The organism is Devosia sp. Root105 (genome assembly GCF_001424865.1).
GTDB lineage: Bacteria > Pseudomonadota > Alphaproteobacteria > Rhizobiales > Devosiaceae > Devosia_A.
Genome location: NZ_LMCR01000016.1, coordinates 1 through 55,711, shown reverse-complemented (window position 1 = coordinate 55,711; position 55,711 = coordinate 1). Strand labels below are relative to the sequence as shown.

At 65.0% G+C, this 55,711-nt stretch carries 56 protein-coding genes and 1 tRNA gene (1 of these 57 cut by a window edge); 33 read left to right on the top strand and 24 right to left on the bottom strand.

The features are described from left to right. Positions 1–305 carry the beginning of a glutathione S-transferase family protein gene (locus tag ASC68_RS16280; RefSeq protein WP_055881452.1) on the bottom strand. It extends 415 nt beyond the left edge of the window, so the window shows 305 of its 720 coding nt (coding positions 1–305); its start codon is at positions 303–305; the stop codon falls past the left edge of the window. A gap of 68 nt (positions 306–373) precedes the next feature. On the opposite strand from ASC68_RS16280, the gene ASC68_RS16275 reads away from it, so the two are divergent. From ASC68_RS16275 to ASC68_RS16260, 4 genes are all read left to right on the top strand, one after another. Beyond that, on the top strand, positions 374–985 hold the full coding sequence (locus ASC68_RS16275) for a TetR/AcrR family transcriptional regulator (RefSeq protein ID WP_055881449.1): 612 nt from the start codon (positions 374–376) through the stop codon (positions 983–985). Between the two features lie 21 nt (positions 986–1,006). Continuing rightward, positions 1,007–1,198, top strand: a complete 192-nt coding sequence (locus tag ASC68_RS16270) for a DUF4169 family protein (RefSeq protein WP_055881447.1) — start codon at positions 1,007–1,009, stop codon at positions 1,196–1,198. Between the two features lie 34 nt (positions 1,199–1,232). Further along, positions 1,233–1,898: a LuxR C-terminal-related transcriptional regulator gene (locus tag ASC68_RS16265; RefSeq protein WP_055881445.1), complete on the top strand. Its 666-nt coding sequence runs from the start codon at positions 1,233–1,235 to the stop codon at positions 1,896–1,898. An 89-nt stretch (positions 1,899–1,987) separates the two neighbouring features. After that, positions 1,988–2,467: a glutathione peroxidase gene (locus ASC68_RS16260; RefSeq protein ID WP_055881441.1), complete on the top strand. Its 480-nt coding sequence runs from the start codon at positions 1,988–1,990 to the stop codon at positions 2,465–2,467. A 164-nt stretch (positions 2,468–2,631) separates the two neighbouring features. On the opposite strand, the gene ASC68_RS28705 is transcribed toward ASC68_RS16260, so the two are convergent. The 3 genes from ASC68_RS28705 to ASC68_RS16250 all read right to left on the bottom strand — a co-directional run bounded on the left by ASC68_RS28705 (position 2,632) and on the right by ASC68_RS16250 (position 4,694). After that, a complete protein-coding gene (locus tag ASC68_RS28705; RefSeq protein WP_156387355.1) occupies positions 2,632–2,772 on the bottom strand; it encodes a hypothetical protein in 141 nt (46 codons plus the stop codon). Between the two features lie 134 nt (positions 2,773–2,906). After that, entirely contained in the window at positions 2,907–3,446 is a 540-nt protein-coding gene (locus ASC68_RS16255; RefSeq protein WP_248310553.1) for an isopentenyl transferase family protein, read from the bottom strand. Positions 3,447–3,515: 69 nt separating this feature from the next. Continuing rightward, a complete protein-coding gene (locus ASC68_RS16250) occupies positions 3,516–4,694 on the bottom strand; it encodes a hypothetical protein (RefSeq protein ID WP_055881439.1) in 1,179 nt (392 codons plus the stop codon). 211 nt (positions 4,695–4,905) lie between these two features. Between ASC68_RS16250 and ASC68_RS16245 the strand changes: the two genes are divergently transcribed. From ASC68_RS16245 to ASC68_RS16195, 11 genes are all read left to right on the top strand, one after another. After that, positions 4,906–6,387, top strand: a complete 1,482-nt coding sequence (locus ASC68_RS16245) for a DegQ family serine endoprotease (protein ID WP_248310552.1) — start codon at positions 4,906–4,908, stop codon at positions 6,385–6,387. Next, a complete protein-coding gene (locus ASC68_RS16240) occupies positions 6,387–7,703 on the top strand; it encodes a replication-associated recombination protein A (RefSeq protein ID WP_055881436.1) in 1,317 nt (438 codons plus the stop codon). Before ASC68_RS16245 ends, ASC68_RS16240 begins: the two co-directional genes overlap by 1 nt. 375 nt (positions 7,704–8,078) lie before the next feature. Beyond that, positions 8,079–8,738, top strand: a complete 660-nt coding sequence (locus tag ASC68_RS16235) for a YqiJ family protein (protein ID WP_349236244.1) — start codon at positions 8,079–8,081, stop codon at positions 8,736–8,738. 7 nt (positions 8,739–8,745) lie between these two features. Next, complete coding sequence (locus ASC68_RS29195) at positions 8,746–9,516, top strand: SPFH domain-containing protein (protein ID WP_055881430.1); 771 nt, start codon at positions 8,746–8,748, stop codon at positions 9,514–9,516. Beyond that, complete coding sequence (locus tag ASC68_RS29190) at positions 9,513–9,950, top strand: flotillin domain-containing protein (RefSeq protein WP_055881429.1); 438 nt, start codon at positions 9,513–9,515, stop codon at positions 9,948–9,950. Before ASC68_RS29195 ends, ASC68_RS29190 begins: the two co-directional genes overlap by 4 nt. A 60-nt stretch (positions 9,951–10,010) precedes the next feature. Continuing rightward, the gene (crcB, locus tag ASC68_RS16220; RefSeq protein ID WP_055881426.1) at positions 10,011–10,388 is read left to right on the top strand and encodes a fluoride efflux transporter CrcB; all 378 of its coding nucleotides are present in this window, start codon (positions 10,011–10,013) and stop codon (positions 10,386–10,388) included. Beyond that, on the top strand, positions 10,385–11,371 hold the full coding sequence (locus ASC68_RS16215) for an RluA family pseudouridine synthase (RefSeq protein WP_055881423.1): 987 nt from the start codon (positions 10,385–10,387) through the stop codon (positions 11,369–11,371). Before crcB ends, ASC68_RS16215 begins: the two co-directional genes overlap by 4 nt. 85 nt (positions 11,372–11,456) lie before the next feature. Then, on the top strand, positions 11,457–12,086 hold the full coding sequence (locus tag ASC68_RS16210; RefSeq protein WP_055881420.1) for a hypothetical protein: 630 nt from the start codon (positions 11,457–11,459) through the stop codon (positions 12,084–12,086). Between the two features lie 78 nt (positions 12,087–12,164). Then, a complete protein-coding gene (locus tag ASC68_RS16205; RefSeq protein WP_055881417.1) occupies positions 12,165–12,827 on the top strand; it encodes an HAD-IA family hydrolase in 663 nt (220 codons plus the stop codon). Positions 12,828–13,031: 204 nt separating this feature from the next. Next, on the top strand, positions 13,032–13,691 hold the full coding sequence (locus ASC68_RS16200) for an HAD-IA family hydrolase (RefSeq protein WP_055881416.1): 660 nt from the start codon (positions 13,032–13,034) through the stop codon (positions 13,689–13,691). Next, positions 13,691–14,470 (top strand): ATP12 family protein, encoded by a 780-nt coding sequence (locus ASC68_RS16195; RefSeq protein ID WP_055881413.1) that lies wholly within the window; start codon positions 13,691–13,693, stop codon positions 14,468–14,470. The genes ASC68_RS16200 and ASC68_RS16195 overlap by 1 nt, the downstream gene beginning before the upstream one ends. Positions 14,471–14,793: 323 nt before the next feature. Here the strand turns inward: ASC68_RS16195 and folK are convergent, their stop codons facing one another. The 4 genes from folK to rimO are packed head-to-tail and all read right to left on the bottom strand — an operon-like array spanning position 14,794 to position 17,834. Further along, a complete protein-coding gene (folK, locus tag ASC68_RS16190) occupies positions 14,794–15,228 on the bottom strand; it encodes a 2-amino-4-hydroxy-6-hydroxymethyldihydropteridine diphosphokinase (RefSeq protein ID WP_055881410.1) in 435 nt (144 codons plus the stop codon). After that, positions 15,228–15,614, bottom strand: a complete 387-nt coding sequence (folB, locus tag ASC68_RS16185; protein ID WP_248310551.1) for a dihydroneopterin aldolase — start codon at positions 15,612–15,614, stop codon at positions 15,228–15,230. The genes folK and folB overlap by 1 nt, the downstream gene beginning before the upstream one ends. A 10-nt stretch (positions 15,615–15,624) precedes the next feature. Then, positions 15,625–16,470 carry a dihydropteroate synthase gene (gene folP / locus ASC68_RS16180; RefSeq protein ID WP_055881405.1) on the bottom strand — a complete coding sequence of 282 codons (846 nt, stop codon included), beginning with the start codon at positions 16,468–16,470 and terminating at the stop codon, positions 15,625–15,627. Next, positions 16,470–17,834 (bottom strand): 30S ribosomal protein S12 methylthiotransferase RimO, encoded by a 1,365-nt coding sequence (gene rimO / locus ASC68_RS16175; RefSeq protein WP_055881403.1) that lies wholly within the window; start codon positions 17,832–17,834, stop codon positions 16,470–16,472. The genes folP and rimO overlap by 1 nt, the downstream gene beginning before the upstream one ends. Before the next feature lie 191 nt (positions 17,835–18,025). On the opposite strand from rimO, the gene ASC68_RS16170 reads away from it, so the two are divergent. Continuing rightward, on the top strand, positions 18,026–18,454 hold the full coding sequence (locus tag ASC68_RS16170) for a DoxX family protein (protein ID WP_055881400.1): 429 nt from the start codon (positions 18,026–18,028) through the stop codon (positions 18,452–18,454). A gap of 75 nt (positions 18,455–18,529) precedes the next feature. Here the strand turns inward: ASC68_RS16170 and ASC68_RS16165 are convergent, their stop codons facing one another. Both ASC68_RS16165 and lipB read right to left on the bottom strand, forming a co-directional pair. Further along, positions 18,530–18,997, bottom strand: coding sequence for a DUF4282 domain-containing protein (locus ASC68_RS16165; RefSeq protein ID WP_055881397.1), 468 nt, complete (start codon positions 18,995–18,997; stop codon positions 18,530–18,532). A 42-nt stretch (positions 18,998–19,039) separates the two neighbouring features. Continuing rightward, positions 19,040–19,786, bottom strand: a complete 747-nt coding sequence (lipB, locus tag ASC68_RS16160) for a lipoyl(octanoyl) transferase LipB (protein ID WP_055881395.1) — start codon at positions 19,784–19,786, stop codon at positions 19,040–19,042. 67 nt (positions 19,787–19,853) lie between these two features. Here lipB and ASC68_RS16155 point away from each other — a divergent pair, with 67 nt between their 5' ends. Further along, the gene (locus ASC68_RS16155; protein WP_055881391.1) at positions 19,854–20,087 is read left to right on the top strand and encodes a FliM/FliN family flagellar motor switch protein; all 234 of its coding nucleotides are present in this window, start codon (positions 19,854–19,856) and stop codon (positions 20,085–20,087) included. 115 nt (positions 20,088–20,202) lie between these two features. Then, positions 20,203–20,287 (top strand) — tRNA-Leu (locus ASC68_RS16150). 82 nt (positions 20,288–20,369) lie between these two features. Here ASC68_RS16150 and ASC68_RS16145 read toward each other — a convergent pair. After that, positions 20,370–22,616: a heavy metal translocating P-type ATPase gene (locus ASC68_RS16145; protein ID WP_055881388.1), complete on the bottom strand. Its 2,247-nt coding sequence runs from the start codon at positions 22,614–22,616 to the stop codon at positions 20,370–20,372. Positions 22,617–22,694: 78 nt separating this feature from the next. Here ASC68_RS16145 and ASC68_RS16140 point away from each other — a divergent pair, with 78 nt between their 5' ends. Then, the gene (locus ASC68_RS16140; RefSeq protein ID WP_055882505.1) at positions 22,695–23,117 is read left to right on the top strand and encodes a helix-turn-helix domain-containing protein; all 423 of its coding nucleotides are present in this window, start codon (positions 22,695–22,697) and stop codon (positions 23,115–23,117) included. A 114-nt stretch (positions 23,118–23,231) separates the two neighbouring features. Here ASC68_RS16140 and ASC68_RS16135 read toward each other — a convergent pair whose 3' ends face one another. From ASC68_RS16135 to metH, 4 genes are all read right to left on the bottom strand, one after another. Further along, a complete protein-coding gene (locus ASC68_RS16135) occupies positions 23,232–23,498 on the bottom strand; it encodes a hypothetical protein (protein WP_055881386.1) in 267 nt (88 codons plus the stop codon). A 100-nt stretch (positions 23,499–23,598) separates the two neighbouring features. Beyond that, entirely contained in the window at positions 23,599–23,916 is a 318-nt protein-coding gene (locus ASC68_RS16130; RefSeq protein WP_055881383.1) for a hypothetical protein, read from the bottom strand. Beyond that, positions 23,916–24,290 (bottom strand): hypothetical protein, encoded by a 375-nt coding sequence (locus ASC68_RS16125; protein WP_055881381.1) that lies wholly within the window; start codon positions 24,288–24,290, stop codon positions 23,916–23,918. Before ASC68_RS16125 ends, ASC68_RS16130 begins: the two co-directional genes overlap by 1 nt. Continuing rightward, positions 24,287–28,051: a methionine synthase gene (metH, locus tag ASC68_RS16120; protein ID WP_055881379.1), complete on the bottom strand. Its 3,765-nt coding sequence runs from the start codon at positions 28,049–28,051 to the stop codon at positions 24,287–24,289. Before metH ends, ASC68_RS16125 begins: the two co-directional genes overlap by 4 nt. Before the next feature lie 209 nt (positions 28,052–28,260). On the opposite strand from metH, the gene ASC68_RS16115 reads away from it, so the two are divergent. The 9 genes from ASC68_RS16115 (at position 28,261) to ASC68_RS16075 (ending at position 36,707) form a co-directional block, all read left to right on the top strand. Further along, complete coding sequence (locus ASC68_RS16115; RefSeq protein ID WP_055881376.1) at positions 28,261–28,956, top strand: alpha/beta fold hydrolase; 696 nt, start codon at positions 28,261–28,263, stop codon at positions 28,954–28,956. A 212-nt stretch (positions 28,957–29,168) separates the two neighbouring features. Further along, a complete protein-coding gene (locus ASC68_RS16110) occupies positions 29,169–30,104 on the top strand; it encodes a septal ring lytic transglycosylase RlpA family protein (RefSeq protein ID WP_055881374.1) in 936 nt (311 codons plus the stop codon). Positions 30,105–30,144: 40 nt separating this feature from the next. Then, positions 30,145–31,296, top strand: a complete 1,152-nt coding sequence (locus tag ASC68_RS16105) for a D-alanyl-D-alanine carboxypeptidase family protein (RefSeq protein WP_248310550.1) — start codon at positions 30,145–30,147, stop codon at positions 31,294–31,296. Positions 31,297–31,415: 119 nt separating this feature from the next. Continuing rightward, the gene (gene tmk / locus ASC68_RS16100; RefSeq protein ID WP_055881369.1) at positions 31,416–32,099 is read left to right on the top strand and encodes a dTMP kinase; all 684 of its coding nucleotides are present in this window, start codon (positions 31,416–31,418) and stop codon (positions 32,097–32,099) included. 1 nt (position 32,100) lies between these two features. Then, positions 32,101–33,126, top strand: a complete 1,026-nt coding sequence (locus ASC68_RS16095) for an AAA family ATPase (protein WP_055881366.1) — start codon at positions 32,101–32,103, stop codon at positions 33,124–33,126. Next, complete coding sequence (gene metG, locus ASC68_RS16090; RefSeq protein ID WP_055881363.1) at positions 33,123–34,670, top strand: methionine--tRNA ligase; 1,548 nt, start codon at positions 33,123–33,125, stop codon at positions 34,668–34,670. The genes ASC68_RS16095 and metG overlap by 4 nt, the downstream gene beginning before the upstream one ends. A gap of 4 nt (positions 34,671–34,674) precedes the next feature. Continuing rightward, entirely contained in the window at positions 34,675–35,451 is a 777-nt protein-coding gene (locus ASC68_RS16085; protein WP_055881360.1) for a TatD family hydrolase, read from the top strand. Further along, positions 35,451–36,290 carry an MBL fold metallo-hydrolase gene (locus ASC68_RS16080; RefSeq protein ID WP_055881357.1) on the top strand — a complete coding sequence of 280 codons (840 nt, stop codon included), beginning with the start codon at positions 35,451–35,453 and terminating at the stop codon, positions 36,288–36,290. Before ASC68_RS16085 ends, ASC68_RS16080 begins: the two co-directional genes overlap by 1 nt. Before the next feature lie 36 nt (positions 36,291–36,326). Next, positions 36,327–36,707 carry a RidA family protein gene (locus ASC68_RS16075; protein WP_055881355.1) on the top strand — a complete coding sequence of 127 codons (381 nt, stop codon included), beginning with the start codon at positions 36,327–36,329 and terminating at the stop codon, positions 36,705–36,707. Positions 36,708–36,767: 60 nt separating this feature from the next. On the opposite strand, the gene ASC68_RS16070 is transcribed toward ASC68_RS16075, so the two are convergent. Together ASC68_RS16070 and ASC68_RS16065 are read right to left on the bottom strand one after the other, a co-directional pair. After that, complete coding sequence (locus tag ASC68_RS16070; RefSeq protein WP_055881353.1) at positions 36,768–39,812, bottom strand: autotransporter outer membrane beta-barrel domain-containing protein; 3,045 nt, start codon at positions 39,810–39,812, stop codon at positions 36,768–36,770. Positions 39,813–40,061: 249 nt separating this feature from the next. Continuing rightward, positions 40,062–41,627: a hypothetical protein gene (locus tag ASC68_RS16065; RefSeq protein WP_156384541.1), complete on the bottom strand. Its 1,566-nt coding sequence runs from the start codon at positions 41,625–41,627 to the stop codon at positions 40,062–40,064. A 287-nt stretch (positions 41,628–41,914) separates the two neighbouring features. On the opposite strand from ASC68_RS16065, the gene ASC68_RS16060 reads away from it, so the two are divergent. Genes ASC68_RS16060 through ASC68_RS16050 form a run of 3 tightly spaced genes read left to right on the top strand, consistent with a single transcriptional unit; the run spans position 41,915 to position 44,313 of the window. Further along, positions 41,915–42,652, top strand: a complete 738-nt coding sequence (locus ASC68_RS16060; RefSeq protein WP_055881348.1) for a hypothetical protein — start codon at positions 41,915–41,917, stop codon at positions 42,650–42,652. Positions 42,653–42,660: 8 nt separating this feature from the next. Beyond that, complete coding sequence (mazG, locus tag ASC68_RS16055) at positions 42,661–43,467, top strand: nucleoside triphosphate pyrophosphohydrolase (protein ID WP_055881346.1); 807 nt, start codon at positions 42,661–42,663, stop codon at positions 43,465–43,467. Positions 43,468–43,485: 18 nt separating this feature from the next. Beyond that, a complete protein-coding gene (locus tag ASC68_RS16050) occupies positions 43,486–44,313 on the top strand; it encodes a hypothetical protein (RefSeq protein ID WP_055881344.1) in 828 nt (275 codons plus the stop codon). Here the strand turns inward: ASC68_RS16050 and hflX are convergent. From hflX to dusB, 7 genes are all read right to left on the bottom strand, one after another. Continuing rightward, on the bottom strand, positions 44,299–45,681 hold the full coding sequence (gene hflX, locus ASC68_RS16045) for a GTPase HflX (protein ID WP_055881341.1): 1,383 nt from the start codon (positions 45,679–45,681) through the stop codon (positions 44,299–44,301). The two genes, ASC68_RS16050 and hflX, sit on opposite strands and share 15 nt — an antisense overlap. Positions 45,682–45,689: 8 nt before the next feature. Further along, complete coding sequence (hfq, locus tag ASC68_RS16040) at positions 45,690–45,938, bottom strand: RNA chaperone Hfq (RefSeq protein ID WP_055881338.1); 249 nt, start codon at positions 45,936–45,938, stop codon at positions 45,690–45,692. A 183-nt stretch (positions 45,939–46,121) separates the two neighbouring features. Next, the gene (locus ASC68_RS16035) at positions 46,122–47,501 is read right to left on the bottom strand and encodes a sigma-54 dependent transcriptional regulator (protein ID WP_055881337.1); all 1,380 of its coding nucleotides are present in this window, start codon (positions 47,499–47,501) and stop codon (positions 46,122–46,124) included. After that, positions 47,501–49,894 (bottom strand): PAS domain-containing sensor histidine kinase, encoded by a 2,394-nt coding sequence (locus ASC68_RS16030; protein ID WP_055881334.1) that lies wholly within the window; start codon positions 49,892–49,894, stop codon positions 47,501–47,503. Before ASC68_RS16030 ends, ASC68_RS16035 begins: the two co-directional genes overlap by 1 nt. A gap of 188 nt (positions 49,895–50,082) precedes the next feature. Beyond that, on the bottom strand, positions 50,083–51,531 hold the full coding sequence (gene ntrC, locus ASC68_RS16025; protein ID WP_055881331.1) for a nitrogen regulation protein NR(I): 1,449 nt from the start codon (positions 51,529–51,531) through the stop codon (positions 50,083–50,085). Continuing rightward, a complete protein-coding gene (locus tag ASC68_RS16020) occupies positions 51,528–52,664 on the bottom strand; it encodes an ATP-binding protein (RefSeq protein WP_055881328.1) in 1,137 nt (378 codons plus the stop codon). The genes ntrC and ASC68_RS16020 overlap by 4 nt, the downstream gene beginning before the upstream one ends. Then, a complete protein-coding gene (gene dusB, locus ASC68_RS16015) occupies positions 52,661–53,620 on the bottom strand; it encodes a tRNA dihydrouridine synthase DusB (protein ID WP_282569962.1) in 960 nt (319 codons plus the stop codon). Before dusB ends, ASC68_RS16020 begins: the two co-directional genes overlap by 4 nt. A gap of 214 nt (positions 53,621–53,834) precedes the next feature. Between dusB and ASC68_RS16010 the strand changes: the two genes are divergently transcribed. Both ASC68_RS16010 and ASC68_RS16005 read left to right on the top strand, forming a co-directional pair. Next, complete coding sequence (locus tag ASC68_RS16010; protein ID WP_055881322.1) at positions 53,835–55,028, top strand: bifunctional 2-C-methyl-D-erythritol 4-phosphate cytidylyltransferase/2-C-methyl-D-erythritol 2,4-cyclodiphosphate synthase; 1,194 nt, start codon at positions 53,835–53,837, stop codon at positions 55,026–55,028. 1 nt (position 55,029) lies between these two features. Continuing rightward, positions 55,030–55,521 carry a nicotinamide-nucleotide amidohydrolase family protein gene (locus ASC68_RS16005; RefSeq protein WP_055881320.1) on the top strand — a complete coding sequence of 164 codons (492 nt, stop codon included), beginning with the start codon at positions 55,030–55,032 and terminating at the stop codon, positions 55,519–55,521. The last annotated feature ends 190 nt before the right edge of the window (positions 55,522–55,711 follow it).

Below are 55,711 nucleotides of genomic sequence, written 5' to 3'. Positions count from 1 at the left end.
TGCTCCTCGAGCATGCGCCGCAGCGTGTGCGACAGCGCCCGCTGCTCGTCGGCGAGGTCGCGGTCGATATCGAAGCCGCTGCGCCGTGCCAACAGTTCGATGATCACCTCGCTGTCGCCGATCCGCTCGCCGTCCAGTTCGATCCATGGGCTCTTGCCCTTCGGCCCTTTGGACGGAACGTCCTCGAACTCCTGGTCATAGGGGATGCCTGCGAGATCCAGCCACTTGAGCAGCTTGAGCGCAAACGGGCCCGAGGTCGGCAGTCCCCAATCGGGCGAGAAGGTAGACACGGTGAGTTTCGACATCGCGACACCACTTGCTTACCATTGGTAAGTTACCATACTTACCGTTGGTAAGTTGTCAATGGATCGAGATGGCAGGGCGCAGTCGGGTCACCCGAGAGTCGATCGTCGAGCATGCCCGGCGGATCGTCGCCGAGCATGGCACCGCGGCATTGACCTTCCAGGCGCTGGCCGGAGCGCTGGGGGTATCCAAGCAGGCCATCATCTACTGGTATCCCAACAAGTGGGAACTGATCCGCGACTTCTCGCTTCCCGAGCTCAAGGCCGAAGCCGATGTGCTGATCGCGGCGGTCAAACCGACAGCATCAGGCGCTGCAGCGGTCGAACGCTTCATTCGCGCGCTGGTGGCGCATCACCTCGCCGACCTCGGCCGTTTCCGTATGCTCTATCTCGCGCCGCAATTCGACGAGCGGGCGGCCGTACCTGGGACAGGCGAACTGCTCGCACCGATTCACGCGGCGACCTCGTCGATGTACAGCGCCCTGGCGGACAAGCTCAGCCCTGAATTCACGGGAGCCGAGGACGCACGCCGTCTGGCCGTCGCTGCCCACATGGCCGGGATCGGCTTCATCACCATGGTGGCGCTGGCGGACGCGATGGACGATCCGATGGCACATCGGATCGATGCGATGCTGGATGCGCTGGTGGCGCTGTTGACCCGGGCGCCGGCCGCTGCACAATAGCGGCGAACTGGAGTGTCAGTCGTGGCCGAAATCCTCTCGCTCTCGAAAGCCCGCAAGGCCAAGGCGCGCGTTGCCAAGGAGCAGGTGGCGGCGGAGAACCGGATCAAGTTTGGCCGCACCAAGGCGGAGCGGCAGCTTGAGAAGGCGCAGGAATCATTCGAGACCCGGCGGATCGACGCGCATCTGCGCGACCCCGATGGCAGCGAGGGGTAGGGAAATTCGCCCCGCGTTGCGCTAGCCTCCTCTGATGAGCGTAACGAGGTCGCGTGGCCGCCCGCCCTATGCCGATAGCCTCACCCCCGCCGAATGGCGGGTGGCTGATGCCATCCGGCATGGCGGTACCGACCGCACCATCTCGAAGCGCCTCGGCATCAGCAGCGACGCGGTGAAGTTCCACGTCGGCAATATCCTGGGCAAGCTCGGCTTTGCCGATCGCCGCGCCCTCCGGCAGTGGGCCGGGGTGCCGCAGGCGAGCGCGCTTGGACGGCACAGGCAAAGGGGAGACGACATGGCGTCGGCTACTGAAGTTCTGGAGCGCAACGACACCCAGTGGGGGACTATCGGGCAGCTGTCTCGCTCGGTTCACGACATTGCGGCGGCCGAGGCCTGGTATCGCGATGTGCTGCGGCTGCCGCACCTTTACACCTTCGGCAACCTCGCCTTCTTCGATTGCGGCGGCACCCGGCTGATGCTGAGCACCGGCGAGAAAGCCGAGGCCGACGGCTACGTCATCTATTTCCGCGTGCCCGACATCCATGCCGCGCACCGTGAGTTGCAGGCGCGTGGGGCGGTGTTCCAGGCAGCGCCGCATATGATTCACCGGCATGCCGACGGCACCGAGGAATGGATGGCGTTCTTCGGCGACAACGAGGGTCGGCCGCTCGGCATCATGTGCCAGGTCCCGCCGGCTTGACGGTTACAGGCCTGTTCCTTGAAAAGCCTCGCGGCATGATGCAGGTATCGGGTTAGGGCAGGGATGTTGCCCTGACCGGAGCTATTGCCTTGACCACACTTTATGACTTTTCCGCCCCGTTGCTCGGTGGGGCCGAGCAGCAGCTGTCAGCCTATCGCGACAAGGTCGTGCTGGTGGTCAACGTCGCCAGCAAATGCGGTTTCACTCCGCAATATACCGGGCTCGAGAAGCTCTACGAAACCTACAAGGACCGTGGCCTCGTCGTCCTCGGCTTCCCCTGCAACCAGTTCGGCGAGCAGGAGCCGGGCACCGAGGCGGAGATCGCGGCGTTCTGCGACCTCAACTACAACGTCACCTTTCCGATCTTCGGCAAGGTGATGGTCAATGGCCGCGGCGCGCTGCCGCTCTACCAGTGGCTGCGGCGCAAGGCGCCGGGCCTGCTCGGTGTGCAGCTGATCCCGTGGAACTTCACCAAGTTCCTCGTCGATCGCAGCGGCAAGAACGTGCAACGCTTCGCCTCGGCGACGGAGCCGGCTGACATCGCGCCCGCTATCGAGAAGCTGCTCTAGTCGGAGCCGTCCACTCCAGGCTCAGTTTGCGCTGCGTTTGTCTCGGTGTGCGAGGATGCTTGTGAGCCCGCCTCTGGGGCGGCGCCACGCCGGAACAGCATGACGCCCCAAGCGGCAAGCGCCAAGGCGGCGCAGATTGCGATGATAAGACCGAGGGACATCGCTCACCCCTTGTGATGGATGCGCCGTCGCTCGGCGCGTGTTTCGTGCCGTTCCTCGTGCAGCGCCTTGCGGTCGACGACCCGTCCCCGCCAGAACAGCACCGCGCCCCAGGCCACAAAACCTAAGAGCACTACCAGAGCCAAGACCACCCCACCCGGCATCTCGCCACCTCGTTTGGGTTGCTGAGGAGGACGATATGCCTGTTACGGCGGGGTGAACAGGGGTTCGCGCGGGCCCTATCGCTCGGTCGCGATGGTACCGATGGGGCGGTGCCGAGCTATTTTCGTTTCAGATCCCACGATGCATAGAGCCGGTTCAGCTCCTCCGGGGTCCCGGTGAAGACATGCGGCAGGCCGGATGCCAGCGCCAGCTGTCGATACTTGCCGGCCGCGTTCCGCGACTTCCATAGCCAGCGGAGCATCAGCCAGTTCAGCGAGTCCTGTTCCCCCTCCAGGGCGCCGGCTCGCGACTTCTGCAACAGGGTGCGGTAGAAATAGCGTCGATAGCGCGTGGCGAGGCCCGCATCGATAACCAGAATGGCCGTGGCCCGTCGAACCCGCTGTGGCGCCAGTCGTGAATAACCGCCGTCGATGACCCAACTTGGTTCAAGGATGACCTGGTCGTGCAGGGCGGCGAACTCCTCCTCGGGCCGCACCTGCCAGTTGGTATTGGGCAGGTGCTGCAGGCGGTCGAGGTGGATGGCAGGAATATCGAGCTTCTGTGCCACGGCGACGGCCAAGGTCGATTTGCCCGAGTTGGTGGGGCCCAGGATCATGATCCGGCGGCCGAGACTGGCAAGTGGAGGCAGGTCCTGCACGTCGTTCCTCCAGAGACAGAAATGCCGCCCCAGCATTGGGCTGGAGCGGCATTGCAGTTTGAATGAGACTCACTCGGCCGGCTGCATGTCCTTGCCGGTGTAGACTTCGTCCACCCAGTACTGGTCGCGGCGCCAGAAGCCGTTGAACGGGGTCAGCGAGGCCTGGGTGTAGGCGCCCATCAGGCCGAACTCGATCCAGTCGTCTTCATCGACGTCGGACGGCAGGGTGAAGATCTGCGGCAGCACGTCGTAGCTGTCGCAGGTCGGGCCCCAGACGGTGAAATCGGAGAACTCGCCGTCATTGTCGTGCAGGCGCGGACCACGCCACACCCGGGTCGGCGGGGTGAAGTGCATGAACTTCACTTCCATCAGCGAGCCGTAAGCGCCGTCGTTGAGATATACCGACTGTCCGCCGCGCTGGTGTTTTACACGCAGCAACAGTGAAGTGGAGGACGTCACCAGCGCACGGCCCGGCTCGATGATCAGCTCGGGCTTGGAGCTGGCGAAGTTGTCCTTCACCGCCTGCGAGATGGTCTCGAAATAATAGTCCATCGGCGGCGCTTCGGAGGTCGGGTAGGGGGCAGGATAGCCGCCGCCAATGTTCAGGCGCTTGAGCTCGATGCCCGACTCTTCAGCAATTTTGGCGGCTGCCGCGATGTGACGCTCGTAGGCATAAACGTCCTCGCACTGCGAGCCGACGTGGAAGCAGAGCGACGGCGTGTAGCCCATCTGGTCGACGAGCCGGACGATCTCGGCGGCGCCATCCTGCATCACGCCGAACTTGATGCCGAAATCGTAGGATTTCAGCGCCTTGCCGGCCTTGAAGCGGGTGGTCACCTCGATGTCGCGCGACGGCGACACCACCGCCGCCAGCTGGTCGAGCTGCTGCGGGTGATCGATGGTGAACGAGCGAACCCCGAACTCCTCATAGGCGCGCTCGATCTCGCGCTTGTTCTTGATCGGGTTGTTGTAGTGCATCGCCGCGCCTGGGGCGTGGTCACGCACCAGCTCCATCTCCATGTTGGAGGCGACGTCGAAGGCCTTCAGGCCCTCTTCGTGCAACTGGCGGATAATGTGCGGCGACGGATTGCACTTGACCGCGTAGGTCAGGAGGCCGTCGAACCCCTTCTTGAACACCTTGGTCGCCCGGTGCAGTTCTTTCTTGGAGAACAGGAAGCTCGGAAAGTCCGGCTCCTCGCTGGCGATAAGCTGCGACGTGTTGGTGTAGACCGTGGTCGGCTCAGTCATTGGGCGGCTAACCTTTCAGGGGTCTTGTACGAGAAGGTCCTCGGGGCAGAAAAGTGAGCGCTGCATATAGGGTCGATTGACCCACTGGGCAACGTCATATTTCGGGGATTACCAATCGGTAAGCCCAGCACCTAAAAGGCGCCAGATTCGCGGCGTTTGTCGGGCCATCGCGCCCACGGTTCGCGGCGCACTATCGCCCGAGGATATGACGATGTCGAAACAGGGTTTGGTCTTGGTGCTCGGAGGCGTCGCGGCGGGCGCCGCGCTGGTGTTCGGTTACGCCGAGCTTTCGAGTCGCACCGCCGAGCCGCCGGCCATGGTCAGCGCCGTGCAAGCCACCGAACCGGCCGCGGCCGAAACGCGCGCCGTTCCTGCCACCCGCACCGAGCTGCAGCTCAGCTTTGCACCGGTGGTGAAGTCGGTGACCCCCTCGGTTGTGAACGTCTACGCCACGACGATCAGCCAGCGCGCCACCTCGCCGTTCCTCGATGACCCGTTCTTCCAGCGCTTCTTCGGCGGCGATGGGCCGTTCATGGACAGCCGGCCGCAGAAGTCACAGTCGCTCGGCTCCGGTGTCATCGTCGATGGCGCCGGGGTGATCCTCACCAATCACCACGTCATCGAAGGCGCGACCGACATCCGCGTTTCGACCAATGACGGACACGAGTACCCGGTCGACTTGGTGCTCGACGATCCCAAGACCGATCTTGCCGTGCTGAAGGTCAAGGACGCGAAGGGCGCGACCTTCCCGGCACTGGCCTTTGCCGATTCCGACCAGTTGGAGGTCGGCGACCTGGTGCTGGCGATCGGCAATCCGTTCGGCGTCGGCCAGACCGTCACCTCCGGCATCGTCTCGGCGCTGGCCCGCACCGGCGTCGAGAGCTCGAACTACGAGTTCTTCATCCAGACTGACGCCGCCATCAACCCGGGCAATTCGGGCGGTGCGCTGGTCGATCTGCAGGGCCGGCTCGTCGGGGTCAATACCGCGATCGTCTCGCGCTCCGGCGGCTCGGTCGGCATCGGTTTTGCCATCCCGGCCAACATGGCCAAGCTCGTCGCCGAGACCGGCATTGCCGGTGGGGCGCTGGTGCGTCCGTGGTTCGGTGCCCGCATGCAGCCGGTGACCGCCGATCTCGCCGACAGCCTCGGGCTTGGCCAGGCACGCGGCGCGCTGATCAGCGAGATCGCCCCGGGTGGTCCGGCCGAGAAGGCCGGCTTTGCCGATGGCGACGTGATCCTGGCGGTCGATGGCTTCAACATCGAACAGCCCAGCGCGTTCGATTTCCGCCTTGCCACCAAGCCGGTCGGCGCCACGGCGGACCTGCAATATTTCCGCGCCGGCAAGACCGAGGACAAGATCATCACCCTCGAAGCGCCTCCGGGCACCGCCAAGCCTGTCACCGTTTCGGGCAACACGCGCTTCGCCGGCACCACCGTCGAAACCGTGACGCCCGCCGTGGCGCAGGAGCTGGGGCTGCCCTACGACACCCATGCAGTGGTGGTGCGCGGCATCGAGTCCGGTTCGCCCGCTGACGATATGGGCCTCAGGGCCGGTGACCTGATCATCAGTCTCAACGGCAATGCGACCGATGATGCCGAGCGTTTCGGCAAGCTCGCCAATGACCGTCCGCAGAGCTGGCGGGTTGTGCTACAGCGGGGCGGCCGGATCGTCCGGGCCGAGGTGAGTGGTTGATGCTTTCGTTGTTCGATGATGCCGCGCCGCGTCCGCTCGCCGAGGCCCTGAGGCCGCAGCGGCTCGCCGACGTCATCGGGCAGGATCACCTGCTCGGGCCCAATGGCCCGATCGGTCGCATGGTCGCCGCCGGCAGGGTCTCGTCGTTCATCCTGTGGGGCCCGCCGGGCGTCGGCAAGACCACCATTGCCCGGCTGGTGGCAAAGGAAGTCGGGCTCGATTTCGTGCAGCTGAGCGCGGTGCTGAGCGGCGTAGCCGACCTCCGCAAGGTGATCGCCGACGCCAAGGCGCTGCGTTTGGGGGCAGGGCGGCAGACGGTGATGTTCGTCGATGAACTGCACCGCTTCAACCGCACCACGCAGGATGCGCTGCTCCCCCACGTCGAGGACGGCACCGTCATCCTGATCGGCGCCACGACGGAGAATCCGAGCTTCTCGATGGTCGCGGCGCTGTTGTCGCGCGCCAAGGTCTATACGCTGAGGCGTTTCGAAAAGCCCGATCTCGCCATCCTTGCCGAGCGGGCTGAGGCGCATGTGGGCAGGAAGCTGCCGATCAGCGCCGAAGCGCGCGATGCGCTGCTCGAGATGGCCGATGGCGATGGCCGCTATCTCATCGGCCTCGCCGAGGAACTGTTCGCGCTGCCGGAGGATGCGATGCTCGATGTCGCCGCCCTCGCCGAGACGGTGCAGAAGCGGGCGCCGGTCTACGACAAGGGGCAGGAGGAGCATTACAACCTGCTCAGCTGCTTCCACAAAAGCCTGCGCGGCTCCGACGTGCAGGCGGCGATGTACTGGGCGCAGCGCATGCTGGTGGGTGGCGAGCACCCCGACACCATCTTCCGCCGCCTCGCCTGCGCCGCCTCCGAGGATGTCGGCATGGCCGATCCACAGGCCATGGTGCAGGTGATCACTGCCTGGAACGCCTTCGAACGCACCGGTTTCCCCGAGGGCGAGCTGTTCATGGCGCAGGCGATCGCCTATGTCGCCACGGCTCCGAAATCCAACGCCGCCATGCTTGGCTTCGCCAACGCCAAGGCGCTGGCCCAACAGACCGGCTCGCTGCCGCCGCCCAAACACATCCTCAACGCCCCGACCAAGCTGATGAAAGAGCTCGGCTACAACAAGGGCTACCGCTACGACCACGATTATCCGGATGCGTTCTCGGGGCAGGAGTTCTTCCCGGATGAACTGGCCGGCGACCGCCGTCCCGAGTTCTACCAGCCGAACGAGCGCGGCTTCGAGCGCGAGGTGATCAAGCGGCTCGACTTCTGGTCCGGCCGCCGCGAACAGCGCCGCGAGGAAGAGGGCGGGGAGTAGAGCGTCTCACGGATTGAGTTGAACCTCCTTGCCGCTGGGTGGGTGGGGGGCTGTCGTCGAACTGATCCACTCCGATCTCCCCAGCTACGATGTCATCCCAGCGAAAGCTGGGATCCAAGCATCCACTCGCGCGGGCTGGGAGTTGGGTCCCAGCTTCCGCTGGGATGACAGCCGGTGGGTGGTCGAAGCCCAAGCCCAACAGCTTGGCCGATGCAGCTCAATCGTGAAACGGTTCCGGCTCTCCCGCCGTTGCTTGGCGCCCCCTGAGCAACCAAGATTAGCCATATCGAAAATCCGTACCCTGAAGTCCTTGCGCCCTATGGAAAACTGTCACAACAGTCCCATATGACCTGAAGGGACCAGGGGAGGGGCAAGATAGAACTGTTCGCGCCGGAATTCGCACCGTTCACCGTTGCATTGATCGTCATGCTGGCGATCGGCGTAATCGAGTTGCTGTCCCTGTTCATCGGCTTTTCGCCCTCCGCCTCGATCGAGGCGGCGCTTCCCGGCGTCGATGTTCCCGATCTCGAGGCGCCGGAGCTCAGCGGCGCGGAGGTCGGCCCGCTCTCGCACGTGCTCAGCTGGTTCTCGGTCGGACGGCTGCCGTTCCTGGCGCTGCTGGTGATCTTCCTTACCGGCTTCGGGTTGAGCGGCTACATCGTCCAATGGGCCGCCAATAGCGCCACAGGCAGCGCCCTCAACCCGTGGATCGCCGCGGTCCCGGCGTTGATCGGCGCCGGCTACGCGACGCGCTATCTCGGGCGCTGGCTCGGCGACATTTTTCCCCGGGATCAGTCGGAAGCGGCCAGCCGCTCCGAGCTGGTCGGCAGCTACGCCACGATCATTCGCGGCGAGGCCAAGCAGGGCCAACCTGCGGAAGCCAAGACCACCGACCTCCGCGGTCGTACCCATTACATCCTGCTCGAGCCGGGTGAACCCGGCATGACCTACAGCGCCGGCGATAGGGTCTTTCTCGTCGGTCGCGACAAGAACATCTACCGCGCCATTACGCGCCTCACCCCGCCACAGGAATAGCTCCGCAATGTACGACCAGCTCATTTCGATCCTGATCTTGGCCGCCATCATCATCGTCGCGATCTTCGTGATCGGCATGATCATCGCGCGGCTCTATCGTCGCGCCAGCAAGGAAGTATCCTTTGTCCGCACCGGGTTCGGTGGGCAGAGGGTGATCATGAACGGTGGCGCGCTGGTGCTGCCGGTGCTGCATGAGACCATCCCGGTCAACATGAATACCCTCCGCCTCGAAGTGGTGCGCACCGCCGAACAGGCGCTGATCACCAAGGACCGCATGCGCGTCGACGTGCAGGCCGAGTTCTACGTGCGCGTGCAGCCGACCGCCGAGGCCATCGCCGACGCCGCCCAGACCCTGGGCCGCCGCACCATGGAGCCGCAGGCGCTGAAGGAACTGGTCGAAGGCAAGTTCGTCGATGCGCTGCGCGCTGTCGCTGCCGAAATGGCGATGGAGGAGCTGCACGAGCAGCGGGTCAGCTTCGTGCAGAAGGTGCAGGCTGCGGTGTCCGAGGATATCCTCAAGAACGGCCTCGAGCTCGAATCCGTGTCGCTCACCGGCCTCGATCAGACCAACCGGGAGTTCTTCAATCCCGACAACGTGTTCGACGCCGAGGGTCTCACCAAGATGACCCAGTCGATCGAGGATCGGCGCAAGACCCGTAACGACATTGAACAGAACACCCAGGTGGCGATCGCGCGGAAGAACCTCGAGGCGCAGCAGGAGCAGTTCACGATTACCCGTGACAGCGAGTATGCCCGCCTCAACAAGCCGCCAAGCTGAAGGCCGCCGCCACCGAGGTCACCTACGCCGTCGAGGCCGAGGGCAAGCAGAAGCTCAACGAGGCCGCCAACCGCCTGTCGCCCGAGCAGATCGCCATGAACATCCGCATGGCGCTGATCGAGGCGCTGCCGTCGATCATCGCGGAATCGGTGAAGCCGATGGAGAACATCGAGGGCATCAAGATCCTGCATGTCGACGGGCTCTCCGGTGGCGGTAGCCATGGCCAGGGGCTGAACGGTCATGCCGGCGGCGGGATCGCCGACCAGGCGGTCGATGCGGCGTTGCGCTACCGCAGCCAGGCCCCGCTGATCGATGCGCTGCTGGCCGAGCTCGGCCTCAAGGGCGGCTCGCTTAACGGCCTCGTCTCGTCGGCGGTGGCGCCGGCGCTCGATATCGACGAAGAGGACGACGAGGCAGGCGTGCCGGCGACCTGACAGCGACCCCCGCGTGCATAGGGCTGGTCTTCCGCGGGCGGTGCCCGTAGAAGTCAGCCCATGCAAGCTTATCTTCTCGTCGGAATCGGCGGCGCGCTCGGCGCCTTGGCGCGCTTTGGCGCGCAGAACTGGATCGGCAGCCTGCCCAATGGCTTCCCGGTGGCGACGTTCCTCGTCAACATCGTCGGTTCGATCGCCATGGGCGTGCTGGTCGGCGTCCTCGCCAAGACCACGCCGCAGTACCAGAACGAGATCCGGCTGTTCGTCGCCGTCGGCATTTTCGGCGGCTTCACCACGTTCTCGAGCTTTTCGCTCGACGCCATTACGCTGATCGAGCGCGGCGATATCCTGCTCGCCGCTTTCTACATCGTCGGCTCGGTGCTGCTGTCGCTGGCCGGGCTCTGGATGGGCATGCTGGCCATGCGGGTGGTCGCATGAGTGGCGTCCGGCAACAGGTCGTCGCCCGCGACGAAGACGGCATGCGGCTCGACCGCTGGTTTGCGACGCACTTCCCGCAGGTCACCTTCGGGCATCTGCAGAAGCTGCTGCGCTCCGGCCAGATCCGCGTCGACAGCGGCCGCGTAAAGGCCAACGCCCGCCTCGCGGCGGGGCAGGTGGTGCGCGTGCCGCCGATCGAAGCCGCACCGGAGCGGGCCGAGGGCGAGATCAATTCGCGCGACGCCGACTTCCTCAGGGACATCATCCTCTACGAGGACGACGAACTCTACGTCTTCAACAAGCCGCACGGCCTTGCCTCGCAGGGCGGTTCGGGCACCAAGCGGCACATGGATGGGCTGCTGAAGAGCCTCCCTAACAAGAAGGGCGAGGCGCCGCGGCTGGTACACCGGCTCGACCGCGATACTTCCGGTTGCCTCGTCGTCGCCAAGACCAAGGCGGCGGCGGCGCATTTCGGCGAAGTGTTCTCGTCACGCCAGGCGCGGAAGATCTATTGGGCCGTGGTGTGGGGCAACCCGCACCCCAAGCAGGGCTCGATCTCGTGCTTCCTCGCCAAGCAGGCGACCACCGATGGCGAGCAGATGGTGGTGGTGCCGCAGGGGACGCCTGGCGCACAGCACTCGATGAGCTACTACTCAACCACCGACACGGCTGCCCGCCGCTTCGCCTGGGTGACGCTGAAACCGGTGACCGGGCGCACGCACCAGCTGCGCGTCCACATGGCGCAGCTGCACAACCCGATCATGGGCGATCCGCGCTATTTCAATATCGAGAACTGGACACCGCCGGACGAAATCTCGAAGGGCCTGCACCTCCACGCCCGCCGCATCCGGTTGCCGCTGCGCAACGGGCAACTGCTCGATGTTTCGGCGCCGCTGCCGCCGCATATGCAGGCGACCTTCGACGTGCTCGGCTTCGATGCCGATCGCTACGACGTGCAGGATCAGGATCCGGAACAGGACTGATCAAATCGCCGCGAGCGCCGGACGAAACGCGGAGCTCGCGTGTTCACCCTGTTGCGGCCCATTCCGGGCGCACAGGGAGATGCCAATGAAAACGATCGTTCTCGCCGCTGCCACCGCGGCAACCCTCGCCATTGCTGCACCGGCCATTGCGCAGGACGCGACCAACATGACCTTCTTCGTCACCAGCGTCGGTGCCGGGGACGGCGCCAATCTCGGCGGGCTCGATGGGGCAGACGCCCACTGTGCCAAGCTGGCGGAAGCCGCTGGCTCGACCGGTAAGACCTGGAAGGCCTATCTCAGCGCCGATGGCGTCAACGCCAAGGACCGGATCGGCGCCGGGCCGTGGCAGAACTTCAAGGGCGACGTGATCGCCACCGATGTCGCCAACCTGCACAGCGCCGATAACAAGTTGACCAAGGCGACCGCGCTGTCCGAGACCGGGAACCCGATCAACGGGCGCGGTGACGATCCGAACCAGCACGACATCCTCACCGGCTCCAATCCGGATGGCACCTTGGCCGCCGGCCAGACCTGTGGCGACTGGACGCTGAACGGCGAAGGCAGCGCCATCGTCGGCCATTCCGATCGCACCGGTCTCGATGAGTCCGACGCAGCAAAATCCTGGAACTCCTCGCATCCGTCGCGCGGCTGCAGCCAGGAGAACCTGGTCGGCACGGGCGGCGCGGGTCTTCTCTACTGCTTCGCCGCGATGTAGACTTACATCCAGTGGCGCAGGGCGTGACACGCCCTGCGTTTTATGGTTCTGAACGGGCCGAATTCAGGGGGAACTCCCGTGCGGCTCATCGTCTTCGATATGGATGGAACACTGATCGATACCCAGGCGCTCATTTCCGAGCATATGGGGTCCGCGTTCCGCTCGCTCGACCTGCCGGCGCCGACGCCGGCAGAGGTTCGGCAGATCATCGGATTGTCACTGCCCGTCGCAGTCGGCCAACTGGCCGGCACCAGCGATATCGATGTGATCGAAGGCATCGTCGGGCAGTACAAGAGCTTCTACAAGGCGTCGCTCGAGCACGAGTTCGATCGTGAGCCGCTCTACCCGGGCGCCCGCGAGGCGCTGGACCGGCTGCGCGAGCAGAAGGGCACTGTGCTGGGCATTGCCACTGGCAAGGGCCTCACCGGTGTCGCTCGGATCCTCGACAACCACCGGATCACCGGGCACTTCACCACTCTGCAGACGCCCGACCACAACCCGTCCAAGCCGCATCCCGGCATGCTGCTCAGCGCCATGGAAGAGACCGGCGCCGCCCCCGAGCAGACGGTGATGATCGGCGACACGGTGTTCGACATGGAGCTGGCCCGCGCCGCCAAGGTGCGCTCGATCGGCGTCAGCTGGGGCTATCACGATGCCGCCGAGCTGATCAAAGCCGGGGCAGGGACCCTGATCCACGACTACTCCGAGCTCGATGCCGCCATCGAGCGCGTGCTGGAATAGCAGCAGCCGGGGCAGTTTTCCGCGATCGAGCTATGCCTTTCGCGGGGCGTGACACGCCCGGCAAATTGTGGTTCTGAGCGGGCTTGGAGCGGGAATTGCGTTTCGTTGAATCGCACTCCCGCTCCAAGTCTTTGTTTTGTCGCGAGATCGAACCGGAAAGGTCTGCAACCTTTCCTGATCTCGCTCTGGGCAGGAGTTCTCCCGATGCGGCTGGTCGTCTTCGATCTCGATGGCACGTTGATCAATTCCGAGGCGCTGATCATCGAGACGGTCCGCGAATCCTTTGCCGCGGTGGGGCAGGCGATCCCCAGCGACGACGCGATCCGCTCCATCTCGGGCATCACCGCGCGCGATGCCATGGGCATACTCGCACCTGATGCCGACAGCGACCGGATCGACGTGATCCTCAACGCCTACCGCGCGACATACCTGCAGAAGGCCGGGCTCGCCCGCGAACCGATGTTCGAGGGTGCACTAGATGCGCTCGATCGCCTGCAGGCCGACCCGGAAACCATCCTCGCCGTGGCCACCGGCAAGGGCCATGCCGGCGCCATTACGCTGCTTGAGCGCCACGAGATCATCGGTCGCTTCAACTCGATCCAGACCCCGGCCCACAACCGCGGCAAGCCCGACCCGCAGATGATCGAGACGGCAATGGAGGCGGCCGGCATCCGCCGCGAAGCCACCGTAATGATCGGCGACACCTCACACGACATGAAGATGGCCCGCAACGCCAACGTCAAAGCTCTCGGCGTAGCCTGGGGCTATCACTCGGTGGCCGATCTCGAGGCCGCAGGCGCCGACCTGGTCATCCATCGCATGGATCAACTGGTCGACGCCGTGGACAAGCTATTGGAGGCCTGATGCGCGAGTTCCTCGAAGACGCCGACAAACATCGCGACGACGGTTACGGCCGGGCGCAGCACCTCAACAAGGTCGAGCTGCCCAAGCGCTTCTACAAGGATGTGGGGGTCGGGTCGGCGCCGGGCGGCTTTGCGGTGACGCTGGACGGCAAGACGCCACGCACGCCGGCGCAGAAGCCGGTGGTGGTGCCGTATCAGCCGGTGGCCGCCGCCATGGCCGAGGAATGGGCAGCGCAGCAGCAGTTCATCGACCCCAAGACCATGCCGATGGTCCGGCTGATCAACTCGGCCGTTGAGGCCGGCGATGAGCGCCTAGAGGCGCTGCGCGAGGAGATCGTCAAATATTCGGGCAACGACCTGCTGCTTTATCGCGCCGACACGCCGCGTGAGCTCGTCGCCGAGCAGGAGCGGGTGTGGGACGCGGTGCTGGTGAAGCTTGCCCGCCACTTTGAGATCGGCTTCCAGCCCACGATCGGCATCCTGCACCAGCCGCAGCCGGCGCCGACGCTGGAGCGCCTGCGCGCCTCGCTGGCCGATGCCGAGCTGATCGAGGCGGTCGCGCTCAACTCGCTGACCGGCATTACCGGTTCGGGCCTGCTCAGCATCGCGCTGCGGGAAGGGTTACTGACCTCGGAAGAGGTCTGGACCGCCGCCCATGTCGACGAGGACTACAACATCCGGCTCTGGGGCGAAGTCGAGGAAGCCACGGAGCGCCGCGCCAAGCGTCGGATGGAGTTCGACGCAGCAGTGCGGGTGCTGGAGATGGTGAGGGCTCCCTGACCGCCGCTTGAGGCCGTTATCGGGTCATCTCAGCGAAAGCACATGGGCCCTAACTTACTGTCGTGTCCCACACACCGGCTGTCATCCCAGCGAAAGCTGGGACCCATCCATCCACTTGCACTGCGGCGAGTTGGGTCCCAGCTTTCGCTGGGATGACACCGAGTTTGGGGCGCTGTCTGGTGGCAAATTGGCCGAGCGGCCCTGGATCAGAGCTGCGGGGACCCAGCGCACATGCGCGAAGCGGGGACCTCCGTTTGCGATCTCGCCTGCTGCACCAAAACAGAGGTTCCCGCTTTCGCGGAATGACCCCGGTGGCTGTGGCACTAACTCGTTCGTCCCACGATCCACTCCGCCACCTCGGGCGCGATCTCGCGCAGCGGCGCCAGCACGAAGTCGCGCTCATGCGCATAGCGGTGCGGCACATGCAGGCGCTCGGTGTCGAGCTCCAACCGTTCATAAGCCACCACATCGATGTCGATGCGCCGCGGGCCCCAGCGGATGTCGCGGACCCGCCCCATCTCGCGCTCGATGCCGAGACAGGCGTCGAGCAGCTCGAGCGGCGCAAGGCTGGTCTCGACCTCCACCACCATGTTGGAGAAATCCGGCTGGTCGGTCTTGCCCCAGGGTTTGGTGATCAGCATCGAGGATTGCGCCACGACGGCGATGCCCGGCCAGGCGTTCAGCCGGTCCACTGCCTCGCGCACCTGCGCTGAGGGATCGCCGATATTGGCACCGAGGCCGAGCCACGCGCGTGCCATCAGCGATCATCCCGGTGGCGATGCAGCTCGATGGCGGCCTCGCCGGCGACCATGGCGATCGGCGCCGAGGGCTTCTTCACCCGCACCTCTATCCAGCGGATCGCCGGAAACGCCTCGAACAGCCGGTCGACGATACGCTGGCCCACTGCCTCGATCAGCTTGAACCGCTGCGCCTCGAACGCTGCCTTCGCCACCTCGTAGATCTCGGCATAGGAGATCGAGTGTTCGAGCTCGTCGCTGCGGCCGGCTTGGCCGAGGTCGACGCCGCACACCAGGTCGACGAAAAAGCGCTGCCCCAGCACCGCTTCCTCCGGCATCACGCCGTGATAGCCGAAGAACCCCAGGTCGCTGAGGATGATGCGGTCGCCGCTGAAGTCTTTGGTCACGTCTGAATTCCTAATCTGCGGGTCCATATAGGGCCGCCTCGGCGACGCGCAAGGCATCGCGGTTGGGCCGGATGTCGTGGACCCGGAAGATGTGGGCGCCGGCGGTATAGCCAAGCACCGAGGTCGCGATGGTGCCCGCCAGCCGCTCGTTGGCCGGCATATCGAGCAACTTACCGATCATCGACTTTCGCGAGGTGCCGACCAGCACCGGAAAGCCCATAGCCACCAGCTCCGGCAGCCGCCGCAGGATCTCGTAGTTCTCGCTCAGCGATTTGGCGAAGCCGAAGCCGGGGTCGAGCACGATGCGGTCACGCGTCACGCCGGCCTTGTCGGCGATATCGAGGGTGACGTCGAAGTACCTGGCCATCTCGGCCATCACGTCGCGGCCGGTGTCGCGCGCCTTGTCCCAGTGCATCACCACCAGCGGGGTGCCGTGCTCGGCCGCTACCGCCGCCACCTCCGGCTCGCGCTGCAGTCCATGGACGTCGTTGATGATAGTCGCTCCGGCAGCAATCGCCTGTTCGGCGACCTCGGCCTTATAGGTATCGATTGAGATCGGCGCCGTGATCCCGTCGGCCCGCAGGGCCGCGATCACCGGCAGGACCCGCGTCAGCTCGTCGGCCACCGAAACCTCCTCGGCTCCTGGTCGCGTGCTCTCGCCGCCGATGTCGATGATATCGGCCCCCTCGGCCAGCATCAGCCGCGCCTGCGCCAATGCCGCCGGCGCCGCATCGAAGCGGCCGCCGTCGGAAAAGCTGTCGGGGGTGACGTTGAGGATGCCCATCAGCCGGGCGGTGCGGCCAAGCCGCAGGGCGGCGCCGCCAGGCGCCAGCTCATACTCGCGGTGCCCAGACATCAGCCGGCGACGGCGGTCGGCTTCAGGTCGTCCTTGGCGGCCACCGCAGAGGGCACCGCGAACAGGTCGTACTCGTCCGACTCGGTCACTAGCACCGACACCTTGTCGCCCACCTTGATGCCGTCGGCTTCGTGGATGATCACGGTGCCGTCGATCTCGGGCGCATCCCACTGGCTGCGTCCGATGGCGCGGCCGGTATCGGGCTCGACGTCGTCAACCAGCACGTCGATGGTGCGGCCGACCTTCTTGGACAACACATGTGCCGAGATGTCCTGCGCCACTTCCATCAGGCGCTCGTAGCGCTCGCGTTTCAGCTCATCGGGGACGATGCCCTCGATATCGTTGGCGGGCGCACCGGTCACCGGCTCATACTCGAAGCAGCCGATGCGATCGATCTCGGCCTCTTCCAGCCAATCGAGCAGGAACTCGAAATCTTCCTCGGTCTCGCCGGGGAAGCCGACGATGAAGTTGGAGCGGATGGCCAGGTCGGGGGCGATGGCGCGCCAGGCCTTGATCCGGTCGAGCGTCTTCACCTGATTGGCCGGGCGGCGCATCGACTTCAGCACCGACGGGGCGGCGTGCTGGAACGGAATGTCGAGATAGGGGAGGATCTTCCCCTCGGCCATCAGCGGAATGACGCTGTCGACATGCGGGTAGGGGTAGACATAGTGGAGCCGGGTCCACACGTCCATCTTGCCCAGTTCCTCGGCGAGGGTCTGGAAGCGCGCCTCGATATCGCGGCCGCGAAACTTCGAGCTCTGGTACTTGACGTCGAGGCCGTAGGCCGAGGTGTCCTGCGAGATCACCATGATCTCCTTGACGCCCGTCGCCACCAGCCGCTCCGCCTCGTACAGCACCGAAGCAATCGGGCGGGAGACGAGGTCGCCGCGAATCTGCGGAATGATGCAGAAGGTACAGCGGTTGTTGCAGCCTTCGGAAATCTTCATGTAGGCGTAGTGCCGCGGCGTCAGCTTCAGGCCGGCTTCCGGCACCAGGTCGACGAACTTGTTCGGCACCGGCGGCACATGCAGGTTCACCGCGTTGACCACATCCTCGTACTGGTGCGGCCCGGTGACGGCGAGCACGCTCGGATGCGTGGCGCGGATCATCTCTTCTTCGACGCCGAGGCAGCCGGTGACGATGACGCGGCCATTGGCGCCGACGGCCTCGCCGATCGCCTCGAGGCTTTCCTTCTTGGCGCTGTCGAGGAAGCCGCAGGTATTGACCAGCACGACGTCCGCGCCGGAGTAGTCGCGCGAGAACGAATAGCCCTGCGAACGCAGCGTCGTCATGATGCGTTCGGAGTCAACGAGAGCCTTGGGGCAGCCGAGGCTGACCAGACCGATTTTCGGAGCTTGTGTCATTGGCGCGTGCCTATGCGCCAAACTCGGGAAAAAAGCAATGATCGGCACTCTGCGATGGAAGCAGGGCAGCCCTGATCACGGCCGATCACGAGCCCGTCAGATTACCAAACCTTCAGTTGACCCGAATCCTGAGCCTCGTGCTCTTGTTTCCGATGCGCCCACCTCCGAGGCGTCCAGCAGGAAAAAGACCCATGAATCTCGAAGCCCTCAACCGGTACCAGCCGCAGGCGCTGGCCGTTCTCCGCATCGTCGCCGCGCTCTGCTTCATGGCCCATGGCACGCAGAAAATGTTCGGCTTTCCGGCCTCAGGTGGCGGCGGCGGGTTCGAGCTGTTCTCGCTGATGGGCCTCGCGGCTGTGCTCGAAGTGTTCGGCGGCCTCGCCATCCTGCTTGGCGTCTTCACCCGCCCGGTGGCTTTCATCCTCGCCGGCCAGATGGCCTATGCGTTCTGGTTCGTGCACGTGCCGATGATGGGGCAGGGCAACATCATCCCGGTCGCCAATGGCGGCGATGGGGCCGTGCTGTTCTGCTTCGTATTCCTCTACCTGGTCTTCGCCGGCCCCGGCGCCTGGAGCGTCGACGAAGTCATGAAGTCGCGGCGCTCGCTCGTCACTGCCTGATCCCTGGAGATCATCGAAGTGGGCGAGCCACCCGCCCCAACGAAAAAGGCCGCCCTTCGGGGCGGCCTTGTTGTTTCAGATATCGGGCTTTTCGGTCGGTGGCGGCGTGCGCCTCGCGGTCCGTCGCACCGCAGGCGTGGTTGGCTCTACATCCGCGCCCTCGCTCGTCTCGTCTTCGTAAGGTTCGTCCTCGGCGATGTCGTGGATGGCGTCGCGTACCTCGTCGATCAGCGAGGTCGGCACGCGGCTGAGGCTCACCGTGCGGGTGACTGTCTCGTTCGCCTTGAAGAACACCAGCAGCACTTCGCACACGATGCGCAGCACGATCAGGAACAACGCGCCATACACCGCGATCTCGAGGATGCCCCACAGGCCATCGCCGAAATTGCGGCCGAAGCTGACGAACAGGTGCCCCACCGACCAGAGCAGCAGTGCCGCCAGCCCGGTGACGTAAAGCACCGGCACCAGTCGCGGCGAGAGGATGGTCTCGAGCCTGAACAGCGTCGGGCTGAGGAAGATTTTCTTTAGGTCGTCCAGCGTCATGGCCTCACCCCCATGGAATCGGTCACCCAGAAAATGCGTGCGTCACGCGGCACTGACAAGGCCTTCCGGGCGCAGATCTGCCGTGGCGCCAAAGCGCCGCTCGAAGGCGGTGCGCAGCGCGGCATCGACTTCGGCCATGGCGACCAGCTGTCCGAGATCCTCAAAACTGGTCACGCCCTGGTCGGAGATGCCGCACGGCACGATGCCATCGAAGTGTGAAAGGGTCGGCGACACATTGATCGCAATGCCGTGGAAGGTCACCCAGCGGCTGACCCGCACGCCGATCGCTGCCACCTTGTCCTCGCGGCCAGAGCCCTTATTCGGCCGCGCCACCCAGACGCCGATCCGGCCATCGCGCCGCTCGCCCCGGATGTTGAAGGCGGCGAGCGTATCGATGATCAGCCCCTCGAGCCCCTGCACCAGGCAGCGCACGTCGCGGCCGCGCTGGCGCAGATCGAGCATGAAGTAGACCACCCGCTGGCCAGGGCCGTGATAGGTGTACTGCCCCCCGCGCCCGGCGTCATAGACCGGGAAGCGGTTGGGCGACAGCAGGTCCTCCGGCGCCGCCGAGGTGCCCGCCGTATAGAGCGGCGGATGCTCGAGCAGCCATACCTGCTCGCTGGCCGCACCGTCCGCCACGGCTGCCGCCCGCGCCTTCATCGCCTCCAGCGCCTCGGGGTAGGGCACGTACCCCTCCGAGATTCGCCACTCGACCGGCACCCCATCGGCGCGGAACAGCTTGGTCCCGGTGTCGCAAGTTGGGTCAGTCGTTAACGCTTCGGTAAGCATGGGTGTCCAATGCTCTCTCACAAGGGGCCCGCGCGATTCAGCCGGGATGGTCGGTCGCGGTTTATGTATGAACACTCTAGACAATATTGAAGTCGATATCACCGTCGAGCTGGGCGCGGCGATCATGCCGGTGCACCACCTGCTGCGCATGGGCCGCGGCGCGGTGATCGAGCTCGACACGGGCGAGAGCGACCCATTGCGCGTCTATGCCAACAACACGCTGATCGCGCGCGGCGAAGTGAAGGTCGAGGACGGCCGCCTCAGCGTCGAGCTCACCGAAAAAGTCCGCCGCCCGGCCTGATTTCGAGTTTGGCGGCGAGCGTTTGCATAACGGCAATTAATCGCTTGCACCCGCCAACGAGCGTTGCTACACGCTGCCTCGCTTCGCCGCTTCGGCGTCGCTCCTACCTCGGCGTGCGGTCGTGGCGGAATTGGTAGACGCGCAGCGTTGAGGTCGCTGTGCCGCAAGGCGTGGAAGTTCGAGTCTTCTCGACCGCACCAGGTTCTCTAGAGATCCTGCAGTCCAAAACAAGCGGCTCCCCTAGGGGAGCCGTTGTTGTTTGGGGCATCGGAAGCTGAACCGCTATTTTCCCTTCCAGCCCAACAGCCGCATGGCGTTGATCGTCACCAGCACCGTCGCGCCAGTATCCGCGAGGATCGCCGGCCACAGGCCCGTGACGCCGATAATCGTGGTGACGAGGAACACCGCCTTCAGCCCGAGCGCCACGGTGATGTTCTGGGCGATGTTGCCCATCGTGGCTTTCGACAGCCCGATCATGTTGGCGATGTCGGCGACGCGGCCGTGGAGGATGGCGGCGTCGGCGGTTTCGAGCGCTACGTCGGTGCCGCCGCCCATGGCGATGCCGATATCGGCGGCGGCGAGGGCAGGGGCGTCGTTGATGCCGTCACCGATCTTGGCCACCACACGGCGCTGTTGCTGCAGTTCGCGGACGATGCGCTGCTTGTCCTCGGGCAGGAGGCTGGCGCGCACCTCGATGCCGAGAGCGGCGCCGATGGCTTTGGCGGTCCGCTCGTTATCGCCGGTTAGCATCACCGTGCTGACGCCATCAGCCTTGAGGCGGCGCAGCCCATCCGCCGCGTCGACGCGCGGCTCGTCGCGGATGGCAAGGAGGCCGGCGACCTGATCGCCGACTAGCAGCACCGAGACAGTCTTGCCGGCATCATTGAGCGCGCCGATCCGCTCGCGCAGCGCCGCATCGAACGGCACCTGCTCTTCGGCCGCCTTGGGCGAGGCGAGGAACAGGGTCTCGCCGCCGACCTTGCCGGTGACACCCTTGCCGGGCACCGCCTTGGCGCCGGCCGCGGGCGGCACGAACGCCTTGTCGGCCTGGGCGCGGGCCAGCACAGCCACTGCCAGCGGATGGCTTGAGCCGCTCTCCAGTGCAGCCGCCAGCGACAACACCTGAGACTCCGAGCGTCCGATGCCGACAATGTCGGTGACCTGCGGCTTGCCCTCGGTGAGCGTGCCGGTCTTGTCGAGCGCGACGGTGTCGATCCGGCGCAACTGCTCCAGCACGGCGCCACCCTTCAGCAGCAGCCCGCGACGCGCGCCGGCCGAGAGGCCGGCGGCGATCGCCGCCGGGGTCGAAATCACCAGCGCGCAGGGGCAGCCGATCAACAGGATGGCGAGGCCCTTGTAGATCCACTCGTCCCAGGGCTGGCCGGCCAGCAGCGGCGGCAGGATGGCGACCAGCGCGCCCACCACCAGCACGCCCGGCGTATAGTATTTCGAGAACTTGTCGATGAACCGCTCGGTCGGCGCCTTGCTTTCCTGCGCTTCCTCGACCAGTCGCACGACGCGGGCAATGGTGTTGTCGGCGGCGGCCGCAGTCACCCGCACGCGCAGCACGGCATCGGCGTTAATGGTGCCGGCGAATACCTCGTCGCCGACGCTCTTGGTCCTGGGCACGCTCTCGCCGGTCACCGGGGCTTCGTTGATGGCGGAACTGCCGTCGACGATGACACCGTCCGCGGCGATGCGGTCGCCAGGCCGAACGAGGATGGTGGCGCCGACAGCCAGTTGCGCCGCGGGGACCTCGGTGGTCGTGCCGTCCTTCTCGACCAGCGCCAGCTTGGGCACCAGGTCGGCGAGGCCACGAATGCTGGCGCGGGCCCGGCCGGCGGCAACGCCCTCGAGCAGCTCGCCGACGAGGAACAGCAGCACCACGGTAGCCGCTTCCTCGGTGGCGCCGATGAACACCGCGCCGATGGCGGCAATGGTCATCAGCGTCTCGATCGAGAACGGCGTGCCGGTCATGCCGGCGACGACGGCGCGCCGCGCCACCGGGATCAGGCCCACCGCCATGGCGACGAAGAACGCCCAATGGCCGATTTGAGGGAACAACTGCCCGGCAATATAGGCCGCCGCGAGCGCGCCACCGGAGATGAAGGTCAGCAGGGCCTTCCGCGTTTTCCACCACGGGCCATCAATGATCTCGCCATGCCCAGAGTGATCGTGATCATCTCCGGAGTGATCATCCCCGGAGTGGTCGTGGCTGTGATCGGAGTGGTCATGATCGTGCCCATGATCATGTCCGGCATGGCTATGGTTCCCCACCGCGGGAGCGGCAGGCCCGGTATGGGCGGATCGGGCGGGGGCGATCTGGTAGCCAAGCGCCTTGACCTGCCGCTCGATGGCGCCCTTGGCGACCTCACCCGAGCGCGTCACGGTCATCGTGCCATTGGGGAGCGACACGCCGACCCCGCCGACGCCGGGAAGCCGGCCGACGGCGTTCTCGATCTTGGTCACACAGGCGGCGCAGTCCATGCCGCCAATGCGGAATTTCAGCTTCTCGGCGGCCTCGGACATGCGGCACTCCTTGGATTCTTAATCATGTCCGCATACATCTAGGACCTCTAGCCACTAGAGGATCAAGGGGTGAATGCGATGAATCTGCCGATCGGCGAATTGTCCCGACGGACCGGCGTCAAGGTTCCGACCATCCGCTTTTACGAGCAGATCGGCCTGCTGCAGTCGCCGCCGCGTACCGAGGGCAATCAGCGCCGTTACGGTAAGCCCGAGGTGGAGCGGCTCAATTTCATCCGCCATTCGCGCGAGCTCGGCTTCGAGGTCGAGGATATCCGCGAGTTGCTCGAGATGGCCGCGTCGCCGCAGGCCTCATGCCACCAGGCCGACAGCATCGCCCGCAACCACCTGACCGAGATCGACCGCCGCATCGCCAGCCTCTCGGCGCTGCGCGGCGAACTGACCCGGATGGTCGAGGAATGCGGCCATGGGCGAATCTGCGATTGCCGGATCATCGAAGTGCTGGCCGACCACGGCGAGTGCGTGACCGAGCACGCGCACTAGAGCGCTTCACATGGTGCGCAGCGGCCGAGCTGACCAACTAAGATCACCTCACCCACGATGACAGCGGGTGGGTGGGTGAAGGGTCGAGCCCAAGCTGCAGCCCAATCCCGGACCTTACTCCCGGCGAGCCGACGGCGGGTATTTGCCGTTGGCGTAGCCGAGGAAGATGCCGGCGATGATGCCGAGCACCACGCCGCCGATCAGCAGCATGATGCCGGGTCCCACGGCGCCGCCGATCGCTTCTGGGCTGGCGTTCGGGCCGAAGGCGGTCAGCAGCGGCCCCAGGATGGCGCCGATCAGGCCGAGCCCCATCAGCATGATGGCGCCGAAGAGCAGCTTGCTCCCGACATTGACCGAGAACGGATCCGGATGCTCTGCCATTTGCCACGCCCCCTCAAGCGTCCACGCCCCTACCAACAGGCGTGGACCACAGCTTAGCGCGACGAGGCTACACTGCAAGTAATACTGAGGTTTGGCGCGGCTAGGCTTGCCAGGCGAGCACGGTGTTGCCGGCCCGACAGAAGCTCACGCCAAGCTGGCCGGATTCACCGACCCAGCTATGCGTCTCGCCGTCGCGGCTGAGGGCATGACCGGCACGGCGGAGTTCGGCGACGATCATGCCCACCTGATTGTGCCAGTCGCGCGTCCCGGGCGCCGCCGCCAACCGGGAGCGGATCGCTGCCTGCTGTTCGTCGAGCCGTTGGGTTCGCTCGGCTGCGTCGAGAGCCAGCAGCGCGGCGCGGCTGATTGGGTGGATGTCGTCGGCCGCGGGCCGGATGAACAGATCAAGCGCGGCCATCAGACCACCTCCGCCAGATGAAAGTTGCGGGCCACGGTGAAGTCGCGGAGCCCGAAGGCCGGCAGCTTGCCGGGGACAATGGCGTCAGCGACGGCCGTGCGATCCTCAACGTCGGTGGCGTCCACCACCACCCGGACGAACGGCTCGGCCATGCCGAGCCGCACCTTTTCCTGCAGCTCGAACAGCAGCACCCGCACATTGCCGCGGCTCTCGCAGGCGATGCACTCGGCGCCCGGATCATGAGCGTGCAGTGGTGGATCGAGATGCACCACTGCGGTATCGCGCCCACCAAAGCGGCCGAGGGCCGCCTTGTCGGTGACCACGGTCACCGGCACGGAAGTGGCACGGCGGGCGAACGGGGCAGGGGAGGTCATACCGCCTCCTTGTCCGAGCTCGGGATGTAGTTGAGGATCGGCCCGAGCCAGCGTTCGACTTCGCGGATCGCCATGCCCTTGCGCCGGGCATAGTCCTCCACCTGGTCACGTTCCACCTTGGCGACACCGAAATAGAAGCTCTCGGGGTGGCTCAGATACATGCCAGACACCGATGAGCCCGGCCACATGGCGTAGCTCTCGGTCAGCTCGACGCCGATGCGCTGCTTGGCGTTGAGCAGGTGGAACAGCGTCGTCTTCTCGGTATGGTCGGGCTGGGCCGGATAGCCCGGGGCAGGGCGGATGCCCTGGTAAGGCTCGCCGATCATCTCGTTGGGTGCGAAGGTTTCCGCGGCGCCATAGCCCCAGAATTCCTTGCGCACCCGCTCGTGCATCAGTTCGGCGAAGGCCTCGGCGAAGCGATCGGCCAGCGCCTTGATCAGGATCGACGAGTAGTCGTCGTTCCGCCGCTCGAAGCGCTCGGCAATGATGTTCTCCTCGAGCCCCGCCGTGACCACGAAGCCCCCCAGATAGTCCGGGATGCCCTCGGGCGCGACGAAGTCGGCCAGGGCCATGTGCGGCTTGCCGCCGGTCTTCGAAAGCTGCTGGCGCAGGGTGAAGAACGTCGCCAGCTGATCCTTGCGATCTGCATCGGTATAGAGCCGAATGTCGTCGCCGACCTGGTTGGCGTGCCAGAAGCCGATCACCGCCTTGGGGCGGAACCAGTTCTTCTGGATCACTTCCTTCAGCATCTTCTGCGCGTCGTCCCAGAGCTGGCGCGCCGCCGGCCCCTGGTCCTTGTCCTCGAGGATCGCCGGGAAGCGGCCCTTCAGTTCCCAGGCCTGGAAGAACGGCGTCCAGTCAATGTACCTGGCGATCTCAGCCAGGTCGTAGTTCTCGAACACTCGCGTGCCGAGGAAGCTCGGCTTGGGCGGCACGTAGCCATCCCATTTCGGCTGGAAGCGGTTGGCGCGGGCGGTTGCCAGCGATGTCCGCTGCTTTTCCGCCTCGCTCTGCCGATGCTTCTCGGCGAGCCGCTCGTACTCGGCCTTCACATCCTGGACGTAAGCCGGGCGCTGCTCCTGCGACAGCAGCGACGACACCACGCCCACGGCGCGGCTGGCGTCGTGTACGTGCACGGTCGGGCCGCCATGATACTGCGGATGGATCTTCACCGCGGTGTGGACGCGCGAGGTCGTGGCGCCGCCGATCAGCAGCGGCACGTGGAAGCCTTCGCGCTCCATCTCGGAGGCAACATGCACCATCTCGTCGAGCGACGGGGTGATGAGGCCGCTGAGCCCGATGACGTCGACATTCTCCGCCTTCGCCACCTCGAGGATCTTCGCCGTCGGCACCATGACGCCGAGGTCGATGATCTCGTAGTTGTTGCAGGAGAGGACCACGCCGACGATGTTCTTGCCGATGTCGTGCACATCGCCCTTCACCGTCGCCATCAGCACCTTGCCGGCGCTGCGGCGGCCGGTAGCGTTGCCATCGGCGTTCTTCTCCGCCTCCATGAACGGGAGAAGGTGCGCCACCGCCTGCTTCATTACCCGCGCGGATTTTACCACCTGCGGCAGGAACATCTTGCCGGAGCCGAACAGGTCACCGACCACGCTCATCCCGGCCATCAGCGGGCCCTCGATGACGTGCAGCGGCCGCTCGGCGCTGAGCCGCGCTTCCTCGGTGTCGGCGTCGATGAACTCGGTGATGCCGTTGACCAGCGCATGCGAGATGCGCTCGGCCACGGGCTTGGTCCGCCAGGTCAGGTCCTTGGCCTTCTGCTCGCCGCCGGCCTGGCCCTTGAACTGCTCGGCAATCTCCAGGAGCCGCTCGGTCGAATCCGCCCGGCGGTTGAAGATCACGTCCTCGCAGGCCTCGCGCAGCTTCGGCTCCAGCGTGTCGTAGACCGCCAGCTGGCCGGCGTTGACGATGCCCATGTCCATGCCCGCCTGGATGGCGTGGTAGAGGAACACCGAGTGCATCGCCTCACGCACCGGCTCGTTGCCGCGGAAGGAGAAGCTGAGGTTGCTCACGCCACCAGAAATATGTGCGTGCGTAAGGGTTTGCCGGATGGTCCTCGTGGCTTCGATGAAGGCGATGCCATAGCCGACATGCTCCTCGATGCCGGTGGCGACAGCGAAGATGTTGGGGTCGAAGACGATGTCCTCGGGCGGGAAACCGACTTCCTCGGTCAGGAGCTTATAGGCCTTCGAGCAGATCTCGACCTTGCGCTCATAGGTGTCGGCCTGGCCCTGCTCGTCGAAGGCCATCACCACCACGGCCGCACCGTAGCTGCGCACCAGGCGGGCGGTTTCGAGGAATTTCTCGACCCCTTCCTTCATGGAGATCGAGTTGACCAGCGCCTTGCCCTGTACGCATTTCAGGCCCGCCTCGATCACCTCGAACTTCGAAGAATCGATCATCAGCGGTACGCGGGCGATATCGGGTTCGGCGGCGAGCAGGTTGAGGAACTCGACCATCACCTTCTGGCTGTCGAGCAGCCCCTCGTCGACGTTGATGTCGATAACCTGGGCGCCGTTCTGCACCTGGTCGCGCGCCACTTCGAGCGCGGCGGTGTAGTCGCCGGCGGTGATGAGCTTGCGGAACTTGGCCGAGCCAGTGACATTGGTGCGCTCGCCGATGTTCACGAACGGGATGTCGCCGGTGAGCGTAAACGGCTCGAGGCCGCTCAGCCGCAGGAAGGTCGGCACCTCGGGGATCTTGCGCGGCTTGTACTTTCCAACTGCTTCCTTGATCGCCCGGATGTGGTCCGGGGTCGAACCGCAGCAGCCGCCGACGATGTTGAGGAAGCCATCCCGCGCAAAGCCCTCAAGCTGGCGCGCCATGAATTCCGGCGTCTCGTCATAACCGCCGAACTCGTTGGGGAGGCCCGCATTGGGATAGGCGCAGATCAGCGTGTCGGCGACATCGGAGAGCTCGTTGATATGGGCGCGCATGGCATTGGCGCCGAGCGCGCAGTTGAGCCCGATGGTGAAGGGCTTGGCGTGCCGCACCGAGTACCAGAACGCCGTCGGCGTCTGGCCGCTCAGCGTACGGCCGCTGAGGTCGGTGATGGTGCCGGAGATCATCACCGGCAGCTCGTTGCCGCGCTCTTCGAAGATGCGCTGCGCCGCAAAGATGCCGGCCTTGGTGTTGAGCGTGTCGGTGATGGTCTCGAACAGCAACAGGTCGGCGCCACCGTCGATCAGCCCGTTGATCTGCTCGGCATAGCCTTTGACGATCTCATCGAAAGTGATCGCCCGGTGCCCCGGCGAGTTCACGTCCGTCGACATCGATGCCGTCTTGTTCAGCGGCCCGAGTGCGCCGGCCACAAAGCGGCGCTTCCCATCGATGTCGAAGGCCTGCTGCGCCGCCTCGCGCGCCAACCGGGCGCCCTCGAGGTTGAGTTCATAGGCGAGCGCCTGCATGCCATAATCGGCCATGACGATGTCGGTGGAGGAGAAGGTGTTGGTCTCCACCATGTCGGCGCCGGCAAGATAATATTGCAGGTGGATGGCGCGGATCGCGTCGGGCTGGGTCAGGTTGAGCAGGTCGTTATTGCCCCGCACATCCTTGTGCCAATCCTTGAAGCGCTCGCCGCGATAGGCGGCTTCATCGAGCTTCAACTGCTGAATCATGGTGCCCATGGCGCCATCGAGGATCAGGATGCGTTCGGAGGCCGCCTGGGTAAGGGCTGCCCGCACCTCCTCGCCCTTGGGCAAGGAATTTCTATCGATCTCAATGTGTTGAGCTTCAGTCATCGCTCGACTTTCCAACGTCTGTCACGCCAAACTGCGTTCACCGCCGGCACACTCGCATGGCGGGATATAAAGATATCTTTATATGAGTGCCGACCGCCCGGCAAGCAAGCCCGTTCCCGTTCTCGGCCGGGAGAACGAAAACGTTCCCCACGGGGAGAACGAAAACGTTCCTCCGGGAACTGCAACGCTCGATCAGGACTTTCGCTTTCATGACAATGCCGATCCTCCTCGTTCCCGGTCTCAACTGCACCGCCGAGATCTATGCCCATCAGGTGCCGGCACTGTGGCAGTTCGGGCCGGTGACCATCGCCAACCACACCGAGGGCAGTTCGATGCAGCAGATTGCGGCATCGATTCTTAGCGACGCGCCGCCTGAGTTCGCCCTCATCGGCTTCTCGATGGGCGGCTACCTGGCGTTCGAAATGCTCAGGCAGGCGAGGGGGCGGGTGCTGAAGCTGGCGCTGCTCGACACTTCAGCGCGACCAGATACCCCCGAGGCGGTCGAGAAGCGGCGAACGGCCATCGCATTGACGGAGCAGGGGAAGTTCAACCTCGCCATCGCACAGTCGTTCCCGAACGCGGTGCATCCCGACCACGTCGGCGATGCGGCGCTCAAGGCGCTGCATGTGCGCATGGCCACGGCGAATGGCGGCGAAACCTATATCCGGCAGCAGACCGCCATCATCGGCCGGCCGGACTCCCGCCCCGAACTCGGCGCCATCGCGGTGCCGACGCTGGTGGTAGTCGGCGACAAGGACGCAATCACCGTTCCCGAGGCCGCCCGCGAGATGGCCACCGGGATTGCCGACGCCAGGCTCGTCGTGGTCCCCAGGGCCGGGCACATGGCGCTGGTCGAGCAGCATGCCACCGTTACCGCGGAACTCACGGAATGGGCGGCTAAATAGCTGGCATTTGAAGCAAATTAACCCGGCCGCAACCACGTTGCGGTTCGATGCGATCATCCCCGCACGGCTTTCGGTATGGTGCGGAAATCTCTCGATGGGTTGATCTGGTTTTGGCAGTGTTTTCTCGCGACCTTCGCGCGGCCGCCCGGCTGCTTGCTCTTGCTGTGCTCCTGGCGCCGGTTGTGGCTGCCTGCAGCAGCGATGGGGGAGGGGTGCCGCACATCAAGCGCTCCGCTTTCAGCTCCAAGGAGTTCGGCGTCGCCGTCAGCCCGCGCGTCACCAATGCCAAGAACCCGCCCAAGGGCGGCGGCCGCTACATGGTCGGCAAGCCCTACACAGTGCGCGGCGAAGTCTATGAGCCGATCGAGAACCCGATCGGCTACGTCGCCTCGGGCGGCGCCTCCTGGTACGGCAACGACTTCCATGGCCGGCGCACCGCCAATGGCGAGATCTTCTCAGCCAACGCCATTTCCTGCGCCAGCCCCGTGCTGCCGCTGCCGAGCTATGTCCGCGTCACCAATGTCGACAATGGCCGCTCGATCGTCTGCCGCGTCAACGATCGCGGCCCGTACCTCCATGGCCGGGTGATGGACCTCAGCTACCGGACCGCCGAGATCCTCGGCTATGCCGGCAACGGTGTCGGCAATATCCAGGTGCAGTATATCGGCCCGGCGCCGCTCAATGGCGACGACACCCGCATGCTGCTCGCCAGCGTCGACAAGCCAACGCGCATGGAGCAGGGGGCTACCCGCCTCGCCATGAACGAAGAGCGTCCGAACCTCATCGGCGGCATCATCGACATGTTCGGCTATGTCGACAGCGGTGCGGCCGACGAGGCCATTACCGGCGCCCACGCGGCGGCCAACGCCATGGCGACCCGCTCGGGCTCGCTCGACTCCTGGGTGGCGACGGTCGACGAGGACAAGCGCGCCATCAAGCTGGAGCTCGGCGTGTTCGCCGATGCCACGAGGGCCGATGACGTGGCGCTGCAGTTCGCCATGCTGGGCGCGGTCGACGAGGATGCCGTGCGCATCCCCGGCGCTGATGCCACACGCCTGACACTCACGCATCTTAAGCCCGGTGTGGCGCGGGATGATGTGATGTCGCTCGCCAGGCAACTTGGACTCAAGGACCTGGTGCTCTATTAGTTTGAGAGCGGTCGAGCATTGACCGCGATCGGGGTTGAGATTGCGGAATTTTGGCCTGAAACTGCTGGTCGCCCTGTTTGCCGTCTGTCTGGCGGCACCCGCACACGCGCAGGATTTCGACACCAAGGCGCCGTTTGCCGTACTGATGGACTACGAGTCCGGCACGATCCTGTTCAACAAGGCAGGTGACGAGCAGCTCGAGCCCGCCAGCATGGCCAAGCTGATGACGCTGGCCGTGGTGTTCGACCAACTGCAGTCGAAAAAGCTCCAGCCCACCGACGAGTTCTTCATTTCCGAGCATGCCTGGCGCGATGGCGGCGCCTCATCGGGCGGCTCGACCATGTTTGCCGAGCTGAACTCGAAGATCCCGGTGATGGATCTGGTCCGCTCGGTGATCATCCAGTCCGGCAACGACGCAGCGATCGCGCTGGCCGAGGGCATCGCCGGGAGCGAGCTCAGCTTCGCCCAGATGATGAACCAGCTGGGGAAGGAAATCGGCCTCAGCGGCTCGAACTTCGTCAACGCTACCGGCCTGCCCGACCCGGCGCAGTTCTCGACGGCGCGCGACCTTGCGACCATCGCCCGCTTCATCATCGCGCAGTTCCCCGAGTACTACCCAATCTTCTCGGAGAAGGAGTTCACCTGGAACAAGATCCGCCAGATGAACCGCAACTCGCTGCTCGAGATCGGCATCGGTGTCGATGGGCTGAAAACCGGCCACACCGAAGCCGCCGGCTATGGCGAGGTGGTTTCGACTGCCGCCACCGGCCGCCGTCTCATCGCCGTGCTGCATGGCCTCAAATCGATGACCGAGCGCACCGAAGAGGCGCGCAAGCTCGTCACCTGGGGCACCCGCGGCTTCGAGCTGATTCCGGTCTTTCCTGAGGGCTCGGCCATCTCGCACGCCGATGTCTATGGCGGCAGCGCCGGGCAGGTGTCGCTGGTGGGCAAGGGCAGCATCGATCTGTTCCTGCCCAAGGGCGCGCAGAACTGCCCGCAGGCCACGGTCACCTACAAGGCGCCGATCCGCCCGCCTGTGCAGAAGGGCGATCAACTGGCCCAGCTCAATGTCATGTGCAACGGCGCCGTGGTACAGGTCACCCCGCTCTACGCGGGCGAGGACGTCGCCGACGGCGATATCGTCCGCAAGGCAACCGACGCGCTCAAGGAACTGGCGCTCGGCTGGTTGTAGAGCACTTCCCCGCCTCCTTGAGTCGTGGCAGTGCTCTACCTGTTTGATTTGTCGCGCTTTCGAACCGGAAAAGTCTGCAACTTTTCCTGAAAGCGCTCCGGGTTCGGGAACGCAAAGCAATGCTCGATGTGCCGGCGAAACCCGCCGCCCGTTTCATCACCTTTGAGGGCGGCGAAGGCGTCGGCAAGTCGACGCAGGTCAAGCGACTGCTGGTGCGGCTGAACCGCATGGACATCGAAGCCGTCCGCACCCGCGAGCCCGGCGGCACGCCCAAGGCCGAAGCGGTCCGCGCCTTCATCCTGCAGGGGCGCTCCGAGAGCTGGGGCGCCGGGGCCGAGGCCGTGCTCTTCGCCGCCGCCCGCTACGACCATGTCAGCTCGCTCATCGCCCCCAGCCTCAGCAGCGGCAAATGGGTGATCTCCGACCGCTTCCACGATTCGACCCGGGCCTATCAGGGCCTTACCGGCGGCGTCGACGACAAGCTGATCCGCGGGCTCGAAACGCTGGCGCTCGATGGGCACCAGCCCGACATCACCTTCATCCTCGACATGGACCCGGCCGTCGCCTTCGCGCGGGTCAACAACCGCGAGATCGAGAAGGCGCTGGCCGAGACCGGCGATCGCTTCGAGAAGGAAGATCTCGAGTGGCACCGCCGCCTGCGCCAGGCTTTCCTCGCCATCGGCAAGGCCAATCCCGAGCGCTGCGTCGTGTTGCCCGCCGGCCAATCGGAAGATGCGCTGGAGCAGGAGATCTGGGATACGCTGAACCGGCGCTTCCCCGAGCTCGAGGCAAAGGCCGACTGAATTGGACTATCCTGAACGCGAACCCGACCAGCTCGAGGGCGTCCCGCTGCCCGAGTTCCAGACCGGCGTTTCCGGTCACGATGCAGCACGCGCCACGCTGCTCGAGCGGCTCGATGCTGGGCGGCTGCCCGGCGGCGTCCTGATTCACGGGCCGCGCGGTATCGGCAAGGCGACGCTGGCCTTCGACCTGGCGCGCCGCATCTTCGAAAAGACCGGCGATGAGTCGCCCGGTCACATCGCGGCGCAGGTCGCCGCCGGCGCCTATCCGAACCTGTTCGTGATGCGCAAATCGCTGCGCGACACCGGCAAGGGCTACTACACCGCGATCCGCGTCGAGGAAGTCCGCCGCTTCATCGAGGAGATGCGGATGACCCGCGGCCGCGCCGGGCACCGCATCGCCATTGTCGATCCGATCGACGACTGCAACACGTCGTCGGCCAACGCGCTGTTAAAGATCCTCGAGGAGCCACCGGCCGACACGACGTTCCTGCTGGTCTCGCACCGGCCGGGCTCGCTCCTCCCCACCATCAAATCGCGCTGCTTCCAGGTGGCGCTGCGGCCAATCGCCGACGGCGAGGTCCGCACGGTACTGGATCAGGTCGGCGGGCAGCCGCTCGCCATCGATCGCGCCGTGTCGCTCGCCGGCGGGCGGCCGCGCCGCGGTTTCGAGGCGATGCTGCTGGGGGAGGGGGGGGCGCTGCAGCTGCTGCAGGCTTGGCTCGCCGATCCCGCGGGGGCGCCGTCGGCGGCCCGCATCGCATTGGCTGATGCGCTCGGCGGCGAGCGCGACTCCGCCGAACTGCGCTTTGCCCGCGACATTCTCAATGACTGGCTGGCGGATGCCGCCAAGGCCGCCGCGAGCGCCGGTGACCGGGTTCGCCTTGCCTCGGCCAACGAGCTATGGGACAAGGCCCGGCTTTCACTCGCCGATGCCGATGAATACAACCTCGACATGCGGCAGACCCTGGTCGCGCTTTTTGATGCGATCCGGAAACACCAGCTCCTGAGCGTCCAGCCGACACCATGACCGACACGTTCTACGTCACCACTGCCATCGCCTATCCCAACGGCGCGCCGCATATCGGGCACGCCTATGAGATGATCACCACCGACGCCATCGCCCGCTGGGCCCGGCTGGAGGGGAAGGACACCTATTTCCTCACCGGCACCGACGAGCACGGCATCAAGATGGTGCAGACGGCAGCGGCTGAAGGCATCACGGCGCGTGAATTGGCTGACCGCAACGCCGCCCGCTTCAAGGAGTTGGCGGGGCGTCTCGACGTCTCCAACGACGATTTCATCCGCACCACCGAACCGCGCCACTACGAGTCGAGCCAGGAAATCTGGCGCCGGATGGCCGCCAGCAACAACGGCGACATCTACCAATCGACCTACAAGGGCTGGTACTCGGTCCGCGACGAGGCGTATTTCGACGAAGAAGAGCTGACCGACGGCGAGGACGGCAAGAAGTTCGCGCCGACCGGTGCCGAGGTGAAGTGGGTCGAGGAAGACAGCTACTTCTTCCGCCTCTCCGCCTATCAGGATCGTCTGCTGAAGCTCTACACCGACCGCCCGGATTTCATCGCGCCCGAGGAGCGGCGCAACGAGATCGTGTCGTTCGTGAAGGCCGGCCTGCGCGACGTCTCGATCAGCCGCACCACCTTCGACTGGGGCATCCCGGTGCCTGGCGCTTCCGGGCACGTGATGTATGTCTGGGTCGACGCGCTCACCAACTACATTACCGGCGTCGGCTTTCCCGATGGCGCTTCCGAGCAGTTCAAGAAGTTCTGGCCGGCAAACCTGCACGTCATCGGCAAGGACATCATTCGCTTCCACACCGTTTACTGGCCGGCCTTCCTGATGAGCGCCGGCATCGAGGTGCCGCACCGCGTCTTCGCGCATGGCTTTCTGACCTCGGAAGGCAAGAAGATGTCGAAGTCGGTCGGCAACATCGTCGACCCGCATGAGCAGCTCGACCTCTACGGCACCGATCCGGTGCGCTGGTACTGCCTGCGCGAAGTCAGCTTCGGCCAGGACGGCGACTGGGGCCGCGAGAAGTTCATCAACCGCAACAACTCCGACCTCGCCAACAATTTCGGCAACCTGGCGCAACGTTCGCTGTCGATGATCCAGAAGAATTTTGGTGGCGCGCTGCCCGAGGCGCAGCCAACCGAGGCAGAGCATGCCATTGTCGCCACGGCCATCGCGGCCATCGGCAAGATGGATCTCGCCATGAAGACGCAGCAGATCCACGAGGCCGCCGGCGAGCTGACCACGCTGCTCAACGCCGCCAACCTCTACTTCGCCGACCAGGCGCCGTGGGGGCTGAAGGCCGATCTGCCGCGCATGGGCACGATCCTTACGACCACGGCCGACATCGTCCGTCGCGCCGCGATCGCGGCGCAGGCGTTCGTTCCGGGTTCGGCAGCGAAGTTCCTCGATGCGCTGGCGGTGCCGGCCGACCAACGCCTCCTGAGCCATGCGCTGAGCGCGTCCAGCGTTCCCGCCGGAACCGTCTTGCCGCCGCCCGAACCGGTGTTCAAGAAGTTCGAGCACCCAAAGACGGCATAGGCCAATGCTGATCGACTCGCACTGCCACCTCGATTTCCCCGAGCTCGCCGCCGATCGGGCCGGCGTGCTGGCCCGTGCCAAAGCGGCGGGGATCGATGGCATGGTGACCATCTCGACCCGGGTGAAGCGCTTCGACGAGATCAAAGCCATCGCCGAAGAAAACGCCGAGGTCTGGTGTTCGGTCGGCACCCATCCGCACCACGCCGACGAAGAGCTCGACATCTTGACCGAGGATCTGGTCCGGCTGAGCGCGCACCCCAAATGCGTCGCCATCGGTGAGGCGGGGCTCGACTATTTCTACGACAACGCACCCAAAGAAGCGCAGGAGACCGGGCTGCGCCGGCACATCGCCGCATCGCGCCTCACCGGGCTGCCACTGGTGATCCATTCCCGCTCCGCCGACGTTCACATGGCGGCCGTGCTGACCGACGAAGTGGGGCAGGGGGCCTTCCCTTTCGTGCTCCACTGCTTCACCGGCGGCGCCGAACTTGCCCGCCAGGCCCTGGAGCTCGGCGGCTATATCTCGTTCTCCGGCATCATCACCTTCAAGAATGCCGAGGAAATCCGCGAGGTCGCAAAGTTTGTCCCATCGGACCGTTATCTGGTTGAAACAGACGCGCCTTATCTGGCTCCGGTGCCGCACCGTGGCGGTACCAACGAGCCGAGTTATGTCGCCCATACTGCCGCCAAGGTAGCCGAGGTTCGCGGCGTCAGCCTCGAGCAGCTCGGCAATGAAACGACAGCTAATTTTTTCCGTTTATTCTCAAAGGCTAAGGCGTAATGCCTGAAGCACAACATATTGTAGCGACGATCATGGGATGCGGCTCGTCCGGTGGCGTGCCGCGCATCGGCGGCCACTGGGGCGTCTGCGATCCCGATAATCCCAGGAATCGCCGCAGCCGCTGTTCGCTGCTGATCGAAGGCTTCTCGGCCGGCTCGGATGAGCCGACCCGCATCATCGTCGATACCGGCTGCGATCTGCGCGAACAGCTGCTGCGGGCCGAGGTCGATCGTGTCGAAGCGGTGCTCTACACGCATGAGCATGCCGACCACACGCACGGCATCGACGACCTACGGGTGCTGGCGCTGAACAACCGCAAGCGCGTCGATGTCTATTTCAGCGCCGAGGCCGCCAACCGGATCGTGCCGAGCTTTGCCTATTGCTTCACAGCGCCGCCGGGTTCGGGTTATCCGCCGATCCTCAACCAGCACCTGATCGAAGCCGGCAAGCCGTTGACGGTGGACGGGCCGGGCGGATCGATCAGCATCCTGCCGTTCCGCCAGGACCATGGCGATATCTATTCGCTGGGCTTCCGGGTGGGCGGCTTCGCCTATTCGTGCGACCTCAGCGGCATCCCGGAGGTGTCACGCGGGGCCGTCAGCGAGCTCGACACCTGGGTGCTTGACGCACTGCGCCCGACGCCGCATCCGAGCCACCTGAGCCTGTCCGAAGCGCTGGAGCTGGTCGAGGACCTCAAGCCGCGCCACGCCGTGCTAACCAACCTCCATATCGATCTCGACTATGTCCAGACCGACGCGATGACGCCGGAGCACGTGCGGCCGGCGTTCGACGGGCTACAGATCGACATCACCGCCGGCGAGATCATCAGCCCTCGCTAGCTTCGCCATCATCGTACCGACGCTACGGAGCCGCCCATGATTGAAGTCATCGATACCGGCATCGCGCCATCCAGCGGCCCGATCAATGACTGCGTGCGCGCCGGCAATCACGTCTGGCTGGTGGTGCTGGCCGAGGATCCGAAGACCGGCAAGATCACCGAGGGTGACATCGAGGTGCAGACGCGCCAGGCGCTATCGAACCTCAAGCAAGCGATCAACGCCGCCGGCGGCGAGCTCACCAACATCGTCCAGGTGCAGATCTTCCTCGTCGACAGCGCCGACGCGCCAGGCATGAACCGTGTGTATGCCGAGTTCTTCAACACCAAGCCGTACCCGATCCGTGCCACAGTGGTGGTCAAGGAACTGCTGGCCAAGGGGCTGCGGATCGAGATCACCGCAACGGCGGTACTGGGATAGAGCCATCAGCCCTCGACCATCGGTCCGCCCGTGATCCGATGGGAAGGGTAGGGGGCGGCCCTAGAATGCCGCCGACATCCCCAGGTTGGCGGATGCTGAAGTGACGCCGTCGGAGCGGAGTTCGAGACCGGCGGAAGCGGAGGCTCTTGCGGCTGGGCCGATGGGGCTATCGAGCGTGATGTCACCATAGGCGCCGTAAGCGAAGCTGTCGGGCGTGGTGGCGAAGGGGAAGCCGGCGATAGCGACCGAGGCGCCGAAATTCTGCTGGGCGAGGAGCCCCGCAGTGGTGGAGAGAGTCGCCTCACCATAATCGTTGGAAGCGACTTGCGTCGTGGCGGTGAGTTCCATGCGGGCATCGAGCAGGTTCACGGCCGCGGTGCCGACCGAGAGGTTTTGTGACGAGCCGGTTTCGGTGTAGCTGCCAACCTCGCCGCCGACATAGCGAAGCTTGAAGCCGGTTGCGGTCTCGATACCGTCGAGCAGCGGGACGGGGATCGAGAGCCCCAGTTCCGGGCTCAGGAACCAGCTGGCGTAGTCGGCGCTCGCGGTTTCGGTGACCATGGTGGTGACGGTGCGGTCGGAGTGGTTGGCTGCGACGCCCCCGAGAACCGAGTAGCTGAGAGTCACATCGCCCAGGTCCGTACTGCCGTAGAGGCCGGCGGCGCCGATGCCCGAGGCGATGGTCTGGCCGCCGACTGTGGTGAAACGGGAGCCGGAGACGCTGACAACGCCACCCAGCCGGGTGTTGGCGTCGATGGCGGTATGCGAGCCGGCGACGATGCCGCCGAGGACATTGCTGTAGTCATTGGTGCTGTTGGCGACGCTGCCGAATACCTTACCCCAGACTTCCGGGGCGCTCGCAGCAACGAGCTCTCCGGTGGCGGCCTCGGCGGCGCCGACCGGGCGAGCCGGGGCATAGCCCATGGGTTCGACGGACGCTGCGCCGCCTGTAGGCGCGCCGAGAGCGCCAGTGATCTCACGGCCGATAGCGCCGGCCACCTCTCGCATGACGGTCGTGCCACCACCGGTTATGCCCGTGCCGTCGATGATGCTGATAGTGCCCGTGCCCGAGGTCAGCTGCTGGTTGACCAGGCGGTCGCCCGTGAGGACGGTTTCGAGATCAGCAACGGTGAGGATGGTGCTGCCCTTAAAGCCGGAGACGTCGAGCGTGTCGCTGCCGCCGGCGAACTTGACGCTGCCGAGGATGCGCGAGCCGGTACGCAACTCGAGGGTGTCGTCGTGCGCATAGTTGTAGAAGTTGTCTGCACCGAAATCGATGGCCGTGCCGCTGACACCCTCAATGGTGCCCGAGTTGATCACCTTGGCGGCATACGTTGAATTGTCGGAGAAGCCCATGCCAACCCAGCCGGTGACCAGCCCGCGATTCTCGAACGCTGTCGCGCCGAAGTAGAAGAGCGCACCATAATCCTCGCCGCGGATCGTGCCGCCGGCCTCGTTGACGAAGGGTCCGGTCCCGGTTCGCACAACCGTGAGGCCTGTATCGCCGAAGGAATTGATCGTCCCGCTGTTGATAAAGCTGCCGACGGTATCATTGAGGTGGACGGCGGGGCCGGTTCCGCCGGTTGTGGCAATGCGCCCCCGGTTGACGAAACCGTCGGTCTTGTTGGAGAGCCAGACACCATAATAGTTGCTGCTCTCGATCACACCGGTGGCGGTGTTTGTAAATGAGCCTACGGCCCCCAGGTCGACGGCAATATCGGTAGCGAAGATCGAGCCTGAGTTGACGAACGTTTCGGTGCGATCGGAGAAAGCCTCCACGCCCCGGCCGCTGCCGGCCCGGATGGTCCCCGTGTTGCTGAACGAACCGAAGCTGCCGGCGTGAATGGCGTAGTAGTTCGACGACGTAATGGTGCCGGAATTCACGAAGCTATCGATGTGGTACGATGAGCCATCGATCGCGTGGCCGGTACCCGCGGTAATGGTGCCGGTGTTTGTGAAGCTGCCCGTGGGGCTATCGAGATCGATACCCTTGTAGCCCGATGCAATGGTTCCGTCGTTGACGAAAGTCGTGACCGCGCCGTCGAAATCGACCGCCTTGCCGGTGGCGGATTTGATCGTCGCACCAGCCCGATTGGTGAAGGTGCCGGCGGTACCGGTGATTGCGACACCGTCGTGGCCAGTGGCCTCGATCCACCCGCCGTTGCTGAAGGTCGCCACGTTCCCGTCGAACAACACAGCGTCGCTGCCGGCACCGTAGATCTTTCCGCTGGCGCCGTTGGCGAACGAGTTGACATTGACGCCGGTGAACGCCACGCCGCCGGCGCCTCCCTGGACCAGACCATCGTTGAGAAACATTCCGACGCTGGTCGGATCCGCGAGGGCAGGGCGTTCGAACACGATTGCCGTACCGAGGGTGGATCGGACGGTGCCGCCGGCGTAATTGGTGAAGGCAGTCGCCGACGGAGCATAGATGCCAGCGCCACCGCCCGTAGTTTCGATCAACCCATGGTTGTTGAACGTGCCGACCCCGCCCTTGAGCAGCACTACGGTATCGCCGCCGTAGATTTCGCCGGTTGCCGCATTGGTGAAGGTCCCGACATAGCCATATCCAGACGGGGCGGTATCCTTGACCCGGAAGGCGTTGCCATCCGTGCTTCGCAAGGTGCCGGCGTTCTCGAAGCTGTTGAGGCCGTAGTAAATTTCGACGGCTGCGTTGTCGCCCTCGATGAGGGCGCCTGCGGCGTTGGTCATCGCGGACCCGCTAAACAGGCCGCCATAGTAGATGCCGAGATCGTCGGAGGCGATGGAGCCGCTGTTGAGGAAGGACTCGATCGCAACACCGGCATTGATGCCATCGGTTGATGCGCCGGTGGCGGTAATGGTGCCGGTGTTGGTCACCTGCTTGAAGTGGGCCGGATTGCCGCCCAGGATGAGCGCTCCGGCGCCGGTGTTGGCGGTAATGGTAGCGGAACTGGCGAGGGTATCGATCGGGGCATTGACGGTGATCGGACCCACTTGTGTGCCAGTGATCGTCTGGTCTGCTGCGAGGACGGGCGCGGTCAGCGACGTCGACAGCGCAAGCGCAGCGCTTAGCGCCCAGAGCCGGCGCTTCGTCTGAGCTTCTTCCCAATTCAGTGTGCGCATGCTCGATTTGCCCCCAAGTCACGCTGGAATCACGCAACCGGGGAAGACCCGGCCGTGTCAGCTTCATGGTGGCATCGGGCTGCGCCCAAGTCCTGAAGCCGCCTGGAGGGCGTTCTGAAATTATTCTGAAATTCCTGCTACGCAGTGCGACCCTTGCCTCTGTCAACTCCGCTGAACTCTCCTGCGCTTCGTGCTGGGTCGCTCGCCTGTTGAGATAGACGAGGATTCGGCGAAATATTGCTACCTGGACTACCCCGATTTCGCTTCGTCTTGAGCTCCCTGAAAGAGGGCCCACCACGGGAGTAGATCAGCGATCTCCAGAGGAAAGTCGCGTGGCTTCTGGTTGCCGGCACGGCGCCGAACTTCCATCAAATCCCAGCCGTGGTAGCGAGCCTCGGTGGCACTGGACAGCGCCTCGAAGAATTGCTCTTCGGACGAAACGATCATCACATCGGCAAGGTCCTGCATTGAACAGAATACGATTGGGCGCTTGTCGACGTCGATGACCTCGGCCTCGCCGGCGACAAGCTCAAGCGCCTGCGCTATGACCTTGTCGCGCGAAATAGCATCAGCCTGCATCCAGGTGTCGAGAGTTAGCAGCACTCCTTGCGCGTCGCCGGCAACAGGCGGGCCAACATAGATGCCGCGCCGCACGTGTGAGAAGAATCGCCAAACCTGTGCGACACCTTTGACCAGCTGATCGAAGGCGCTCTTTGCAGTGGCAATCGGATCCTGCGCGAACTGAGCCTCGTAGGTAAGCTTGGTCGCCTTACACTCGATGACCACGCGCACCTGTCCGTCATCGCCAACCAATACGTCTGGCGATGCCAACCGTGCCTTTTTCTTACCGTAGGATTGGCTCGGGTGAAGCTCAAATCGTGGATAGTAGGCAGCAATCAGCTTTCCAACGTAAGATTCAAACCGTCCATTGGCCTCGGCAAGGAGGGCCTGAGGACCGCCGGCGACATCATAGTACAGGCCGACGGTCATCCGATGGACGATAAGTTGGGGCAGGGGCGCGATGTAGGCCCCCAGAGCATCGTCGCGAACGATGGGATAGCGACGAAAAACGCTTGGCAAGTAGGAAGTCCCAGCGGCAATGGCACCGGCTTGAAGCTGGGCAATCAGCTTCTGGTTTTCGTTCCGCGAGCCCATGAGATTCAGTGACAGCAGGGGCAAGGCACGTTCAACGAGCTCAAGATCAACGCCGATGCCGTCCACGGTGACGGGCTTCGCCCAAGGCTGATGATGAAGCTGGGCAAAGAGGTAAAATCCTGTGCGCATAAAATCGGCAATCGGCAGGCCATACGTATGCTCAAAGTACTCAGCGCATTTGCCCTGGCCGTAGATGTAGAAGTAGCGGTACACGCGCTCGGTGGTCGCAAAGCCACGCTGCCAACCGAACTGGCGGTGTCCGATCCGCGCCATCTCCAACATGACGTCAGCGGGTCCCAAGTTGGCGCCACCTTCATGGTTGTCGACGTCTCGGAGCAGATTTATTGCCGCTGCCATGGTGGCGTATTCCATCACCAAGGGCTGCCGATGGTTCAATTTGGCCGTCGAAAGCGTCAATGCAAGCAGCGTCTCGAGCTCCCACTTGCGCACGGCATACGGCGACTGAACCGCGGCCGTCGCCGCAGCAGCCGGAAAGCGAATGTGCTTTCGCGCCGCGGCCGAGAATTCGGTTTGAAGGACATTTACGGCCCAGGCGAGGAACAGCCAGTCACCATCATCGGCTGCGGCCAGCATTTCGCCGAGCCGACCGAGTTTCTTCGCTGCACGCTTCTGGTGATAGAGGCGCTGCTTTTCGCTCACGATGGGTTCCGCTGTTGCCACGTTCGCAAATAGCAAGACTCTCGCGGTCTTGGATAGCCGCGCGACCAACTAGTCGCGATGCTCGCACGTAGCTTCTAGCGAGCCTGGGCGGCAGGAAAACAATGGCGAGTCGCGATATCGCCATGTATGCGGTCGTAAAGGCCTTGAGGTGGCGCGGTGCTAGGGAGTGAGATGCCGAACGGAAGGGATGCTCAACCGGTTACGCAACATCAGCGGTCAACGCGTTAGTTCCATAATATATCTTATGCGAATGGAGGAATAGCGATATGCCGACCGAAGCCGACCTCACCCAGCAGCTTATCGAGGCCCAGCGTGCCGGCCGACATGATGTTGATGCTGTCCCCTATGCGGCGCTCGATCGCGCTGCCGCCCTGCGCATTCAGTCCGCCACCATCGGCGCGCTCAGCGAGACGCCGGCGCTGCTCAAGACCATCGTGACGCCGGATGGGCTTGGCGCCTGTGCGCCGATCTATCGGTCGCGCGTCGGCAATAGCGGCGCGTTCCAGCTGTCGTCGCCGACGATCGTCGGGCTCGAGGTCGAGGTTGGCCTCGTCTTGGCCACCGACCTCACGACAGACGCCGCTAACCGCGACGAGATCGATATCATCGAAGCGATCAGTCACTACTTTGTCGGCATCGAGGTCTGCGGTACGCGTTATGTCGACCGGAGCCTCGCTGGCGCTTATGGCGGCCTCGCAGACAACGCCACGGCTTATGGCTACGTCATCGATCCTTCGCATCGCGACGCCGGCGCCGAGATCGGTAATTACGACGTACACCTGGAGTTCGCCGGCAAAGAGATCTGGTCGGCGCCGGCCAAGCACTCGTTCGGCACCGTGCTCAACTCGTTCATTGCCTATGCCAAGAACCAGAATCCGGCCTTCCCGCTGAAGGCCGGCACGGTGGTCACCACCGGCTCGCTCTGCGGCCTCGTGCCCATCTCTGGTACCGGCCACGTGATCGGCCGCCTGGGCAACCACGCCGTCAGCTTCGACATCACCTGAGATCCGCCATGCAGCCGTCCCGCGACATTTCCCGCCTCATCGAGATCATGGCCGCCCTCCGTAACCCGGACGGCGGCTGTCCGTGGGATCTGGAGCAGGATTTCGCCAGCATCCGGCACTACACCATCGAGGAAGCCTACGAGGTCGCCGACGCCATCGAGCGCGAGGATTATGCTGACCTCCGCGAGGAGCTGGGCGACCTGCTGCTGCAGCCGGTCTATCACGCGCAGATGGCGTCGGAGAAAGGCCTGTTCGATATCGGCGACGTGGTTTTCGCTATTACTGAGAAGCTGATACGCCGACATCCTCATGTGTTCGGAGAGGAAGCAGCGCGCAACGCCGGCGGCGCCAAGGCCAAGTGGGACGAGGTGAAAGCCGACGAGCGGGCGAAGAAGGCGGAGCGGAAGCAAACCCCCTCGTCCATCCTCGATGACGTACCGCACGCCCTGCCTGCCCTCGCCCGTGCAGAAAAGCTCAGCCGTCGCGCCGCCTCGGTGCGGTTCGACTGGCCCGACTGGCGGCAGACGCTGGCAAAGGTCCGCGAAGAACTGGACGAAGTGGCCGCCGCGGCGGAAGCCGGCAACACCGCTGAGATCCAGGAGGAACTGGGCGACCTGCTGTTCGCCGCCGCTAATCTCGCCCGCAAACTCGGTGTCGAAGGTGAATCCGCGCTGCGCGACGCCAACGTCAAATTTGACCGCCGCTTCCGCTACGTCGAAACCCGCGCCAGCGAGGACGCCGTGCCGCTGGCGGAAGCCGGCCTCGAGCGGCTGGACGGCTACTGGAACGAGATCAGGGCCAGGGAGCGCGGCTAAGCGTCGGGGCCGCGAGCGATGCTCCGGCTTGTCGCTCGCCTGCTGATCTTCGTCCTCTTGACGTTGGTCACGCAGATCGGTGGCCTGGCCTATCTCGTCGCCCTGGGCCTGGCGCGGCTGCTGCGAGTGCGCCACGAGGCGCTGCGGCTCGGCCTGTTCCTGTTGTGCTATGGCGCTGCGTCGATCATCGCGATGCTCGTCGCGCCGAGCTTTGGTCGTGTTCCCCTGCCGTGCCTTGCCGGCAATGGAGAAACGCTCGCCGCCCAGTCTCCGCTCTATTGCGTGCTGAACCGCAACTACGTCGCCCCGGAGTTGCGCGAGGTCGCTCTTGCACTTGCCGAGCATGTCGATGCGGAGTTTCCGGGGACAACCACCCTCGTCGTCGATGGCAGCTTTCCATTCCTCGACGGCTTTCCGCTGCTGCCGCACCTGTCGCACGGCAACGGCCGGGCTCTCGATGTCGCCTACTACTACGAGGATGCCGAGGGCAGGTTTCGCAACGGCGTGACCCGTTCACCGATCGGCTACTTCGCCTTCGAGCAGCCAGCAACCGGTGATGTGCTGCCCTGCCCGGCGCAGCAAGACGGGCTCAGCCTGCGCTGGGACCTGGACGCGCTGCAGCCACTATTTCCGAACTACCGCCTCGAACCACAACGCACCGGCGCGGCCCTGCGCTGGCTGGCGACAGCGGGCGTGACGCGCTTCGGTGTCCGATCAGTGTTCATCGAGCCGCACCTCAAGCAGGCGCTGGGCGTCAACTCAAGCCACATCCGCTTCCAGGGTTGCCGGGCGGCGCGCCACGACGACCACCTGCATATCCAGCTCGGCCGCTCAGGCGGCGTCTGACCCTTCGATGCGGCCGGCGAAGCGTTCGGTGAAGGCGTTCTTGTGCCGGGCCTCGACCCGGACCTCGTAAACCTGCCCGTTCTCGTCCGGCTCGTCCTTGCCGATGATCTCGGCGTGGCCGTAGAGCCAGCCGACATCGGCGCCGGCGGTATGGGGCACCAACACGCGGTAGGTCCGCCCCTGCCCGGCCAGCACCTTCTCAATGGTATCGAGCAGCCTATCGAGCCCCTCGCCGGTCTGCGCCGACACCGGCACGGACGCGGCGACCTTACCGAGCGGCGACAGCGTCGCCAGCGCCGGATAGGTGCCGTCGGCATCGCGCTCGAGGAGATCCACCTTGTTCCACACCTCGATGATCGGGGTGGTCTCGGCCGACATGCCGAGTTCCTCCAGCACCTTAAGCACGTCCTGCGCCTGCGCCGCATGGTCGGGGTTGGCGACATCGCGGACATGCAGGATGACATGGGCTTCCAGCACCTCTTCGAGGGTAGCGCGGAAGGCAGCGATCAGGTCGGTCGGCAGGTCGGAGACAAAGCCAACCGTATCCGACAGCATCACCTCGCGGCCATGCGGCAAGCCGATCTTGCGGACGGTGGTATCGAGGGTGGCGAACAGCAGGTCCTTGGCGAACACCCCTGCCCCGGTCAGCGCATTGAATATGCTGGATTTACCGGCATTGGTGTAACCGACCAGCGCTACCACCTGGAACGGCACGGCGTCGCGCCGGCCCTTCTGCTGGCCGCGGGTCTGGCGCACCTTCTCGATGCGCTCTTCGAGCATCTTGATGCGGTCCTGCAACTGCCGGCGATCGCTTTCCAGCTGGGTCTCGCCCGGGCCGCCCATGAAGCCGAAACCGCCCGAGCCACGCTGGCGCTCGAGGTGGGTCCAGCTGCGGACCAGCCGGCTCTTCTGATAGTTGAGATGGGCCAGCTCGACCTGCAGCACACCCTCGCGGGTGGCGGCGCGCTCGCCGAAAATCTCGAGGATCAGCCCGGTGCGGTCCAGCACCTTGGCGCCAGTTTCCTTCTCGAGGTTGCGCTGCTGAATCGGATGCAAGGCGGTGTCGACGAGCAGGAGCTCGATCTCCTCCTCCTTCACCCGCTTGGCGATCTCCTCGACATGGCCGCCGCCGATGAAGGTCGCGGGCTTGATCTCGCGCACCTTGGCGATCTCGGAGAACACGATCTCCACGCGGATGGCGCTGGCCAGGCCCTCGAACTCGGCCTTGCGGGCCTCGATACTGTGGGTGGTGGCGCGGCCGCGGACATCGGGAATGACGAGGCCCACGCGGGTCGGCGCGGAACGCTGGTCTATGAATGCCTGTGGGCCGCCCTTGCGGGCGGCCTCGTCGTCGAAGTCATCGCTCAAGTTTTGTCTCAGTCCTCGGCGGTGTGCTCGGGATCGAACAGCTGGATCGGAGCGCCCGGCATGATGGTCGAGATGGCGTGCTTATAGACGAGCTGCGATTGCGCATCGCGTCTCAAGAGCAGGCAGAAATTGTCGAACCAGGTGATCACGCCCTGCAGCTTGACGCCGTTCACGAGAAAGATCGTGACCGGCACCTTCTGCTTGCGGACATGGTTGAGGAACGCGTCCTGGAGGTTCTGGGTCTTTTCGCTGGGCATTCGTTGGCCTCTTCTCGCGGGATGTTACGCGGGCCGCAAGCCAACGGCCACGCCCTGTTGATGGGAACAACGGCCGCCACCGCCCCTGCCCCCTTTTATGGTCACTCTCCCATCGCCTTTGAAGTATGGCACAGAAGAATCTTAGTGCCTACCCGTACACGCGCATGGCACCTGAGCGCGTGGTTAGAGTCCTAGCGACTTGATTTTGCGATGCAAAGCGCTGCGCTCCATGCCGACGAACTCGGCGGTCTTGGAGATGTTGCCACCGAACCGCTCGATCTGCGCCATCAGGTATTGCCGCTCGAACACTTCGCGGGCGTCGCGCAGCGGCAGGCTCATCAGGTGGGCCGACGAGTCGCTGTCGCCGACGGTCGGCAGCACTTCGCCGATATCGGGCGGCAGCATCGCTGCGGTGATCATACCGTCGGCGGGGGTCTGGTCCTTGACGAGGATCAGCAGCCGCTCGATCGAGTTGCGCAGCTGGCGGGCATTGCCCGGCCAATCCTGGCCCTGCAGCACTGCCACGGCATCGTCGCCGATCGACAGGCTCTTGAGGTTGTGCAGCCGGCAGACCTGTTCGATGAACACCTCGACCAGCGGCGGAATGTCCTCACGGCGCTCCTTCAGCGGCGTCAGGTGCAACGGCACGATCGACAAGCGGTGGAACAGGTCGGAACGGAACTGCCCGTCCTCGATCAGGCCGGCGACGTTCTGCGAGCTCGACGAGATGATGCGCACGTCGATCGGCACGGCTACGGCGCCGCCGACCCGGTTGAACTTGCTCTCGACCAGCGTCCGCAGCAGCGCCTGCTGGGCTGCCTGCGGCAGGGCCGCCACCTCGGAGAGGTAGAGCGTGCCGCCATGCGCCTTCTCGAGCGCCCCGACCTCGGTCCGCAGCGTCCCGGTCTTCTCGCGGGTTTCGCGGCCGAACAGCACGACCGCCACTTCCTCGGGCGAGTAGAGCGAGCAGTTGATCTCGACGAACGGCGCTTCGGCCCGGGCGCTGCGCTGGTGGATCAGCCGCGCCGAGAGGCCCTTGCCGGTGCCGGAGGAGCCTGAGATGAAGATGCGCGAGTTGGTCGGCGCCGATTTTTCGATGACGCCCTTTACCGCCTGCATGGCCTGCGAGTTGCCGACCAGTTCGACGGTCTTGTTCGAGCGCTCGCGGAGATCGGCCACCTCGTTCTTGAGGCGGGCCGCCTCCATGGCACGCTGGGTGATCAGCAGCAGCCGATCCACCTTGAACGGCTTCTCGATATAGTCGTAGGCGCCGCGCCGGATGGCGCTCACCGCCGTTTCGACATTGCCGTGCCCCGAGATCATGACCACCGGCATATCCGGGTGCTGGCTCTGGAACTCATCCAGCAGTTGCAGGCCGTCGAGACGGCTGCCCTGCATCCAGATATCCAGGAACACCAGGCTCGGCCGGCGCCGGGCGATCTCGTTCAGCCCGGAATCGGCGTCATGCGCCTGCCGGGTCTGGTAGCCCTCGTCCTCGAGGATACCCGCGATCAGGTCGCGGATGTCGTCCTCGTCATCGATAATGAGAATGTCGAGGGCCATCAGGTATTATCAACCGCTTGCAATTGCGGCTCCTCTTGCTGTCCGCTGTCAGGGTCTGCCCCACCCGCTGCGTCATTCGTGGTCTCGGTAGCGGTCTGCTGCCCCGCCACCGTCTGAGGAGCTGCTGGCTCCCCGTCGTCCGTTTCGCCCGGCCGCTTGAGCGGCAAGGTGAAGGTAAAGCAGGCGCCGATGCGCCCGTTCTCGTCCGGCTCGGCGTCGATCAGATCGACCTTGCCGCCGTGCTGTTCAATGATCTTGGCGACAATCGCGAGGCCGAGCCCCGTGCCCTTCTCGCGCGTCGTAACATAGGGTTCGAGCAGCCGGTGCCGGTTTTCCTTCGGCCAGCCCTTGCCGTTGTCGGAGATGGACAGCCGAACCATGTCCCCTTCAGGGCCGGCCTCGACGGTGATCACCGGATTCTTGATGCCTTCGAGCCCGGCGCCTTCGATCGCCTCGACGGCGTTCTTGATCAGGTTGGTCAGCACCTGGCTGATCAGCCGATTGTCGAACCACGCAGTGATCGGCTGCTCGGGCAGCTCCATATTGATGGTCACTTCCGGCAGGCGGACGCTCTCGAGGAACACTGCCTGGCGGATCGACTCGGTCAGGTTACCCTTTTCCAGCTTGGCTTCGGGCATGCGCGCGAACGAGGAGAACTCGTCGACCATGCGGCCGATATCGCCCACCTGCCGGATGATGGTGTTGATGCACTTGTCGAAGACTTCGAAGTCGTCGGCGAGTTTACTGGCATAGCGGCGGCGCAGGCGTTCGGCGCTGAGCTGGATCGGGGTCAGCGGGTTCTTGATCTCGTGCGCGATGCGGCGCGCCACGTCGGCCCAGGCGCCGGTGCGCTGGGCCGAGAGCAGGTCGGTAATGTCGTCGAGCGTCACGACGAACCCCTTGGACTCGGTCATCGTGCCCTCGCGGGTCAGCTGCACCTGGTAGGTGCGGTAGTCCGGGCCCGAGCCGATCTCGATCTGGTCGCGGATGGTGCCGCGGCGCGCCGACTTGGCGCGCTCGATCACCGGCGCGAGGCCCGGGATCACCTCGTCGATGCGCTTGCCGACCAGCGAGATTTCATCGGAGCCGACCATCTCGGCGGCACGCAGGTTCACCAGCGTGATGGCGCCGAACGGATCGAGCCCGACGATGCCGGCGGACACGCCTTCCACCACGGCCTCGGTGAACTGACGGCGCTTCTCGTTGGTCTCGTTGGCCTCGACCAGGGCGACGCGCTGCGTTTTCAGCTGCTGCGTCATGGTGTTGAAGCGGGAGGAAAGATCGCGCAGGTCGCCCCTGCCCTCCTGCACCGGCACCCGCACATCGAGATCGCCCTCGGAGACGCGGCTCGAGGCGATCATCAGGTTACGGATCGGGTCGACGAAGCGGTTGGCGAGCGCGATGCCGATCCACACCGCCGCGAGCAGCAGCACCAGCGCCATGCCGATATACATCAGCGTAAAGGTGATCTGGAAGACCAGCCGGTTGCTCTCGTAATTGCGGTATTCGGTGATGTTGGCGTCGGTAAGCCGGGTGAATTCCAGCACCTCCGGGTCGACCGGGCGGGCCACGAACAGGTAGGTGTTGTCGTAGCCGCGCAGCTTCACCACCGAGCCGACGAGATTGGTGCGGCCCGGGCCGATTTCGGTCGGCGTCCCCTCGACCACGCCCTGCGTCAGGCCGGCGGGCACCCGCGGCGCGGTGCCCGGCGCGTTGATCTGCGCCTTCATCAGGGTGTCGCCGTCGGCCGAGATCAGCGAGGTGAACGGCAGCGAGCGCGTTACCGCCAGAGCAGTCAGGATGCGCTGGAATTTGGTGCGATCGGTCTCGAAAGTGCCGCGCGCCTGCTCCAGCTCGTTGGCGACCCAGATGATGTCATCGCGCAGCACCTGCGAATGTTCGAGCAGATACGAGCGGGCGACAAGGCGCGAGCTCTCCACCATGGTGCGCGTGCGTTCGGAGAACCACTGGTCGAGGCCCTGGTTCAGCGAAATCATGGCGACGACCGCCACCAGCAAGGCCGGAACGGCAGCCACTGTGGCGAACATCGCCACCATGCGGACCTGCAATCCGGCGCCGGCCTGCCCGCGCACCCGCGCCTGAACCAGCAGCGTCGCTTCGGTCAGCACCAGCGCCACCACCGAAACCACCAGCAGGCCGTTGATCACCCAGATGACCGTCCAGACCTCGGGGGTCGGCTCGATATCCGTCGCGCCGGTCATGATCAGGAACGAGCCAGACGACACGAAAACCGACAAGAGGACGATGATCAGGCCGATGGTGCGGATGGCCTTGCGGCCGGTATCCCCGAACAACAGCGGACGGGACCGTGCCGAGGACGGCGCGGGAATCGACTCGGGTGGTGCGTCGCCGGTGAGCGTTGCGTCGTGCATCCAGAAGCCGGGTTGTGGACGGATCGCGGGCGGCCTCGCCCACCGATTCACCCTTCAAGACAATTGTTGCCAAAATGTGACACCAGGGAGTGGCGCCAGAGCAACTTACTGGCTTGAGTAGTCCCGTCGATGCATTTTCGCAACAGCCGACTGCGGCCGCCTCGGCAAAGTGATGGATCAGCGCGCTGTCAGCCTTGGCGGCGCGACTGCTTGACGATCTCGATCGAGTGCGCCCGGATTTTCTTGCGCAGCGTGTTGCGGTTCAGACCGAGCAGGTCGGCGGCCCGGATCTGGTTACCACCGCAGGCATTGAGCGCCATGGCAATCAGCGGCGCTTCGACCCGGTCGAGCACGCGCTGGTAGAGCCCCGCCGGCGGCAGGTTCGGCTCATACTCGCGCAGCACCTGGGCGACGTGGGTTTCGACCGCGGTCGAAACGTCCACCGGCCCATTGCTGCTCTGCACCGGCTGGCGGTCGGCAAGGTTGAGCTCGCTCTGCACGATCTCGAGCGAGATGTTCTCGTCAGCGTAGAGCGCCGACAGGCGACGCACCAGGTTCTCCAGCTCGCGGATGTTCCCCGGCCAGGAGTAGTTGTGCATCAGCCGGATGGCGTCGGCAGAGATGGTCTTGACCGGTTCGCCCTCGCGCTGCGCGGCGCGGAGGAAGTGCTGCACCAGGTCGTTGATGTCGTCGACGCGCTCGCGCAGCGGCGGCAGGCGGATCGGCACGACGTTGAGCCGGTAGTAGAGATCCTCGCGGAACAGGCCCTGACGGATCATCTGGCTCAAATCGCGGTGCGTCGCGGCGACGATCCGGACGTTGGATTTGATCGGCGTGCGGCCGCCGACCATGGTGTACTCGCCCTCCTGCAGCACGCGCAGCAGTCGGGTCTGGGCATCCATCGGCATGTCGCCGATCTCGTCGAGGAACAGCGTGCCGCCTTCGGCCTGTTCGAAGCGGCCGGAAGAACGGGCGGTCGCGCCGGTAAAGGCGCCCTTCTCGTGCCCGAACAGCTCGGCTTCGATCAGGTCGCGCGGGATGGCCGCCATGTTGATGGCGACGAAGGGGCCATTACGGCGCTTGCCGAAATTGTGCAGCGCCCGCGCCACCAGCTCCTTGCCGGTACCGCTCTCGCCGGTGATCATCACCGTCAGATCGGTCTGCATCAGCCGCGCCAGGGCGCGGTAGATGTCTTGCATGGCCGGCGAGCGGCCGACCAGCGGCATGGTCTCGCCCGGCTCATCCGCCTTCTTTTCGGTAGGAGAGGCCTTCTTGGCGTCGGCCAGCGCCCGCCCGACCACCGAGAGCACCTCGGTGATGTCGAACGGCTTCGGCAGGTACTCGTAGGCGCCGACTTCGTTGGCCCGGATCGCCGTCATGAAGGTGTTCTGCGCGCTCATCACCACCATCGGCAGATCGGGACGCAGCTTCTTGATCTTGGGCATGATGTCGAAGGCGTTGCCGTCGGGCATCGCCACATCGGTGATCAGCAGGTCCCCTTCCCCGCGGCTCACCCAGTTCCACATGGTCGAAAGGTTGCCGGTCGGGCGCACCTCGTAACCGGCCCGGGTCAGCGCCTGGTTCAGCACCATGCGGATCGCGGCATCGTCGTCGGCGAGCAGGATAGTATGGCTCATTCGGCCGGAACCTCTTGGGAGACAGTCTCAGTCATGGTGCTCTTGGCGGCGACCGGCAGCAGGATGCGGAAGCGGGTGCGACCGGGCCGGCTGTCCATGTCGACGACGCCGCCATGGTCGCCGATGATCTTGGCGACCAGCGCGAGGCCAAGTCCCGAGCCGTTGGCCTTGGTGGTAACGAACGGATCGAACAGGATCGGCACCAGGTCGGGCGGCACGCCGGGACCGTTATCCTCGATGACGATCTCGAGCGGCAGCGAGATCCGCTCCGACACACCCTGCACTGAAATGCGGATGCCCGGGCGGAACGCCGTCGAGAATCGGATTTCAGGTTTCGGTGTCCGCTCAAGGGCTTCCGCGGCGTTCTTCACCAGATTGAGGAACACCTGGATGAGCTGATCGCGGTTGCCGCCGAGCGGCGGGAGCGACGGATCATACTCCTCATGGAAGGAAATGCCCCTGGCGACGCCGTTCTTGGCGAGGAGCTTCACCCGGTCGAGGATGACGTGGATATTGATCGGCTCGCGTTCGATCGGCCGATCGTCGCCGAACACCTCGACGCGGTCGATCAGGTCGACGATGCGGTCAACCTCGTCGCGAACCAGGCGCGCCAGCGGCAGCTCGTCGGCCGTGACGCTCTGCTCGAGCAGCTGCGCCGCACCACGGATGCCCGAGAGCGGGTTCTTGATCTCATGGGCCAGCATCGAGGCGAGGCCGGTGACCGAGCGCGCCGCGCCGCGGCTGACCAGTTGCCTGTCGATCTTGTCGGCCATGGTGCGCTCCTGGAACAAGAGCGCGATACGGCCGTCGGCATCGGAGAGCGGCGAGGCGAAGACGTCGACCACCCGATCGTCGCCGACGTCGGAGAAGCGCGAGGAGCCGACGCGCACGCGGTACTCGGTCATCGGGCCGCGACGATCGGCGACGGCCTGCATCAGGCCGATGATGGGCGAGCCGAAGGCGATGAGGTCGTCGAGCCGCTGGCGCGACAAGACGCTCTGCGAGGCCCCGAAGAACGCCTCGGCAGCATAATTGACGAAGACGATGGTACGGTCTTCGCTGCAGACGATGACGGGCTGTGGCAACGCCTGCAGCACGGCAGTGCTGAGGGCCGGCGGCGGAACCTTGCTCATGCCGCGAGCCTCCAGTCGCCGGAGTAGATGTCGCCGATCATCTTGCTGACCTCGGCCGGCTCCAGCGCATTGAGCAGCTGGCTGCGGACCGGCTTGTCCAGCACGATGTTGGCCGCCTCGAGATACCAATCGAGATGCTTGCGGGCGACGCGCACCCCGAGCTGGGTGCCGTAATCGGTCAGCATGGCGTCGTAATGCTCAGCGACCAGTTCGGCCAGCTCTGCGCCAGTCGGTGCGGCCTCGGGCTCCCGCCCAGCCAGCTGCGCACCGATCTGTCCGACCGACCAGGGCTGGCCCTGCGCCCCGCGGCCGATCATCACGGCGGCGGCGCCGGATTGCTCCAGCGCCTCGCGTGCCGCGGCAATAGTGGTGATATCGCCGTTGACGACCACCGGAACACTCACCGCCTCGACCACCGGGCGCACCAGGTTCCAGCGCGCCTCGCCCTTGTAGAACTGCTGCCGGGTGCGGCCGTGGACGGTGATCATCTGCGCTCCGGCATCGACGGCACGCCGCGCCAGGTCGGCGGCATTGAGGCTATCCTCGTCCCAGCCGAGCCGCATCTTCACGGTCACCGGCAGCGGTGTCGCGGCAACCACGGCGTCGATCAGCTTCAGGGCTTCATCGGGCACCCGCATCAGCGCCGAGCCGGCATAGCCGTTAGTGACACGTTTGGAGGGGCAGCCCATGTTGATATCAATGATATCGGCGCCGGCCGCGTAGGCGATCTCGGCGCCCTTCCGCATCCATTGCGCTTCGCACCCGGCGAGCTGCACGACATGCGGCAGCGAGCCGGATTTGTTGAGCCGGCGCACCATGTCGTCATTGTTGGTGGCCAGCGCGTTGCTGGCGATCATCTCCGAGACGACGAGGCCGGCGCCAAAGCGCTCGGCGAGTTTCCGCATCGGCGCGTCGGTGATCCCGGCCATCGGCGCCAGAAAGGCGCGGTTTGGCAACTCATGACCAGCAATGCTCAATGTGCAGGCAATATCAGACACACCCTGCCCCAGATTTGCTCATTTCCACGAAATGCCCGCAGAATAGTCAAAAGCGGGCGGCGCGCAACCACATATCTCGCCCTATTGCGCAATGTTCGGTGCCGGGCTTGCTGCGGGGAAAAGCCGCCGGTAGACCAAGCCCGCGCCACTAAGCGCGCGATATGAAAAGACAATGACAGGCACCAGAACCATTGCCGTGATCGTGGTCGCTGCCGGGCGCGGAGAGCGCGCCAGCAGCGCCGGCGACACCAGCCCGAAGCAATACCGCGATCTCGCCGGCACACCGGTGCTAAGCCGCAGCATCGCGGCATTTCTGCGGCGTGAGGATATCAACTGGGTAGTGCCGGTCATCCACTCCGAACAAGTCGATCGCTATGCGGCGCTCGGCCTTGCCGACCCGCGCCTGCTGCCGCCCGTCACCGGGGGCGAGACGCGGCAGGCCTCGGTGCTGGCAGGGCTCACGGCGCTGAGCGCCAGGCGCCCCGACCTGGTGCTGATCCAGGATGCGGCGCGACCGCTCGTCTCTTCGGAGGTGATCGGTGGGGTGATCGAGGCGCTGAGGGGGAGCGAGGCCGCCCTGCCCGTCGTGCCGGTGACCGATACGATCAAGCGTTCGGTCGACGGCCGAACAGTGACCACGACCGAGGATCGCAAGACGCTGTTCGCGGCGCAGACCCCGCAGGGGTTTCGCTTCCCGCAGATACTCTCGGCCCACCTCCGCGCTGGTCGGATGCCGCGTGAGTTCACCGACGATGCAGCGATCGCCGAATGGGCCGGGCTCAGCGTCGCGCTGACGCCAGGCAGCACGCATAACCTCAAGATCACCCACCCCGAGGATTTCGCCCGCGCCGAGCGCCTGCTGGGCAAGGAGACGGCCATGGAAACCCGCATCGGCACCGGCTTCGATGTTCACCCGTTCGACACCGGCAGTTCGGTCTGGCTGGGCGGGGTCGAGATCGCGCACACCCATAAGCTCAGGGGCCACTCCGATGCCGACGTGGCGCTGCACGCGCTGACCGACGCCATCTATGGCGCGCTGGGCGAAGGCGATATCGGCAAGCATTTTCCGCCTTCCGACCCACAGTGGAAGGGCGCGGCCTCCTCGATCTTCCTGAAGCATGCCGCCGGCCTTGTCGCCGAGCGGCGCGGCCGGATCGTCAACCTCGACATCACCATCGTCTGCGAGGCGCCGCGGGTCGGACCGCATGTCGAGGCGATGAAGGCTGCCATCGGCGCGGTTTGCGGCATTTCGACCGGCCGGGTGGCCATCAAGGCCACCACCAGCGAACAACTCGGTTTCACCGGCCGCGGCGAAGGCATCGTCGCCATGGCCAGCGCCAGCATCGAACTGCCCAGAGAAGACTGAGATGAAGCTGCCCGACGATATCGCCGCCCTCGCTGAGGAAACCGTTGCCGCCCTCAAGGCCGCCGGGATGACCGTCGCGACCGCCGAGAGCTGCACCGGCGGGCTGATCGCCGGAGCGCTGACCGCCATCTCTGGCTCGTCCGACGTGGTCTATGGCGGCTTCGTCAGCTACGCCAACGAGGCCAAGATCTCGATGATCGGGGTGCCGTTCGGGCTGCTGAAGCAGTTCGGCGCTGTATCGAAGGAAGTTGCGATGGCGATGGCCGACGGGGCGATCGGCGCTGCCGGCACCCATGTGGCGGTGGCGGTCACCGGCATTGCCGGCCCCACCGGCGGCAGCGCCGACAAGCCGGTCGGGCTGGTGCATTTTTCGGTCGCCACCGAGGCCGGTACCACCCACCTCAAGAAGGTGTTTCCCGGCAACCGCGACGAAGTGCGGCACGCCACCGTGGTGCAGGCGCTGAAGCTGCTGCTGAAGGCGGCGAAGGCGTAGGTTTGGGGCGGCCTGTTCGGCTACGATTGTCCAACCATGACCGGTGTTATCCCAGCGAGCTGGGATCCAACTTGCCACAGCACAGGCGGTTGGATGGGTCCCTGTGTGTCGAGCTTGTGGTTAGATGGGTGTCGGGAGGCAGACCGTTGGGTCCCAGGTCGAAGCGACCGTAAGCTGGCTCGGGTCGCCT

Bases quoted from the DNA above. Each gene is read 5' to 3' on its own strand.
- ASC68_RS16275 (WP_055881449.1), top strand. From the start codon at position 374: ATGGCAGGGCGCAGTCGGGTCACCCGAGAGTCGATCGTCGAGCATGCC.
- ASC68_RS16265 (WP_055881445.1), top strand. From the start codon at position 1,233: ATGAGCGTAACGAGGTCGCGTGGCCGCCCGCCCTATGCCGATAGCCTC.
- ASC68_RS16250 (WP_055881439.1), bottom strand. From the start codon at position 4,694: ATGACTGAGCCGACCACGGTCTACACCAACACGTCGCAGCTTATCGCC.
- ASC68_RS16245 (WP_248310552.1), top strand. From the start codon at position 4,906: ATGTCGAAACAGGGTTTGGTCTTGGTGCTCGGAGGCGTCGCGGCGGGC.
- ASC68_RS16240 (WP_055881436.1), top strand. From the start codon at position 6,387: ATGCTTTCGTTGTTCGATGATGCCGCGCCGCGTCCGCTCGCCGAGGCC.
- ASC68_RS29195 (WP_055881430.1), top strand. From the start codon at position 8,746: ATGTACGACCAGCTCATTTCGATCCTGATCTTGGCCGCCATCATCATC.
- crcB (WP_055881426.1), top strand. From the start codon at position 10,011: ATGCAAGCTTATCTTCTCGTCGGAATCGGCGGCGCGCTCGGCGCCTTG.
- ASC68_RS16215 (WP_055881423.1), top strand. From the start codon at position 10,385: ATGAGTGGCGTCCGGCAACAGGTCGTCGCCCGCGACGAAGACGGCATG.
- ASC68_RS16210 (WP_055881420.1), top strand. From the start codon at position 11,457: ATGAAAACGATCGTTCTCGCCGCTGCCACCGCGGCAACCCTCGCCATT.
- ASC68_RS16200 (WP_055881416.1), top strand. From the start codon at position 13,032: ATGCGGCTGGTCGTCTTCGATCTCGATGGCACGTTGATCAATTCCGAG.
- ASC68_RS16195 (WP_055881413.1), top strand. From the start codon at position 13,691: ATGCGCGAGTTCCTCGAAGACGCCGACAAACATCGCGACGACGGTTAC.
- folK (WP_055881410.1), bottom strand. From the start codon at position 15,228: ATGGCACGCGCGTGGCTCGGCCTCGGTGCCAATATCGGCGATCCCTCA.
- folP (WP_055881405.1), bottom strand. From the start codon at position 16,470: ATGTCTGGGCACCGCGAGTATGAGCTGGCGCCTGGCGGCGCCGCCCTG.
- rimO (WP_055881403.1), bottom strand. From the start codon at position 17,834: ATGACACAAGCTCCGAAAATCGGTCTGGTCAGCCTCGGCTGCCCCAAG.
- ASC68_RS16170 (WP_055881400.1), top strand. From the start codon at position 18,026: ATGAATCTCGAAGCCCTCAACCGGTACCAGCCGCAGGCGCTGGCCGTT.
- ASC68_RS16165 (WP_055881397.1), bottom strand. From the start codon at position 18,997: ATGACGCTGGACGACCTAAAGAAAATCTTCCTCAGCCCGACGCTGTTC.
- lipB (WP_055881395.1), bottom strand. From the start codon at position 19,786: ATGCTTACCGAAGCGTTAACGACTGACCCAACTTGCGACACCGGGACC.
- ASC68_RS16155 (WP_055881391.1), top strand. From the start codon at position 19,854: ATGAACACTCTAGACAATATTGAAGTCGATATCACCGTCGAGCTGGGC.
- ASC68_RS16145 (WP_055881388.1), bottom strand. From the start codon at position 22,616: ATGTCCGAGGCCGCCGAGAAGCTGAAATTCCGCATTGGCGGCATGGAC.
- ASC68_RS16140 (WP_055882505.1), top strand. From the start codon at position 22,695: ATGAATCTGCCGATCGGCGAATTGTCCCGACGGACCGGCGTCAAGGTT.
- ASC68_RS16135 (WP_055881386.1), bottom strand. From the start codon at position 23,498: ATGGCAGAGCATCCGGATCCGTTCTCGGTCAATGTCGGGAGCAAGCTG.
- ASC68_RS16130 (WP_055881383.1), bottom strand. From the start codon at position 23,916: ATGGCCGCGCTTGATCTGTTCATCCGGCCCGCGGCCGACGACATCCAC.
- ASC68_RS16125 (WP_055881381.1), bottom strand. From the start codon at position 24,290: ATGACCTCCCCTGCCCCGTTCGCCCGCCGTGCCACTTCCGTGCCGGTG.
- metH (WP_055881379.1), bottom strand. From the start codon at position 28,051: ATGACTGAAGCTCAACACATTGAGATCGATAGAAATTCCTTGCCCAAG.
- ASC68_RS16115 (WP_055881376.1), top strand. From the start codon at position 28,261: ATGACAATGCCGATCCTCCTCGTTCCCGGTCTCAACTGCACCGCCGAG.
- tmk (WP_055881369.1), top strand. From the start codon at position 31,416: ATGCTCGATGTGCCGGCGAAACCCGCCGCCCGTTTCATCACCTTTGAG.
- metG (WP_055881363.1), top strand. From the start codon at position 33,123: ATGACCGACACGTTCTACGTCACCACTGCCATCGCCTATCCCAACGGC.
- ASC68_RS16085 (WP_055881360.1), top strand. From the start codon at position 34,675: ATGCTGATCGACTCGCACTGCCACCTCGATTTCCCCGAGCTCGCCGCC.
- ASC68_RS16080 (WP_055881357.1), top strand. From the start codon at position 35,451: ATGCCTGAAGCACAACATATTGTAGCGACGATCATGGGATGCGGCTCG.
- ASC68_RS16075 (WP_055881355.1), top strand. From the start codon at position 36,327: ATGATTGAAGTCATCGATACCGGCATCGCGCCATCCAGCGGCCCGATC.
- ASC68_RS16070 (WP_055881353.1), bottom strand. From the start codon at position 39,812: ATGCGCACACTGAATTGGGAAGAAGCTCAGACGAAGCGCCGGCTCTGG.
- ASC68_RS16060 (WP_055881348.1), top strand. From the start codon at position 41,915: ATGCCGACCGAAGCCGACCTCACCCAGCAGCTTATCGAGGCCCAGCGT.
- mazG (WP_055881346.1), top strand. From the start codon at position 42,661: ATGCAGCCGTCCCGCGACATTTCCCGCCTCATCGAGATCATGGCCGCC.
- ASC68_RS16050 (WP_055881344.1), top strand. From the start codon at position 43,486: ATGCTCCGGCTTGTCGCTCGCCTGCTGATCTTCGTCCTCTTGACGTTG.
- hfq (WP_055881338.1), bottom strand. From the start codon at position 45,938: ATGCCCAGCGAAAAGACCCAGAACCTCCAGGACGCGTTCCTCAACCAT.
- ASC68_RS16035 (WP_055881337.1), bottom strand. From the start codon at position 47,501: ATGGCCCTCGACATTCTCATTATCGATGACGAGGACGACATCCGCGAC.
- ASC68_RS16030 (WP_055881334.1), bottom strand. From the start codon at position 49,894: ATGCACGACGCAACGCTCACCGGCGACGCACCACCCGAGTCGATTCCC.
- ntrC (WP_055881331.1), bottom strand. From the start codon at position 51,531: ATGAGCCATACTATCCTGCTCGCCGACGACGATGCCGCGATCCGCATG.
- ASC68_RS16020 (WP_055881328.1), bottom strand. From the start codon at position 52,664: ATGAGCAAGGTTCCGCCGCCGGCCCTCAGCACTGCCGTGCTGCAGGCG.
- ASC68_RS16010 (WP_055881322.1), top strand. From the start codon at position 53,835: ATGACAGGCACCAGAACCATTGCCGTGATCGTGGTCGCTGCCGGGCGC.
- ASC68_RS16005 (WP_055881320.1), top strand. From the start codon at position 55,030: ATGAAGCTGCCCGACGATATCGCCGCCCTCGCTGAGGAAACCGTTGCC.